The 43,058-nt window shown below is 62.0% G+C and carries 43 protein-coding genes and 1 pseudogene; 23 read left to right on the plus strand and 21 right to left on the minus strand.

Features of this window, described 5'->3' with window-relative positions; translation table 11 throughout:
- Positions 1-900, plus strand: a pseudogene (locus tag AB3X96_RS38610) (hypothetical protein); the annotation flags it as partial.
- A 25-nt stretch (positions 901-925) separates the two neighbouring features.
- Here the strand turns inward: AB3X96_RS38610 and AB3X96_RS38615 are convergent.
- Complete coding sequence (locus AB3X96_RS38615; protein WP_368593882.1) at positions 926-1,897, minus strand: LysR substrate-binding domain-containing protein; 972 nt, start codon at positions 1,895-1,897, stop codon at positions 926-928.
- A gap of 255 nt (positions 1,898-2,152) precedes the next feature.
- Between AB3X96_RS38615 and AB3X96_RS38620 the strand changes: the two genes are divergently transcribed.
- From AB3X96_RS38620 to AB3X96_RS38635, 4 genes are all read left to right on the plus strand, one after another.
- Positions 2,153-2,626 (plus strand): hypothetical protein, encoded by a 474-nt coding sequence (locus tag AB3X96_RS38620; protein ID WP_368593883.1) that lies wholly within the window; start codon positions 2,153-2,155, stop codon positions 2,624-2,626.
- A 70-nt stretch (positions 2,627-2,696) separates the two neighbouring features.
- Entirely contained in the window at positions 2,697-3,848 is a 1,152-nt protein-coding gene (locus AB3X96_RS38625) for a hypothetical protein (RefSeq protein ID WP_368593884.1), read from the plus strand.
- Between the two features lie 49 nt (positions 3,849-3,897).
- Positions 3,898-4,749 carry a phage tail tip lysozyme gene (locus tag AB3X96_RS38630; protein WP_368593885.1) on the plus strand — a complete coding sequence of 284 codons (852 nt, stop codon included), beginning with the start codon at positions 3,898-3,900 and terminating at the stop codon, positions 4,747-4,749.
- Between the two features lie 202 nt (positions 4,750-4,951).
- Positions 4,952-5,338 carry a hypothetical protein gene (locus AB3X96_RS38635; protein WP_368593886.1) on the plus strand — a complete coding sequence of 129 codons (387 nt, stop codon included), beginning with the start codon at positions 4,952-4,954 and terminating at the stop codon, positions 5,336-5,338.
- 367 nt (positions 5,339-5,705) lie between these two features.
- On the opposite strand, the gene AB3X96_RS38640 is transcribed toward AB3X96_RS38635, so the two are convergent.
- Positions 5,706-5,912, minus strand: a complete 207-nt coding sequence (locus AB3X96_RS38640) for a hypothetical protein (protein ID WP_368593887.1) — start codon at positions 5,910-5,912, stop codon at positions 5,706-5,708.
- A gap of 347 nt (positions 5,913-6,259) precedes the next feature.
- A complete protein-coding gene (locus AB3X96_RS38645; protein ID WP_368593888.1) occupies positions 6,260-6,976 on the minus strand; it encodes a MipA/OmpV family protein in 717 nt (238 codons plus the stop codon).
- Positions 6,977-7,372: 396 nt separating this feature from the next.
- On the opposite strand from AB3X96_RS38645, the gene AB3X96_RS38650 reads away from it, so the two are divergent.
- Positions 7,373-7,795 (plus strand): lytic transglycosylase domain-containing protein, encoded by a 423-nt coding sequence (locus tag AB3X96_RS38650; RefSeq protein ID WP_368593889.1) that lies wholly within the window; start codon positions 7,373-7,375, stop codon positions 7,793-7,795.
- A gap of 729 nt (positions 7,796-8,524) precedes the next feature.
- Here AB3X96_RS38650 and AB3X96_RS38655 read toward each other — a convergent pair.
- Complete coding sequence (locus tag AB3X96_RS38655; RefSeq protein WP_368593890.1) at positions 8,525-8,791, minus strand: hypothetical protein; 267 nt, start codon at positions 8,789-8,791, stop codon at positions 8,525-8,527.
- 123 nt (positions 8,792-8,914) lie between these two features.
- A complete protein-coding gene (locus AB3X96_RS38660; protein WP_368593891.1) occupies positions 8,915-9,799 on the minus strand; it encodes a hypothetical protein in 885 nt (294 codons plus the stop codon).
- A 274-nt stretch (positions 9,800-10,073) separates the two neighbouring features.
- On the opposite strand from AB3X96_RS38660, the gene AB3X96_RS38665 reads away from it, so the two are divergent.
- Entirely contained in the window at positions 10,074-10,574 is a 501-nt protein-coding gene (locus AB3X96_RS38665; RefSeq protein WP_368593892.1) for a hypothetical protein, read from the plus strand.
- 178 nt (positions 10,575-10,752) lie between these two features.
- The gene (locus AB3X96_RS38670; protein ID WP_368593893.1) at positions 10,753-11,505 is read left to right on the plus strand and encodes a superoxide dismutase; all 753 of its coding nucleotides are present in this window, start codon (positions 10,753-10,755) and stop codon (positions 11,503-11,505) included.
- A 99-nt stretch (positions 11,506-11,604) separates the two neighbouring features.
- On the opposite strand, the gene AB3X96_RS38675 is transcribed toward AB3X96_RS38670, so the two are convergent.
- The 3 genes from AB3X96_RS38675 to sctC all read right to left on the minus strand — a co-directional run bounded on the left by AB3X96_RS38675 (position 11,605) and on the right by sctC (position 15,247).
- Positions 11,605-12,342 carry a hypothetical protein gene (locus AB3X96_RS38675; protein ID WP_368593894.1) on the minus strand — a complete coding sequence of 246 codons (738 nt, stop codon included), beginning with the start codon at positions 12,340-12,342 and terminating at the stop codon, positions 11,605-11,607.
- 25 nt (positions 12,343-12,367) lie between these two features.
- On the minus strand, positions 12,368-13,144 hold the full coding sequence (locus AB3X96_RS38680; RefSeq protein ID WP_368593895.1) for a superoxide dismutase: 777 nt from the start codon (positions 13,142-13,144) through the stop codon (positions 12,368-12,370).
- Positions 13,145-13,414: 270 nt separating this feature from the next.
- Positions 13,415-15,247: a type III secretion system outer membrane ring subunit SctC gene (gene sctC / locus AB3X96_RS38685; protein ID WP_368593896.1), complete on the minus strand. Its 1,833-nt coding sequence runs from the start codon at positions 15,245-15,247 to the stop codon at positions 13,415-13,417.
- Between the two features lie 479 nt (positions 15,248-15,726).
- Here sctC and AB3X96_RS38690 point away from each other — a divergent pair, with 479 nt between their 5' ends.
- Positions 15,727-16,590: a winged helix-turn-helix domain-containing protein gene (locus AB3X96_RS38690; RefSeq protein WP_368593897.1), complete on the plus strand. Its 864-nt coding sequence runs from the start codon at positions 15,727-15,729 to the stop codon at positions 16,588-16,590.
- A 293-nt stretch (positions 16,591-16,883) separates the two neighbouring features.
- Here the strand turns inward: AB3X96_RS38690 and AB3X96_RS38695 are convergent, their stop codons facing one another.
- The 11 genes from AB3X96_RS38695 to AB3X96_RS38745 form a co-directional block, all read right to left on the minus strand.
- Positions 16,884-18,032, minus strand: coding sequence for a hypothetical protein (locus tag AB3X96_RS38695; RefSeq protein ID WP_368593898.1), 1,149 nt, complete (start codon positions 18,030-18,032; stop codon positions 16,884-16,886).
- 70 nt (positions 18,033-18,102) lie between these two features.
- Entirely contained in the window at positions 18,103-19,548 is a 1,446-nt protein-coding gene (locus AB3X96_RS38700; RefSeq protein WP_368593899.1) for a helix-turn-helix transcriptional regulator, read from the minus strand.
- A 256-nt stretch (positions 19,549-19,804) separates the two neighbouring features.
- Positions 19,805-20,608: a type III secretion system export apparatus subunit SctT gene (sctT, locus tag AB3X96_RS38705; RefSeq protein ID WP_368593923.1), complete on the minus strand. Its 804-nt coding sequence runs from the start codon at positions 20,606-20,608 to the stop codon at positions 19,805-19,807.
- Positions 20,609-20,651: 43 nt separating this feature from the next.
- Positions 20,652-21,152 carry a hypothetical protein gene (locus AB3X96_RS38710; RefSeq protein ID WP_368593900.1) on the minus strand — a complete coding sequence of 167 codons (501 nt, stop codon included), beginning with the start codon at positions 21,150-21,152 and terminating at the stop codon, positions 20,652-20,654.
- Entirely contained in the window at positions 21,149-22,504 is a 1,356-nt protein-coding gene (gene sctN, locus AB3X96_RS38715; RefSeq protein ID WP_368593901.1) for a type III secretion system ATPase SctN, read from the minus strand. The genes AB3X96_RS38710 and sctN overlap by 4 nt, the downstream gene beginning before the upstream one ends.
- The gene (gene sctL, locus AB3X96_RS38720; RefSeq protein ID WP_368593902.1) at positions 22,501-23,523 is read right to left on the minus strand and encodes a type III secretion system stator protein SctL; all 1,023 of its coding nucleotides are present in this window, start codon (positions 23,521-23,523) and stop codon (positions 22,501-22,503) included. The genes sctN and sctL overlap by 4 nt, the downstream gene beginning before the upstream one ends.
- Positions 23,517-24,164 (minus strand): type III secretion protein HrpB4, encoded by a 648-nt coding sequence (locus AB3X96_RS38725; RefSeq protein ID WP_368593903.1) that lies wholly within the window; start codon positions 24,162-24,164, stop codon positions 23,517-23,519. Before AB3X96_RS38725 ends, sctL begins: the two co-directional genes overlap by 7 nt.
- 15 nt (positions 24,165-24,179) lie before the next feature.
- Positions 24,180-25,001: a type III secretion system inner membrane ring lipoprotein SctJ gene (gene sctJ, locus AB3X96_RS38730; protein ID WP_368593924.1), complete on the minus strand. Its 822-nt coding sequence runs from the start codon at positions 24,999-25,001 to the stop codon at positions 24,180-24,182.
- Complete coding sequence (locus AB3X96_RS38735) at positions 25,001-25,429, minus strand: hypothetical protein (protein ID WP_368593904.1); 429 nt, start codon at positions 25,427-25,429, stop codon at positions 25,001-25,003. The genes sctJ and AB3X96_RS38735 overlap by 1 nt, the downstream gene beginning before the upstream one ends.
- Before the next feature lie 32 nt (positions 25,430-25,461).
- On the minus strand, positions 25,462-25,941 hold the full coding sequence (locus tag AB3X96_RS38740; RefSeq protein WP_368593905.1) for an HrpB1 family type III secretion system apparatus protein: 480 nt from the start codon (positions 25,939-25,941) through the stop codon (positions 25,462-25,464).
- Positions 25,942-26,015: 74 nt separating this feature from the next.
- Positions 26,016-27,116 (minus strand): hypothetical protein, encoded by a 1,101-nt coding sequence (locus tag AB3X96_RS38745; protein ID WP_368593906.1) that lies wholly within the window; start codon positions 27,114-27,116, stop codon positions 26,016-26,018.
- 339 nt (positions 27,117-27,455) lie between these two features.
- On the opposite strand from AB3X96_RS38745, the gene AB3X96_RS38750 reads away from it, so the two are divergent.
- From AB3X96_RS38750 to AB3X96_RS38810, 13 genes are all read left to right on the plus strand, one after another.
- Positions 27,456-27,650, plus strand: coding sequence for a hypothetical protein (locus tag AB3X96_RS38750; RefSeq protein WP_368593907.1), 195 nt, complete (start codon positions 27,456-27,458; stop codon positions 27,648-27,650).
- Positions 27,651-27,726: 76 nt separating this feature from the next.
- Positions 27,727-28,812, plus strand: coding sequence for a type III secretion system export apparatus subunit SctU (gene sctU / locus AB3X96_RS38755; RefSeq protein ID WP_368593908.1), 1,086 nt, complete (start codon positions 27,727-27,729; stop codon positions 28,810-28,812).
- Positions 28,813-28,852: 40 nt separating this feature from the next.
- Positions 28,853-30,898 carry a type III secretion system export apparatus subunit SctV gene (gene sctV / locus AB3X96_RS38760; RefSeq protein ID WP_368593909.1) on the plus strand — a complete coding sequence of 682 codons (2,046 nt, stop codon included), beginning with the start codon at positions 28,853-28,855 and terminating at the stop codon, positions 30,896-30,898.
- A gap of 9 nt (positions 30,899-30,907) precedes the next feature.
- Positions 30,908-31,564, plus strand: a complete 657-nt coding sequence (gene sctP / locus AB3X96_RS38765) for a type III secretion system protein SctP (protein ID WP_368593910.1) — start codon at positions 30,908-30,910, stop codon at positions 31,562-31,564.
- A gap of 111 nt (positions 31,565-31,675) precedes the next feature.
- Positions 31,676-32,668 carry a type III secretion system cytoplasmic ring protein SctQ gene (gene sctQ, locus AB3X96_RS38770; protein WP_368593911.1) on the plus strand — a complete coding sequence of 331 codons (993 nt, stop codon included), beginning with the start codon at positions 31,676-31,678 and terminating at the stop codon, positions 32,666-32,668.
- The gene (sctR, locus tag AB3X96_RS38775) at positions 32,652-33,299 is read left to right on the plus strand and encodes a type III secretion system export apparatus subunit SctR (protein ID WP_368593912.1); all 648 of its coding nucleotides are present in this window, start codon (positions 32,652-32,654) and stop codon (positions 33,297-33,299) included. The genes sctQ and sctR overlap by 17 nt, the downstream gene beginning before the upstream one ends.
- Before the next feature lie 7 nt (positions 33,300-33,306).
- Positions 33,307-33,570 (plus strand): type III secretion system export apparatus subunit SctS, encoded by a 264-nt coding sequence (gene sctS / locus AB3X96_RS38780; protein ID WP_368593913.1) that lies wholly within the window; start codon positions 33,307-33,309, stop codon positions 33,568-33,570.
- On the plus strand, positions 33,567-34,487 hold the full coding sequence (locus tag AB3X96_RS38785; RefSeq protein ID WP_368593914.1) for a hypothetical protein: 921 nt from the start codon (positions 33,567-33,569) through the stop codon (positions 34,485-34,487). Before sctS ends, AB3X96_RS38785 begins: the two co-directional genes overlap by 4 nt.
- Positions 34,488-34,553: 66 nt before the next feature.
- Positions 34,554-35,591 carry a hypothetical protein gene (locus AB3X96_RS38790; protein WP_368593915.1) on the plus strand — a complete coding sequence of 346 codons (1,038 nt, stop codon included), beginning with the start codon at positions 34,554-34,556 and terminating at the stop codon, positions 35,589-35,591.
- The gene (locus tag AB3X96_RS38795; RefSeq protein WP_368593916.1) at positions 35,588-35,875 is read left to right on the plus strand and encodes a hypothetical protein; all 288 of its coding nucleotides are present in this window, start codon (positions 35,588-35,590) and stop codon (positions 35,873-35,875) included. Before AB3X96_RS38790 ends, AB3X96_RS38795 begins: the two co-directional genes overlap by 4 nt.
- A gap of 93 nt (positions 35,876-35,968) precedes the next feature.
- The gene (locus AB3X96_RS38800) at positions 35,969-36,229 is read left to right on the plus strand and encodes a hypothetical protein (RefSeq protein WP_368593917.1); all 261 of its coding nucleotides are present in this window, start codon (positions 35,969-35,971) and stop codon (positions 36,227-36,229) included.
- 87 nt (positions 36,230-36,316) lie between these two features.
- Positions 36,317-36,772 (plus strand): molecular chaperone Tir, encoded by a 456-nt coding sequence (locus tag AB3X96_RS38805; protein ID WP_368593918.1) that lies wholly within the window; start codon positions 36,317-36,319, stop codon positions 36,770-36,772.
- Between the two features lie 152 nt (positions 36,773-36,924).
- The gene (locus AB3X96_RS38810; protein WP_368593919.1) at positions 36,925-40,224 is read left to right on the plus strand and encodes a hypothetical protein; all 3,300 of its coding nucleotides are present in this window, start codon (positions 36,925-36,927) and stop codon (positions 40,222-40,224) included.
- Between the two features lie 76 nt (positions 40,225-40,300).
- Here AB3X96_RS38810 and AB3X96_RS38815 read toward each other — a convergent pair whose 3' ends face one another.
- A complete protein-coding gene (locus AB3X96_RS38815; RefSeq protein ID WP_368593920.1) occupies positions 40,301-40,933 on the minus strand; it encodes a hypothetical protein in 633 nt (210 codons plus the stop codon).
- 39 nt (positions 40,934-40,972) lie between these two features.
- Between AB3X96_RS38815 and AB3X96_RS38820 the strand changes: the two genes are divergently transcribed.
- A complete protein-coding gene (locus AB3X96_RS38820; protein WP_368593921.1) occupies positions 40,973-41,743 on the plus strand; it encodes a TetR family transcriptional regulator in 771 nt (256 codons plus the stop codon).
- A 404-nt stretch (positions 41,744-42,147) separates the two neighbouring features.
- Here the strand turns inward: AB3X96_RS38820 and AB3X96_RS38825 are convergent.
- A partial coding sequence (locus AB3X96_RS38825) for a hypothetical protein (RefSeq protein ID WP_368593922.1) occupies positions 42,148-43,058 on the minus strand: 911 nt, incomplete at its 5' end.

The following is a 43,058-nucleotide window of genomic DNA, read 5'->3' on the forward strand; positions in this document are numbered from 1 at the left end:
GAAGATGACATTGGCTCCACCCGAATTGAGGGCATCCGGCATCAAATCGAAATGAACCAACCTCGCGCGACGGCTCGTTGGAACGATGAGCCGCGCATCAGTGAGGTGTATTTCAACAGCCTGCTAGACGTCGTACGGGCACTAGAGGTCGTACCGGCGTGTTACAACGAGGCTCTGGACGGGGATCGATTCGACAGCGGCGACGGTCCGACAGAGGGCGTGACTTCGCTGACCGAGACGTTGCCGGATCCTATAGAGCGGGCTTCACAACGCATCGTAATTGTCGCGGTGACCGACGCCGCACCTGAAATTGAAACGCCATTGCCGAACGCGGACGACGAGCCGCCCATCGACTCGCCAAGCCATGTGCAAAGCGATGTGCCAAGCGATGCGATCGGTTCGCTGCAAGCCGAACCTGCCGGCCTGCCCGCCGCGTTGTTGGCGGCCGTCGAGGCGCGACTTGCCGTTCACGTCGGGCCGGTGGCCCGCGTGCTGGTCGCGCGGTACTCGGCAAGGCAAGCGGATTTCCCCCAGTTGTCTGCGCGACTGGCGGACCATGTCCCGTCGATCGCGGCCCGCGAGCAGTTCATGCGAGCGCTCGAAACGATGCACGGCATATTCGAAACTGCTTCGGGCAAATCGGAACCGCCTGCGAATACGGGGCTTCAGAATGTGCAGAGCGCGTCACCCCCCGACGAGGCCGCTCCGAGCGCCGTACCCTTGCCCGAGCAGGTCGAGTCCGCGGCATTCCAACTGGCGCGCTATCTTGGCCCCATCGCGCGCGTTATCGCCCGGCGCGAGGCCGCGATCGCGGCCGATTTGCAGTCGTTTCACCGCCGTCTGGCCGAGGCGATCTCGAATGAAGCAGATCGCGCAGCTTTCCAGCGCGCCGTCTCTTGACGGTTCCCGCCCGTTCGGAGGGGGCCTAGTCGCGCAAATATTCGGGCAACTCGCTCATGAGGAAATCGACGGCCGTCCGCACGGCGGGTGTCGCTCCCAGTCGAGACGGTAGCGCCACGCTCAACGTGGCCGAGAGAAGGCGCCAATCGGGAAGGACCCGCACCAGCCGGCCGTCCCGAAGATCGGCGTGGCAAAGCGGGATAGGCAAGGCCGCCACGCCGGTCCCCGCGAGCGCACTTGAACGCGCCATCAATGCATCATTGCAACGCACGCGCGGACGGTACGCAACGTCGAAGCGCTGTCCGCCTGGCCCATACAGCTCCCACGTTCGCGCCTGCCCACACGGCGTCAGTTCGACCCCCGCGGCGCCATCGAGCTGAGCCGGATCCGTCGGCAAGCCATCGGGAAAAAACCCCGGCCTGGCGACGAGAACCGTGCGAACGTCCGCCACCCTCCGCGCGACCAGTGACGAGTCCCGCAGGGGCCCGTGATGGTTTCTGAGCGCGAAGTCGAAACCCTCCCGCACGAGATCGACGTAGCGATTCGACGCCAGAAGTTCCAGATCGATGCCGGGATGCAGCGCTTGCAATTTGGGCGCGAGTTCGGCGAGCGCCATGTGCACGAGGCCGGTCGTGCACGCGATGCGCACCCGGCCGACCGGAGCGTCGAGACGTTCCCGGATTGCCGTCTCGGCCGCCCGCACTTGCACGAGTACATTCACGCAATGCCGATGAAATTCGGCGCCCGCCTCCGTAAGCGAGAAATGGCGGGTCGTGCGGTTGGCGAGGCGCACGCCGAGGGTTTGTTCGAGCGATCGAATGCGTTTGCTGAGCGTGCCTTTCGGGATGCCGATCTGTTCCGCGGCGGCCGTGAAACTTAGCTTCTCGACCACGACCGCAAAATAGTAAAGGTTGTTCAAATCCATGACGGCGTCATATCCAAGTAATCGAGATCGGACACCAATGTACTTAGCAACGCGCCGGCGAGAAAGCAGCAAGAAAGCGCAGATCCGTTTCCATTGAGAAACGGCGGCTTTGACACAGTGGAACAGGTCGAATCGGCAGCAAGCCCCGTTCAAGCGGCCTGCGGTTTGCGGGTACAGCCCGTTACGAATGTCTCACTTGGTGACTTCGCCAAATGAGCAGTGAATTCGCCTGCGGAGTTTGGAGACGGCCTTGGTTCGATACCGTGTGTCTTGCGACTGTCAATCGAGAAACAGTGCAAACCACCAACCAGTTCCAAGGAGTTAGCGATGCGTGTGAACGAAGTCAGCCGAACGAGATTTGTCGCCGCCGAGCCGGGAAATTCGAATGGCCCGGACCAGAACCCGAACGTGCAAAGCCGTCTCGGCGACATGGAGTCTGCGCTTTCCAATGTGGCCCAGGAAGCTGCAAGCAATTCGCCGGCCGATGGAAGTGTGGGACCCGGTTCGGCGTTTCAGTCTGGTTCGAGCAGCGACGGCAGCACAAGGCAGTCCGGCGACCCTGTGACGCCCGATTCGTCGTTTTCGTCCGGCGCGAGCAGCGACCCCAGCGCAACGCAGTCCGGTGGCGGAGTGACGCCCGATTCGTCGTTCTCGCCAGGTCTGAGCAGCGACCCCAACAGCCCTTCATCGAACGGTCAGCAGATGAGCGATCAACAACAAACGGCCACCCACCACAAGCACCACCACCAACACGCAGGCGACGCGGCTCAAAGCCAAGCCCAGGCCACGGCCCACAGCTGACGCATGGACTGACGGTGCCCCGATTCCATGGAGCGTCGATCGAACGACAAGTCATGCTAGTACGGCGTGAATGAGCAAGATCGACGCCTCATGGATCGTCGAGAGCGCGAGAATATCTGGCGAGACGCGACGGCACAACCCTATCACGGTGAACGGCGTCAATAATATGAATCTATTCCGGCAGACTATCGACATCATTGGACCGCTTGAGCAGCTGTCCTCGGGGAAATGGAACAGTGTCTACCGGACGACATATCGTTCCTTTGACGGCGAAGTGAAGCACGGAGTCTTCAAGCCACAGCGATCCTACGCGCGCGCGAGTATTCCCGATAGCAAGCCCAGGTTATGGCTTGACCCATTTCGTATCGGCTCTTCGACCAGCGCGCGCAATGTCGCCGCCTATCAGCTGAGCAAGCATCTTGAGTTCGACGTCATTCCATTCACTGCCCATGCAAGGCACCAACAACGCGATGGGATAGTCATGAGCCTCGTGGCCGGTGAGTCGGCGACGAAACGCCTGGTTCAGGAGGACCTTACCGACGAGGCCATGGTTCGTACAATCCTTCGGGATCGCGAGCGTTGGACCCGCGTCACGCCTGCGTCACCCGATGGACCGGTACTCATGCGAGCCTTGAGCTACACGGCCGACGAAATGAGGCAGGTTCAGAGAGACTTGCGTCTGGCATGCATCGACGAGCATGGCCGCATCAAAGTGTATCGACCGCTATCGAGTGTTGATCTCGGCAGCACCGTCGCAAAGCGAGCACTTGTAAAGCTTCAACTTCTTGATGCCATCGTCGGCACGTTCGATCGTCACGCCAGCAACTACATCATCGAAAAAAGTCACGACACTGGTGACATCACTGGCATCAAAGGTATCGATAACGATTTTTGCTTTCCGAATCGAATGGCATCCTACACGGAGATGTCGAATGCATACCCGTACCATGTCGGGCTGCCACGTGTCATCGACGAAGAGATGCGAGATCGCATCCTGAGTTTGACTCCGCAAATCGCCGACGATCTCCTTCGGGATTTGCTTCAACGATCCGAAATTGAAGCAACAAATTCGCGAATCTCCGATATACAAAGACAGATAAAACGTCGTCCAGCCAACGACATCATTTCCGACAATGAATGGCAATGCGTCAACTTTTTCGATCCGAACTATTCCTATATTGCCCGCGATGGAAAAATTCCAGTCCTCTCATGGCCTGGCTGACGTCTGGCGTCGATAACCACTTATTAAGCTCAAGAAGGAACACCCCCCAATGTCAGTGCATGCTATCGGGTCTGGCGCAAATGCCTCCTTCGGGTCCGAACCTGGCGCCGCACCGGCGCCCTCCGGAATCGATCAGCAGTTGGCGCAGCTTCTTCAAATGCTTTTCGCTCATTTGAGCCAGAGTGACCAATGGCTTCCACAGGACGATGCCCCGTCCGATGACGACCGGTCTGACATGGGCGCTTCCGGCGACGGCCCCTCCACCCTTGCGGCGGGCTCCGGCGATTCGGCTGCGGTACCGATGCGGGCAAGCGGATCGACCGGCACTGACGCGCCGCACCTGGTAGTGCAAGCCACGCCGGCGGCTGGGCAATCGGATGCGACTCAGGCCCCCGGGTCAGCCGCGCCGCTCAGCACGACCCCGCAAACCACGGCGCTCACGCCCGACCAAAGCAAGCAAGCCGCGCAAGCCTACGTGAGCAATCTGCAACAGGACTTCGGCCTTACCAAGGATCAGGCGGCCGGCATCGTAGCCAACTTGTGGCACGAGAGCGGCGGCATGAACTCAGGCATCAATCAGGGCGGTGCGATCGGCCAGCCCAGTCCCAACATGAACGACGACAATGCGAACGGCTACGGCATCGCGCAGTGGGGTGGATCGCGCAAGCAGGGGCTGCTGGACTATGCCAGCCAACATGGCCTCGACCCGTCGAGCGAGGCAGCCAACTATGGCTACTTGAAGCAGGAATTGCACACGACCCAAGCCGGTGCCATTGACGCTGTGAAAGCCACCAATAACCCACAAGACGCAACCGAAGCATTTTGCAATGCGTTTGAAAAGCCGTCCGATCCCGAGATGGATTCGCGATTGAGTCACTTGCCGGACATCGTGGGCGCCTGACTCGACGCGCGGCTGCGGGTGGTGCCCTCGGTCGGCGCCCCGGCGGGAACATGGTGCCTTCGTTTCTCGGACGACGTTTTCACAAAGTCTGCCATCCGTTTCGCGGTCCGGTGGGATACTCGACTCCAGTCATTCATCCGGTCCGCCGCGCCTTTTTCGGGCAAGTCCGGCCCTCGCCCAATTACGCAAACGTGTCGACTCTATGCCGAATATCGCTCTTTCACCAACGCATCCAAGTTTTCCTCCGCCAAGCTATGAGGAGGCTATGCGCGATCCTTCTGCTCCCGCTGTCACTTCTCCTGATATTCTCGACCTCGGTGCTCGCCACTCCCGCTTGCCAGACCATCTTCTCGCGGACCTGAAACCCTTAGCCGCCCTCACCGCCACCGGCGTCGGTGCAGTCGGAGCGACCGGATTGTCGATAGCGTATAGCGTTACTCACCATGTCGGCTACTTCTGGGGCGCCGTGGCATGTGGGGAGTCTGCGCGGCGGGAATTAACTACCTGCGTGCTGAGCATTGAGAGCTATCCGCAAGCGGCTTTGCCCGAAGCAAAGGGCGCGGGTCAATACCGCGCCATTTTCACGTAACACGGGCGAGCGAAGCCACACCGCTCGTCCGGAACAACAATCACAACCCGATTGACTCTGCGCAAGGCGAGAAGCATGTGCGGTTGCTGCATGTTCTTCGCCAATCCGCAATAACGTACCCTGCTCAACTTCGACGCGACGGTGTTGCCGCCTGTCCACTTCGTCCTCGTTAGGCTGGCTATTTTCAGGGGCGATATCGGCACGGATGACAGATGTCGAAGATACCCAGAAGCTCGGCACCAAGGTCGATATCGAGCGGGAACAATGGCGCCCAGAACGTCGGAGGAGATAGCAGCGGAGTGCCCGAAGACCGGGTGTCTCGTGCGACTTCGACCGAAAGCTCATTGATCGGCGAGCTGCCTCCGTTTCATTCAAGTCCGACGTTGCGGGTCACCGTCGGATTGCGATGGCACCGTCGTTGGTACCCGTCGCGAAGAACATACTTCGTTTTATTGGTCTCGACTGCGCGGTTTTGTGCGACGAATGCACTGATCCAGGCGATGATCCGTCCCGCAGCATTTTCTCGAAAGATAATTTTGCCGGCGCAGAGAACCGCCATGGAGATGCCAATCATGCAAGAAGCCAACACCGGCCTTGGCGAGGCCGGGTCCCTTGCCGCGACTCAGCCACTTCCGCATTTGACGATTCCGCTGCTGTACCAAGGCTCCGAAATCTGGTTTTCCGCCTACCGCGTGGACTCGGGATTTTGCGCCTTCGCCCTGCCCTGCGCGGTGTTGCGTGATCGACTCGGTATCCACCATGTGCCATCCTTGCAGTGGCGGCACGCCTTCGAGCTAGATCGGCACAATATCGTAGCCGCGGCTGCGGGCAAGTTCCCCAGTCATGGGGGCAGACGTGTCAGGCTTTCGGCGGCCGACTTCGCCCCAAGACCGATCGACACGTCGGCGGCACGATCCTCGATCAGAACGTATACGTCACCGAAACCGACTCGATATCCTGCGTCTTCCTTGCCGTGACCGGACCATTCGCCGCGCTGCCCACGAGACGCAACAGACGCACGGAACCGCCGATGGCCCAGTGAGCGTCGAGCTGATAAATCGCGTCGACCCCGAAATACACGTCCTGCACGCCTGCATGGGCGGCATACTGCGGCAGGCCCGACGCATCGCTCTGCCCGGAATTCACGCCGTAAAACGTGCGCGCATACTGGCCGCTCATCCAGTCCACGCCCGGCCCGGTACTGATCGAAAGCCTGTTGCCGAGCGGTAGCGTGCCGGTCGCATTCAGGTTGCCGATCAGGCCCTCGTGATGACCGCCAATGTCCTGAGCGGCGGAGGCGGCGACCGCAAAAGGTGCAAACGAGTACTGGGTAAACAGCTTAGCCCGCGGCGTCATCGGCACGTTGCCCATGCCATGCAATTTCGAGTCGTCTTTTTCCAGGCGCTGATTCAGGTCGTACTGCACGGACAGCCCGGCATTCCATTGCGCGTTGTTGACGATATACACGCCAAGCGGTTCGTCGTCGCGGAAGAAGATGCGATTCCTGTACTCGATGTCGAACGCGGGCCACGGCTGGATACGGCGCGTATCGGCGCCGGGATAGCGCGGCTGAACGATCGCCGTCGCGCCTACCGTCACCTTCCAGTTCGACGTGCTCGTTGAGTCTGTTGGAGGCATGGCGGGTATCGTCGGCATGGTCGGCATGGTCGGCATGCCTTCCGTCGGGGCGGCTAGCGCGCCATAGCTGGCTGCGCTCATAACCGCGAAGGAGAACGAAAGAATAGAAAATCTGGAGAACAGGCTACGGCTAAGATGCATGACTGGCTCGCGAGCGAAAAGGCAGTTGGTGCCCTGGGGGACGAAGTCTCGAATCGTTCTATTCGATCGAGAAGCAACGCGAAGCTTATTGGACGATGCGTCGCGATGGCACGAACGGCCGCGAATTGTTGAGCATCGTTGACGATTTCACACCGGGCGTTTCGCTGATTGCATCACGGCTTCGCATTGCGTGCCGAATGACGATTAATTGCGCGATATGCTTTACCTATTGAAAATTCCATCTTATTTCCAGCAATGAAGCGCCTGATTTTCTTCGTCGCGCTGGCAGGCATCGGCTTGTCGAGCGCCGCACGCGCGGACTGTTTCTCGGATGCAGCGAACTATCAGCATGTCAATCCGCAGGTTCTGCGCGCTATCGCGTGGCAAGAGTCCCACTTTCATCCGGACGCGATTCACAAGAACTCGAACGGGTCCGTCGATTACGGAATGATGCAAATCAATTCGATTCACCTGAGTCGCCTTTCTCACTACGGGATTTCGTCCACTGAACTGATGGACCCTTGCGCGAGCGTCTACATCGCGGCGTGGCACCTCCGTCAAAAGATGCTCAAGTACGGAAACACGTGGGAAGCGATCGGTTCGTACCACTCCGAAACGCCGGCGGAGCGCGACGAATATGCCCGAAAGGTCCGCACCATCGTGGCGCGCGGAGAGTGATGCCGTATTCGGCCAGGCGTCCTTTCCCTTGTCGACCGTGCAGGACTTCCGTCGAGATGGATAGCCCAATGCGCCCGCGTTCCGTCATATCGCCGCAGTCGCCGGTCGCCCGCGTTGCCGATTGCGAGCCCGATCGGGCCGAAGAAACCTACGTGCGCAAACCTGCACCGGCCAGTGAATTTCCGCCTGCGCACATACCCCGTGGGCGTCGAGTTCCAACGTTCAGTCCATCGAGGAGTGGGCGCACCGCGCACAGCGATAGGTCGACATGGCAAGCTAGTGCATCGGCTGTTCGATGGCGTTCCTCACCGATCCCTCTTTCATCGAGTCGGCCGTCTCCATCGGACGCTGATAAGCGGAGACAGATTCGGCAGGCCCCGCTGTCATCGAGGCGTACGGGAAAGTGCTGTTGGAATTGGGGTGCTCTACTGAGCAAGCGCTCTCCGTGTTGGCGTCCCGGGACAAGAAAGGCGTGACAGCGCTGATGCGATCGACCGATTTGCCGCATCGCGTGAGCGTCACGCTTGCCTACGGCAAGGCTCTCGGTGCGCTCGGACTCAATCCTCGACAGGTGCGCGATCGGCTTCAACGGTGGGGAGTGCCACAGGATGGGATCGATGCGCTACGAAGCCTGCTTCCTCAAAGGGCGACCACTGAGGGAAGCTCGAACTGTCAGGCGAGGGGACCGTTATAACTGGCTCGTCAATCCGCGCGGCTTGCGCGGACTCTTTAGTTCAGCGGCAGATCGCCGGTCTCCCCATGCCGCGGAGCTGCGCCCGGACACAGTTCGCACGATTCGGTTTGCGGGTTCCTCTGCGCGCGCTCGCCGGGACGACTGCCTGTCGTGAAGCTGTGCGCCGACATGACTGCCTCGCGCAGACTCATCGCGCGGCCACCCTGCATCGCTAGCGCGGAGTCGCGATTGACTGTCGGCGTGGCGAACGCAGATGTCCCCAAGAGCCCAAACGCGATGGCCAATATGATCTTCTGATTCATCTTCTCCTCAATACGGCAGATGCCCGCGAATCGCTCAGGAAAAAAGCGGTGACCGCGATAATCGCGATCACCGCTCACCGACCGGACCGGTTCGATCCTGACTCTATTGAAACCGCCGAGCCATTACGAAATATGGACCGGCGAGCGCTGCGCCTGGACTCCCGGCTGCATGGTCGGCGTTACCGTCGTTGCCGGCGTCGTCATCGTCGGCTGCGCCGTCGGCGTCTGCTGCACCGTGATGCCCCCGCCCGGCAGGTTCACCACCGTGCCGCCGCGCAGGCCGTGCGTCGCGTTCGGATTCGGCGGTGTCAGGCCGGTTTGCGCGACCGCCGGCGTGGTCATCGGAGCCGGCGTCGTCATCGTCGGCTGCGCCGTCGGCGTCTGCTGCACCGTGATGCCCCCGCCCGGCAGGTTCACCACCGTGCCGCCGCGCAGGCCGTGCGTCGCATTCGGATTCGGCGGCGTCAGGCTGGTCTGCGTAGCCACCGGCGCAGTCGTGACCGGACCGCGAATGCCGTGCATCGCACTCGGGTTCGAAGCAGTCATGCCCGACTGGGTCGAGCCCGACATCGCAATCGTGCCGGTGGACGACGAGCTGCGGGAGGACGTCGTCTTGACGTCGTCGCCATCGTGATCTTCATGAGGAGCATGCATGCCTTTCGACGTCGCGGTCGAAGTCGAACGTTCGCTCGACATCTTCATCGAGTCCCGATCGTCGTGGCGCATCGTCTCGTGCGCATAGTTCGCCTCCGAACCAAAGCCGACGGTACTCGGCTTGGTCGTAAAGTCGTGATTGAAGCTGGCCGATGCACGCGGTGCCTCGGTGCCAGCCATATGCTCAGCGCCCATGTTCACATGCTCAGCACCGGTGTTAATGTGCTCGGCGCCGGTATTCATATGTCCCATGCCGCCACCCATGTGGCCCATTCCACCACCCATGTGACCGGCAAAGGCGGACATGCTGCAAAACGAAAACACTGCTGCTGCGATCAACGATTTCTTAAACATCTCTGAGCTCCGTAGGATTAACCATCTGTATGCCGATGGGATGGCCTATTAAACCCGACCACCTTCCTGATTTCGAGTAGATGTTTGTAAGTCAAGCGGGCCGTTTGTAAAGCGCTTTCCCCGGCTGTAACTCGCTGTTTCCGCTTCGCGTTCGATGACGGAAATGCGCGCTCGAAACTTGCGCTGTGAACGGCTGTTCCAATAGATCGCGTGCACGACGACAGGACTTCAGAACAATTGCAGAAACGAATCGAGTCTTCGCTTCGCGAACGATATGTTCCGGATAGCGAACTTTCATTTGCCACGTGACCGGTACGCTCAGTATCTTTACCAACGGGTGTCCGACATGACGAACCGGTCCGCATCAATCCTCCCATTCAAGAAGCCGATCCAACGCCAGACGTTCGAGACAGAGCGATTCACGATCGTGTCGCTGTCCGGCAACGAGGCCAAAAACCTCGTCTCGGTCCTTTTGCAGGACGAGTTGCTCGCGTCGCGAATCGACTGGATGACGGAAAAATCGCACGACGGCGCAATGCAAGCGGCTTTTGGCATCGAGCTTCAATGCAACGCAGGTCAAGCCATGGCATGGGGCATCATCGAGCGTGCACGACGCATGCAAATCGGAGCAGTGCTCGCCATCTACTCGTTCGAAGGACTCGACGTGGAGGTGCTGGTTGCGTCCCAGTTCTGGGACCAACACGTTTCCGAGGAAGCGGCGCCGCCTGTTCTCGAGTGGCTTCAGCAAAATGCCGAAGTCAATATGACCCTGTAACGGTACGGCAAATTGACGTCGCGGCGGCTTGAGCGCGTGGATTGCTCAATAATTCTCATTGCCTTCGTCGCCGTGCGAATTGGTACTGGCAGAATCGGGCTGCCAGACATCCATCGGGCGACATCCGTCCATCGGACTCGTCGCTCAACCCCTTCTCCCTACTATTTCGTACTACAACATGCCTGACGATCGCAAAGACATCCAATCCAGCCGCCGCGGCTTCATTCAACTCACGGCGCTAGGCGCAGCCAGTCTGGCTGCGGCAGCCGTTCCCGCCGCGGGTGCGTTCGCCGCAACGCAATCCTCGACGCGTGTGCCAGCGTACCTGCCGAATTCGCCGCTGACCTACCCGTCCTTGCCCTATGCCGAAGATGCGCTGGAGCCGATCATTTCGGCGAAAACGATCGGCTTCCACTATGGCAAACACCACAAGGCGTATTTCGACAACATCGCCAGGATGGTGGCCAATACGCCGTACGCCGACATGTCGCTCGAACAGCTCGTGATGGCCACGGCAGGCCAGCCGGAGCGCGAGGCGCTCTTCAACAACGCCGCGCAAGCGTGGAATCACACGTTCTACTGGAACAGCATGACACCGTCGGCGAAAGCGCCTCAAGGTGCTTTCATGGCGATGATCGAGCGTGATTTCGGCTCGTTCGACAACCTGAAGAAGGAATTGGCCACTACTTCGAGCTCGCAGTTCGGCAGCGGCTGGGGCTGGGTCGTCGTGGACCGCGGCCACTTGAAGGTCGTCAAGACCAGCAACGCCGATGTGCCATTCGTACACGGCATGCAGCCGCTTCTGACGATCGACGTGTGGGAACACGCCTACTACCTGCAATATCAGAATCGCCGCCCTGATTACGTTGCCGCAGTGCTCGACAAGCTGGTGAACTGGGAGTTCGCGGCGTCGAACCTGGCGCGGGCGTAAATGCGGAAATGCCGATAAGCCTGGTCGAAACGAACCTGGCTCATCGGCACAACCCAACAAGCTAGCGTAGCGACGCGATATACCGCCCGCCTGGCGAAGCTATCGCTTGTAATTCGACGGCGGCTGGGTCAGTTCATTCCTCAAGTGGAAGACGAATGAGCCTAACTCAGTCCGCTCTGTGCGTGGCTCCGCCGAAGTTTTTTGTTGATCTTCGCCGGGCTTCGCGACCGCACGGCGGAATAGCGCCGTCAACCTTGCACAGAGCAGCGCCAAGGAAAGACAGAGCAGTACGTGCAAAGCGTTGTCGTTCAAGCGCTGTCGCGCCAATTGATCCGCCTTCACGGCGGGCGTCAGCGGCTTGACTTTGGCAATCGTGGCCGCGTACTGGTTGAGATGATCGCTCAGCCTCACCGTATCGGAATCGCAACGATCCGCACACGAGTCGTCGAGTTCGCCGGCCAGCGCAACGGCCTCGACGCTTTGCAAATTCCCGCCAAGCGCTTCACGCGCAACCGCATCGATAGTCATGCAGAATTGGGGCACCGGCCCTTTGGTCTTGAACGCGGATTCGCTGCATTTGCGCTCTTGAATCTGCAGCACGTCGGCAAACACCGTTCGTTGCGCCGCGACGAGCTGCGACGCGGCGACCGATTGCGCCTCCAGCCGCCGGACATGCTCGAGCTCGCCAGCCAGTGCGGCGATCAAGATGACGCCGGCCAGCGCCCACCACCAATCGAGCAGCACCCACAATCTCGACGCCGCGCGCACGCGCAAGCCGAACAGCGCGCCCAGTACACCGCACGCGGACACTCCCGCAAGCCAGAAATCGATGTCCATTTCGCCCCGCCTCCACTTCGTGAATTCAAACGTTGGTCGAATGCATGGCCGCCAGGATGCTGTTTGCCTGAGACCAGTTCATACGCGTTCGAACGACCGCGTCGATATAGGCACGTTGGTTCTCGACGTAGTCGAGGTAGTAGGCGTGTTCCCACAGATCGAGACAAAGCAGCGGAACAGCGCCGTGCAAGAATGGGAAGTCGACATTGGACGTGCGCACTGCGTCGAGCTTGCCGTCCTTGACAGTAACCCAGCCCCAGCCCCCGCCCTCGGGCACTGAGAACTTGGCGGCAATGTAGACCGAGAACCGGTCCAGTCCGCCAAATTGCTTCTTGATCATGTCGCGAACCTCACCGGCCGGCGTTTCCGTTCCAGGGTGCATCGAGCGAAAATAGAAGTTATGCGCCCACGCCTGCATGGCGTAGAAGGCGAGATTCGGGTTTCCGCCGGGTGCCGCATTGTGTAGCAGGGCCTCTTCGAGCGTCTCCCAATGCTGACCGGTCTGGTCCAACAACTGCGCAACCTTGTCGCAGTAGAGCTTGTGATGACGTTCATAGTGAAACTTCATCGTCTGCTCCGACAGCGTCGGCGCCAGCGAAGACTCTGCATAAGGCAGCGGCGGCTGGGCGATCGACGTCCTGCCCAACAGTGCGTGCAGCGTTGCCGCGTCCAAAGGCTTGTCGGGAGTCACTCGGGAGACATCCGCCGCCTGCGCACTCGGGGCAATCATGGCGACCGACTGAAGCGCAGCGGCTCCGGCGACGAGCGCGCCGGATCGGGCAAGAAAATTTCGACGTTTCATGAACTAGCGACCTTCAACCAAGGCCGACCTTCGTAGGGGACGGCGCACCGAAAACGGTACGGAGGTAGATGACGTGCCCGCTTTGGGCGGCGCGACGTGCAACCGTGTCTCGAGAGCCGACGGGAATTCGACGCCAGCGCACACCGATAAGCCCTGCGCCGTTCAGAGACAGGCGCCAGCATAGCCCTTCGAGACGCCCGGATATAGTGCCGCACGGAAACAATGTGTCGCCGATTACGCATTTATCCGGGACATCGGGCTCCCCTATTCTTAGGACACGTCGACAATGCGTGGCGTCAGAAGGAACAGGCGCTCCATGTGCGAATCCTGCTGGCCGTGATACTTGAACAGGTTGCCGAGAACCGGAATCTTCGACAGGCCCGGCACACCGGAGCCCGTGGTGCCGCTCTGGTCGACCTTGTAGCCCGCGATCAGAAGACTCTGCCCCTGCCCGATGAATGCCTGCGTGTTGATCTCGCTGTTGGTGATCATCGGAATGTTGTCGACGGTCGCCTGTTGATTGATCTGACCGTCTTCGATATGCACGTCGAGCTTAATCTGATTGTCGTTCTCGACGACCATCGGCAACACCCGCAGCGTCACACCTGCCGAAATATTGTAGAGTTCCGACTGGTAGGTACCAGGCACGCGGACGAAGAAGCTTTGCTTCTGATTCATCAGGGCCTCGATATTGTCGAGCGTCGTCACCTTCGGGCTGGCCTCGATCTTCGCCTGGTCGGTGGTCTGCAATGCGTTGACCCGTGCAAGGAGGTAGCGGCCGGCATCGCCGAGCACCGCGGTGATCGAGCCGCCGAGCGGCGTTGCCGCCATGCCCGCGACACTATTAAAGCCCGCGGCGGTCTGGCCAAACGTCGGCTGCAGATTGCCGTTGTAGCTGGCCTGGCTGTATTGGCCATTGCCAATCTGCAGATCCAAGTGGCTGTCGTGGGCGCGCCAGTCGACACCGAGCTGCGCGAGCGCGTCCTCGTTGATGTCGATGATGTGGGCTTCGATCTCGATCAGCTTCGGCTTGATGTCCAGATGGTCGATGAGCTCCTTATGCGAATCCATGCGGTCCGGAAGATCGCGAACCAGGATCGAGTTCGTGCGCGGATCGGCTTGAATGATCGGAAGATCCGCGTAGTCCGCATTCAGATCGTTCGAGGTGTCACTGGCGGTCATGACCGTCGGCGCGGCTTGCGGCGGCAGGCTCGCTTGCGCGACCGGCACCGCCGCAGCGTTGCCGCTGCCCGGCAGGCCAACCGCGCCGGAGCCGAAGAGGTTGCCGAGCGTCACATTGCCGCCGCCGTAGCCAGGCGGCAGCGGCGGCATCAGGCCGGCGCCGCCGACATACATGGCCGCGCCCGGCATCACCTGGCTGCCGACGTTCGCCATGCCCTGGACCCGCGCGATCCGCGGCGTCGGATGTGTTTGCGAGCCGGCGGCGGGCGCATGTCCGTACAGGCTCGACATGACCGAAGCAACGCCGGGAACTTCGACCTCCCTGCCGTCGATCCATGTGGTGTGGTCGGCTGCCCAAGCGGCGTGCAGCGGGAACACGCGAACCTCGGTCACTGTGCGGCGGCTCTGGTTCTGATCGATGCGCCTGGCCATCTCGGTGACGAGCTCGACGTAACGCGGCGGCCCGGCGACGAGCGCGGTGCCTTCCCGGTCGTCGTAGGTGATCGGGAAACGATCGTCGCCGATGCCGGTTCGCTTCAAGCTTTCACGCAACGACGACGTGGTGGCGTATTGCAGCTTGATCACGGAGCTGCGGACTTCGTTGGCCGACGTGATTTCCAGTACCGCTCCGTCGAAATACCAGACGAAGCCGAACGAGGAAGCAAGCACGTTGGCGAAGTGCTGCGGCGTGGTGTCGAATCTGCCGCTGACGGTGCCGTCCACGTCGGGCGAGATGGCGGCCGCCACGCCTTGGCTTGCGGCGAAGTCGCGCAGCACGTCCTTCAGGTTCTTGTTTTCCGCGACGTACTCGAAGTGCGTCGTTTTCCAGTGAATCTCGGCGGCATGGGCGCCGGCGCTAGCGAGCATCGCAGCCGCGGCGCACAGCGCCGCCGCGAGCTTCTTCATCTCAATCGATTGCATGTGAGGATCCTTAAAGTTTGCCAGACGCATCGCCGGCGGTATGGACACATGATAGGAACCTTGGCGGCGGATAAAATCAACAAGTCGTTTCGGATACCTCAACAATCCTCAATCGAAGCCTCAACATCGACCGCGCCAACTGCGATTGCGACCGCCTCTCATTTCGAACGATCTCGCTTGTTTAGCGCCACGATGTCGCTGTTGGAATTGCAAAACAACAAGCGTTGTCGCTCGCGCTGCCACATGCCGGTCAAATTGGTAACTAAAAAAAGGAACGATCTGTTTTACATCAACATGAAAACCTTTTACAGGCGGTATCTCCTCACTCGGCACGACGGAATGTATCGATGTACGAAGACACACTTTGTTACCCGCCCCCTGATTTTCAATCAGTACATTTCATCGTGTCGGTCGCAAGGCATCGTTTCGATAGATTGCGACTACATACGAACAGAGAGTGAGAGTCTAAGGAGCATATGGTGAAGGTCGCAGTTCTGGCGCGAAGCACGCGGACATATCAAACGGTCGAGCAAAGCCTGGCTCGCGATGGACTCGTCTGTCATCGCTTCACCGACGACTTGCAACTCGTGCGCGAGCTGCGCCGCGACGGCTTCGACTTGTTGATCCTCGATGGCGACAGCGTCGAACTGTCGAGCCATCCGGTGTTCTTCTGGCGCGACTGCCATTCGGACCACCGCGTGCCGATCATTGCGCTCGCCAGTTTCGCCGACATCGGCGGACTATCGAAAGCATTCGAGGCCGGCGCGGACGACGTGGTCTCCTTGCCGGCCCAGCATCACGAGCTCGCGGTTCGGGCGCGCAATGCGATCAGGCGCTCGACGCGCCGCAACAATCGCTTCGAACGCCTCGTCGTGGCCGGCTACACGCTCGACAAACGTGCGGGAGAGGTGACTCGCGACGGCCAACCGATCAGGCTCACGACACGCGAATTTGCCATCGCCTGGCTGTTTTTCTCCAAGCCCGGCGACTTCTTCAGCCGCAAGCAACTAGCGGCGTCTGTCTGGGGCAGCAGCGCAGAGATTGCTAATCGCACACTCGAGCAACACATCTACAAGCTGCGCAAGAAGCTCAGTTTGACGGAAGCGTCGCCGGTGCAGTTGCGTACCGTCTATTCGCTCGGATACAAGCTCGAAATGCGCGACCTGCAACTCGGTGCCGACATGCCCATTGATACGGCGTCGCTTACGCACGCCGCGGTTTCGAACGCTTTGCCCGCGGACGTCGCCATTCCGGCTGCGACGCTAGCCAACGTGATCCAATTCGACCGTCAGCGCACCCGCATCGGCGCAGCGCTGATGCACGACGAAGCGCTGACCGGCTAACGGCTCGGGCCGGCACGATGCCTGAGCTTGCGCCGCAGCAGCCTGCGAACTCGCCGGACGATGACTTCCCCGCCCAAGCGCCGGCCATTCAACATCCTACTGATCCGTCCGAGCGTCCCCATTGCAGGATCCAATTTGGGAAGGAGTCGAGCGATAGTGAAGAATGCGAAAGAATATCGGCGCTGTCCTGACGGCGCGCCGGGTTGACCGCTTCGCCTCCCAAACAAATAAAAGCACGGCGGTGTTGCAAACAGCGCCGTGCTTACTCAGGTGCGCGAAGCGAGACCTGAATATCAGTTCACGACCGGCCCGAAGTTACAGCCGGCAGGAGCGTTCAGCGTTGTCGCCGGACCGACGAACAAGGTGCTCGGCACCGTCGCGCCACTCGTTGCGAGTTGCCCATGAGAGAACACCGGCACGCCGAACGGCGTGTTCGCGCTGATCGCGGCCAGATCACCGAGGTTGTCGAAGCAGATGCCGTTCGGCGCGTTGAGCGTCGTGTTGCCGTTGACGGTCGTCGGACTGAGCGTCACGGCGGGCGTCGGCGCGCCGGATGCAACCAGGTTCGCCTTGCCAAATTCAACCACCGTGTTCGGCGGATTCGCGTTGCTCGACCAGAGGTTGCCCATCGCGTCGAACACCAGAGCCCAAGGGGCTTGAATCGAACCCTTGCCGTTGTCCGACAGCGTGACATCCGGTGTCAACGAGACGGTGCCCGGCGTCTTCGGCAGCTTGGCGGCCAGGAACTCGAAAATCGTCGTGCTGCCGTTGTTCGCCACGAACAAGTTGCCGTTCGCGTCGAACACGATGCCGAGCGGGCCGTTGAAGGCAGGCGTCGACGTGATGGTGATCGACGGCATCACGTTGCCCGAGGTCGCGGCAAGCTGTGCGGGCGTGAAGACATACACGGCGTTCGCTCCGTTGTCCGACACCCAAAGGTTGCCAGCCGGATCGAACACTGCTTGTTGCGGAAACTTGAATGCCGCGGACGAGATCGACACATCAGGGACCGGCGTCTTCATCGTGCCGAGAGCCGCCTGCTGCGCAGGCGTGAACTTGCGCAGGCCCGGAGCCACGGTGCCGCCGGCGATCACGGTGCCGCCATCGATCACCCATTGGTTGCCCGCCGCGTCGAAGGTGACGCCTTGCGGGGCGCCGAAAGAGCCGCTGTTGTTCATGACGTGCGGCACGGCGGCGCTTGCGCCCGGGGTCAGTTGCGACGGGATGTATTCAACGACGTTCGTGCCGTTGGCGATCCACAGCGCCTTGTTGACGACCGCGGGTGGCGGCGTGGCGGTGGTCGTCGTTTTCGTCGTGCTGCCGCCTCCGCCGCCGCCGCACGCGGCCAGGAACGCGGCCGTTACGAGGGCGCACGCGAGCGTCGCCTTGGTCGAAAGGCTTCGCGTCTTCGCTTGCTTGCTGGTTTCGCTGGATTGATACATGGCTTGAACCTCTTGTCCTTGCGGGGTGAAGTGGGTTGAGTGAATACAACTGAGTCGACAGTCGGACTCGTCAGCGCGACAGCGTCTCTGACGGAGCCTCCTGGAATTGCCTGCGATAGCCGTTGATGAGCGTGGAGCGGTTCGTCACGCCCCACTTCGAGGCGGCGTCGATGACGCTGGTGTGGCCACCGTTGCCGGCCAGCAGTTCGCCGCGAATTCGCTCCATGCGGCGCTTGCGGATCACCTCCGTCGGAGAGATGCCGAGGTGCGTCTTGAAGGCAGCCTGCAACGCGCGCTCGGTTACACCGATCACCGCGGCGACCTCTCGCACGGAAAGATCGCGCTGGTCGAGATGCTCCATCAGATAGCTGTAGGCGCGCCGGTAGCGAGCCGGCAGGCGAGCGCTGACATCGTCCGTCGGCGCATGCATGCGGTTTTGAGGGGCGCCGGACGGCGCGAACGCCGACGACTCCGCCCGCAGCGTCTGCATCGCGCGCAAAGCGTAGCGCCCGAAGTAGTCGAGCGATTCGTCGTTGCGCCCCTGAAGGCGGCACGCCTTGGCCATGCAATAGAGGTACTCGAGTTGCCAGCGCCGCGAGCCTGCGCCGCGCAAGCCCTCGCGCAAGGGTTCCAGCACGCTTTCGGCGGCATGGGCGGCGTGGGCGATCACGGCGGCGAGCGCGACTTCCAGCCGCACCGCACGCTGATAGTCGTGAATGCCGTTGACGTGGCTCCAACCCAAATGCGTCTTGATGTCGGTCATCGCGCTGGCGCGCCCGCTTGCAAGCTGACTAAGGCGCTCGAGGTAAGCAAGGCGCATCTGGACGATGGGGATCTCGGGCGCGCCCCGGCTGGCGGCTGCCGTCGCGAGTTCGGCCAACACGTCCCGCCCGCTGCGCGAGGCGTGCTCGTGCATCCCGGAGCGCCAATACACGTGGTCGTTCAGCACTTCCGCCGTGCGGAGCTGGTTTTGCACGGTAATGTCCGCGACAACCGCGTGGACGAGGGCGATCCAGCGCGCGTCGGGGTGCGCCAGGCACGCGTCGGCCAACTCCTCGATCAACTCGCAGACGACCGACGGGACACCGATTTCGTGCACGACGAAGATCTCTCCAAGGAGTGCTTCCATCTTCCTTTCAGGAGACGCCTCTGCATCTTCGCGAACCCGGCGGAAACACATCTGCGCCGTGCTCAGCCGTGCATGAAAGAAGGCTTGCCATGCGGCATTCCGGGTCGATTCGACGCGCAGCAGAGACTTCTCCTGACGGATAGTCTTGTGCGCCTTGCGGTAGAACTCTTCCGCATCCTCATGACAGGCGAGCGCCGATTGGATATCCGCGTAGCGCTGAAAATCCTTGTGAGTCGGCGCACGCACAGCATCGTAGACATCGGCGGCGCGAGCCGCCGCCAACGACGCTTCGGCAAGCTTGCCGTCGAACACCTTTTCCCAATGCGTTGCGGGGATGTCGCGTTCGGTCAACACGGAGATGACCGGGAAGTAGATGAATGAATACATGACGCTCGATTCCTCTGTCGACGGCTGGCCGTCTCATCATTCGCAGTATGGAAATGATGTTAGGGGAACGAGCTTTTTAGATTCTCAACAATCGTGCGTAATTAAGGCCCTAGCTTGTTAGCAGATGATTCATGGCGATTTGAGAAATTAACTTCGATGTACTGATTTTGAATCGGCTCGCGAGATTGCACGTCATGCTGTTTCCAGCCGGAAACAGCGAGTTTCCCGCAGAACGCCAATTGTGTTGGACAACAGACTAATGTGCCGACACTAATGCATGCAGTTGCATGGACAACGCGCGCAGCGAAATTTCATCCTTGACCTGATCGATGAAGATGGAGACGAACAACGCCAGCAACAACAGCGTCACGGCACCCTTGATCGGCTGACTCAACGTCGAAGGCTCGAGCTTGTCCGCGGCTTTCGCGATCAGGCCCAGGCTCAGATCGATCAGCGCCAGCATCAACAGCATCGGCATGGCCAGCTTCGTGGTCATTTGCATCAGCGTGTCGGTTTGCTGGATCACGAAGGTTTCGGTGAGCCCAGGCATCGACGGGAGCCCTGCGGCGATCGGCCAGATCTTGTAGGACTCGAAAATCGCGCCGAGCAGGAACGTCATGCCGCCAAGCGCCCAGAACACGGTGATCACTAGTTGCCCGAGCAGATTCGACACCGGAGTGCTCTGCTCGCCGCGCAAGGGGTTCGAGACCTGCACGTTGTTGTACCCTGAAAGGTCGTCGATGTAGGCGCCGACGCTTTGCGCGATCCAGAACACCGAGGAGGCAGCGAAGCCGAGCACGAGACCGATGATTCCTTCCTTGATGGCGTAGATCGCCAAACCACTCGTGGTCATCTGATCGACGAGCTCGTGCGGCTGGCCGAACGCGACATACGCGCCGAAGATGGACGCGACGGCCGCGCGATTGGGGCCTGTGAGCACTTCGTCCGACATGGCGGGCAGCACCATGAAGGCGACCAGCATGCGCAAGCTGCAGATCAGCAGCGTGGTGACGAAATGATCCCATGAGTGCCCCATCTGCAGCAGATCGAAGGGCAGCATTTGCAACGATACGTTCATTGTCCGGTTACTCCGACGCGGCCGCTTATCGGCCCGCTTGCGCGCGGGCACGCGCGCCATGTGCCTCTTCGGCTTCCTCGTCCTGCATGTCCTCGACGGCCAGGGCATGCGCCACGGCCAGTTCCTTGAGGCTGGCCTCGAGCGCCTCGAGCTGAGCGTCGTTGCGTGCGATGTCGTGCTGTGCGTCGGCAAACGCCTGCTCCCGCTCCCACACCGCTCGCTCGGCGCCCATGACATCGGCCTTCGATCCCTCGACTCGCGCAACCAGCACCTCGCGAAATTCCCGCAGCGACATCAGCTCGATCGCCGAAAAACCGGACGGCGCGTCGAGCAACTCAGCCAGCCGGCCGTCGTGGGCTTCGACCTTTTGCTCGTGCTCGAACTGCTCGGCGCGCCTCGCCTCCAGTTCGTCCTGCGCGCGACGCACTTCGGCACGCGCTGCGACCAACGCCTTCTCGAGTCGCGGCGCAAGGCGCTTGCGCCGCTGATGCAGAAGCGAGAACATTTTGTGTCGCGTGTCGTTCATCCGACGAGACCGAAAAGATCGCCGACGATTTCGTCAAACGGTCTCAAGTCGTCGGTGCGCTGACCGAGGAACGCCCGGATGTCGTCGATCTTCTCGATCGCTTGGTCGCCCACCAGGTCCTGGCCCTGTTGATAGTCGCCCACCTGCAGCAAAGTCTCGACATCTCGATACTTGGCGAGCAGCTCGCGCACGCGCCCGGCCGCTTCCTGGTGTTCGCGCCCGACGATCTGCGTCATCACGCGCGACAGGCTGCCGAGCACGTCGATCGCTGGATATTGGTTCTGCGCCGCGATCGCGCGCGACAGAATCATGTGACCGTCGAGAATGCCGCGCACCTCCTCGGCGATCGGGTCGCCACCCGATTCGTCTTCGGCGAGCACGGTGTAGAGCGCCGTGATCGAGCCGGTGGCCGACGTCCCCGCGCGCTCGAGCAGGCGCGGCAGTTCCGCGAAGATGGAGGGGGGAAAGCCGCGGCGCGTCGGCGGCTCGCCGGCCGCGAGGCCGATTTCCCGCTGCGCCCGGGCGAAACGAGTCAGCGAATCCATCATTAGCAGGACCCGCATGCCCTGGTCGCGAAAATACTCGGCGATGGCCGTGGCGGCGTAGGCGGCCTTGGCGCGTTCGATGGACGAGCGATCGGACGTCGCACAGACGACCACCGACTTCGCCATTCCGTCCTCGCCCAGAATGATCTCGACGAATTCGCGCACTTCGCGCCCCCGCTCACCGATCAGGGCGATCACGTTGACGTCGCACTGCGCGCCGCGCGCGAACATGCCCATCAGCGTCGATTTGCCAACGCCCGCCGGCGCGAAGATGCCCATGCGCTGGCCGACGCCGAGCGTCATCAAGCCGTCGACGATGCGCACGCCGGTCGGCAGCGGTTCGACGATCACGCTGCGCGTCATGGGATCGGGAGGGGCGGCGATGATCGGCCTAAGCTCGTCGTGGTCGAGCGGCCCGCGGCCGTCGATCGGCTCGCCCAAGCTGTCGATCACCCGCCCGAGGAGCCCCGCTCCCACCTTGACCGACAGCGGGCGGCCCAGTCCGACCACACGCGTCGAGCGCGACACGCCGGTCAGGCTGCCGAACGGCGACAGGATCGCGACGTTGCGCGAAAAGCCGACGACCTCGGCGCGCTGCAACAGCTTGCCGTACCGGTCCTGCAATTCGCATAGGTCGCCAAGGTTCGCATCCAGCCCGGACACCTTCAATAGCGTGCCCACCACCTCCATTACCTTGCCGGTCTGCACGTAGCGCGGGCGCGATTGCAGTTCGCGCTCGATCTGATCGGTCAGCGCGGAAAATGGCCCGAGTGTCACCATCCACTCCGAGCGTTCGTCGACGGTCATTCATGCACCTCGTTCAGCTTGTCGTCGTGCTTCGAATCGTCGTCGTAGCCACGCTCGACTTCGTCGTAGTCGTCGTAGTCGTCGATTTCATCGTATTCGCCGTGTTGGTCCTCTTCGCCGAACTCGCACTGCTCGCCAATTTCGCGGCCCTGCGCATCAAAGTCGCCATCGTCGTCATCGTCGTCATCTTCGAGGTCGCGCTCTTCCTCGCTGTCCTTACCGTCTCGAGCGTGACCGTCGTCATCGTCGAGCGCCATCGGAGCAACAACCTCATGCGGCATCGCGCAGGTCTGCGCGGGCGGTTGCGAGCATTCGACCAAGCCCGCGACAAGCGAATGCTTGAGCGCACGTTCGACGGCCGAGCGGATCGCCTGCAACTGCGTATCCAGACTCGCATCGATCACGCCGTAGTCCGACTCGCAAACGCACGACCCCACCGCGAGCCGCTTGTCGGGCGTCACCTCGATCGCGAGCCGGCGCGGCGCGGCCTGCGCCAATTGGGTGAATGTGCGCACGGCTGTGTCATAGTCGGCGACACTCACCGAAATGCGCAGATACGTCGCCCCTTCGGAGATCTTGTCCAGGGTCTTGAGCGCGCGTTCGAAAAGCGCCTGGGGCTGCTCTGCGAGCACGATCTGCTCGACGGCCGCCGTGATCAGCTCCGCGAGGCGCTCGCGCATGCGCGCCTGTACCGCGCGCGCATCGGTCATCGCATCGAGATTGCGCCGATGCCAGTCGTCGAGCGCGGCCTGCTGCCCGGCGGCAAAGCCGCGCGCCTCGGCGCCCTCGTACATGCGCCGCGCCTCGTCACGCATCCGCCGCGCTTCCTGCTCGGCCTCTTCGACGATCAAGGTCGCCTGCTCCTCGGCGAGCTGCAATACCTGTTGCCGGTCCTGTTCTAGCTGCCCGTAGGCTTCATCGAGTTCGACGGCATGGCCGAACACCTCTCGGCGCAAGATGTCGCCGTCCACCCCGATTCGGCTGGCGGGGTCGTCGGCGCTGCGTAGCCAGATCACCATGACAGCTCCGGAAAGAAGTCGGAAAGGCGTGTCATCAGCATCGCGCTGTGGTCGCGCTCGCCGGGTGCGCTCGCCACGCCCGCCAGCCACGCGGGTTCGACCCAGTCGCGCGGAAACGCGAATCGCATCAGTCGGAGCAATGCCGGGTCATCCCATGCGCCCGTCGCTCGAAGGAGGCAGAAACCGTCCCAGGCGAGCGCGAGCGCGCCGCGCTGGGTGAGGTCCTCGCGCATATCGAAGGGCGTGTCACCCTTGAGCGACGAGACCCAGGTCAGCACGGCGGCGCTGGCCCATTGGCGCAGCATCAGCCGGCGCGGCTTGTCCACGCAGCGCCGCACCGCCGAGCGGTACAGCATCAGCGCGCGGCCGCACGTCACCCGCATCAGATCCGCACTTGGCAACACCGCGACGCCATGCCCCGCGGAATGGAACGCTTCGATCAGCGGCCGATGCGAGGCGCCGCCCCAGACCGCGCGCGACGCCGCGCGTATGACTTGCGGAGCATGGCGGTGATGCGGCCCGCACATGCGCGCGAACTCGCCCGTCCACGACGGATCGGCCCACTCGACGAGCGTATCCACGTTCTCCTGATAGCGCGTCAGCATCTGGGCGACCTGCGCCGCATCGGGTCGTTGCCACATCGTTGCTTCTCGCCGTCAGTTCGCGTTGCCGGCCGGTCCGACCTTGCGCCCGCGCGTGAGCCGGCGCCACTGTTCGGCGGCGCGATGAACGAGCCGGCTCGACAATCCGGCATTCGGATCCCTTTGTGCCGCACGCTTGACGAACAGCAGCGCCCAGATGCCGCCCAGCAGCACGAACAACGCTGCCACGGCGGAGGCGGGACCCCAGGGCACGGAGCTCGATCGCTGCGAGCCCGCGAATCGCGCAGGGTCCGCCGCCACCGAAGTCACGCTGACCTGCTCGTACGTGAGGCCTTCCACGCTGTGCACGACGAGGTTCTTGATCGCCGGGGTCAGCGTGTCGACGTTGGTGTCGCGCCGGTACTTGACGAACACCGAGGCGCTCGACGGCTTGATCGTCGTCGACAAGGGATCGTTGTTCGGCAGCACGATGTGCACCTGCGCGTCCACTACGCCGTCGATCTGCGACAGCGTGTGCGACAGTTCCTGCTCGATGCCGTAGATGAAGCGCACGCGCTCCTCGGTCGGCGTCGAGACGAGACCGTCCTTCTTGAACATCTCGCCGAGATTGGTGAACTTTGCCGACGGCAGGCCGTGCGCGCGCAGCACGTCCATCGACTGCACTAGCTTGTTATCGTCAACGGAGAGCGTCCAGGTCTTGCCGCCATCGGACGTTGCCTTGTCGGCGTCGATGCCCTGCTCCAGCAGGGCCGCCATCATTTCGTTGGCATCTTGCTGAGTCAGGCCGTTATAGAGTTCCTTGTGGCATGCCGCGAGAAAAAGCGGCAACGCGAGCAGCACGACGGCGCGGCCCAGGCGAAAGTCGGAACGTTTCATCATTGGTTCTTCAACAAGGTTTGCAGCGAACTCTTGCTCGATTCGACGACGCCCTGCTTCGCCTGCATATTCGCCGTGGTGAGCGAAATTTCCATCGACAGGCGTCCGGCCTCGGCAATGGCGGTCGTCGCGGGCATCGTCGCGGATGCCTGCGAGAATCCGCTGATATCGGAAACCATCTGCTGCATCGACGCGTCCTGCGAGTCGATCGCCCGGCGCACGACGTTCTCTCCGTTCGACGCTTCGACATGCCGGGACTCGACGATTGCGTGGCTGTCGCCCGGTTGCGAACTCATCAGATTCTGGAACTTGTCGATCTGCTCGGCGCTCGGCTGCACGATGCTGTGCGTGCGGCCCATAGCCGCATCGGCGCCACCGCCGAGCGGGGACGGGTCGAACATCGTCGCCATCGAGATTGTCGGATCCATTGCGCGGCCCTCGGTCGGTTCAGGGAAGGACATCAGGCGCGCAGGTATTGCGCGGCCATCTCGTCGAAGCCCGCCGTTTGCGCGGCCGCCGAATCGGCGGACTGGGCAGGCTCGACTCCGGCATCGGGTGCGGCAACGCCCAACATGGCGCGTGCGAGCGCCGTCGCCTCGGCGTTGTTGTTCAGCTCGAGCACTTCGTTGGCCACCAGGCGCCAGCCAGAGTCGCCCGTCATATAGAGGCAGTACGCCAGCAGCGCCTTGCCGTAGCTCCATTTCGCCGATGCGGTGTCGAGACTGCGCAACACCTGAATCGCCTCGGCCCAGCGGCCGCGCCGAATCTGCAACCAGGCCTCGAACGTCTCGAGTTCCGGAAAATCGCTGCGCAGCACGCGCAGGGCGTTGAGCACCGCTTCCGAATCCTGATCGTAGTTGCGCTGGCAGCCGATGCTGACCGTTTCGATCAATGCGGAAACGAGGGCTTTGGGATAGTCCTGGTAATTCATGCGATTCATCTCTGTTCAAGGCGTGGCAAAGGATTGCCACGCTGCGGTTCGTATCGGTTTCGAGGCGTTTTCACGCAACGGATTCACTTGTTGCTGTCATCGCCTCCGGCGGCTTTGATGATCGCGTCATCATTGCCCGTGTTGCTCGCATCGGCGTCGGGAGTGAACCATCCGTTGTTGGAGAACCAGCCCTTGGCATTCTGTCCATCTTTGTAGTACTGATCCTGCGACACATTGCTGCCCGGATCGTATGTGTTATCTGTCGATCCGTTGACATTGACGTCGATATCGTCCTCGACATGGCGCTGGATGGATTGCAAATCCTGATCCACCTGATTTTTGGCCGACTTTTCGTGGTCTTTATCCCAATCATTGACGTCTTTGCCATTGGCAACATAGTCCTGAGCGTTTTGCCATGTTTGCTCGTCTTTGAACAACTGCTGGATCATCGGGTCGTTCGGATCCATTTGTTCGTCGGCGGCGAGATAGTCGGTTTTGTCCTTCCTGGCCGAGTTGTCCGTGCTGGGGCTGGAGCTGTTGCTCGTGTTGTTGCTCGTGCCAGGACTGTTGCACGTGCTGGAGTTGTTATTGGTACTTGACCCGCCATCGGCCGGATTCTTGGGAGCATTCGGGTTCAGCGGGATCGATCCGGTCGCGGCGGCATCCGGATTGCTCGAGCTGCCGCTTTGACACGACCCGTTACTGCCGCCGTTGTTGCCCAGACTCTTAGGGTCGATGCCTCGCGCGCTCAGGTAGTCGTTAACAAGAGTTTGAATGTCATTCTGCTCGGCGCTTGTCAGCTGCGGCCCGCAGTTCCCCGGCCCCATGTTGCCCATGTTGCCCATGTTGCCCATATTGCCCATGTTGCCCATGGCGGCTGTCATACCCTGCATCCAGTCATCAGGGTCGCAACCGAAGCCCGACATCGGCCCAAAGGGATTCTCACAGCCGCCAAACTGATTCCCACAGCCTCCCATCATGGGGCCGAAGTTGCCGCCCATCATGGGACCGTAGTTGCCGCCCATCATGGGACCATAGTTGCCGCCCATCATGGGACCATAGTTGCCGCCCATCATGGGACCGTAGTTGCCGCCCATCATGGGATTGAAGTTGCCGCCCCCTGGTCCAAAGTTGGCGTGCGGCCCTATCGCAAAGGGCGTATTTGGCAAAACACACGTACTCATGCTCTATCCTCCGAATCAGATACAAGTGACCAACCGCGATCAAACGATATCCGAGCCGCCAGGGCGCACCCCCGGTCTGCGCGAAGTAGAGGCGAGCCGCGCGAAGTAGCACCTTGTAACTTTTTGCCAACCTGTAACACCTCGCTTACATTCGAGGCCGGCGAAACCGGGAGCCCACCCGGATCCTCAACTTTCCCCCCTCGTCTTCGCAATCTCCCACGCTTCTTCGCGCGCGCATCCACTGGTTTCCCGCCGCTTGCGTAAGGTTCGCATTGGATGTTCATTCGTTGTTCAACCACGCGACCTTCCCGTTCGCCTTCACCTTCAAGAGAAGCAAACATGGCTATTTCCACCGCCTACAATTCGGCCACTCAATCCGTAGTTCAGCAGAACGGCGGCATGCCGTGCGCCAATGCGTTTGGGGCCCCGGAGAATAAAGATCCCTCCGACTCCGGCGACGTCAACGAAAAGAGCGAGCAAGCCCTTAATGCTCTCCTAGACGTAGCCTCGACAGCCGTGGGTTTTCTTCTCTAAGCCTGCCCCTGCTCGCCAGAGCTTCTCAGCTCCGCCGCTTTTGATGTCCATTCCTCTTCGCTGACGCACCACCCGCATGGCCGAAAAGACCGAACAGCCAACAGAGAAAAAGCTGCGTGACGCCCGCGAAGAAGGGCAAACCGCCCAAAGCCACGATCTCACGGGCGCCGTCAGCCTGCTGCTGGTGCTGCTCGTGGCCGTGGCGGGTGGCGACTTCCTGTCGGGCAAGCTCAAGCAGATCGTTCAGATCGCGCTCGACGGCGTTTCCGCCGATCGTTCGCCCGGCGCCGTCACGCGCGTGTGGCTGGATATCGCCAGCCAGGCCGTTTTCCTGCTGTTCCCGTTCGCGCTCGTCGCCGTGCTCGGGGCCGTGATGGCCCTCATGCCTCAGGTCGGCCTGCTCATCACCATGAAGCCCGTCGCGCCGAAGCTCTCCGCCGTGAGTCCGGCCTCGGGCATTCAGCGCATCTTCTCGCTGAAATCGCTGCTCGAACTCGGCAAGATGCTGATCAAGGCAGCGCTGCTCGGTGCGGTGCTCTACCAGTCGGTGCTGATGCTGATTCCGCTCATCTCCGGCGCGGCCTTTCAGCCGGTCAACGCCATCGTCGTGTTGAGCTGGCATGCCGTGCTGCGCGTGATCGGCGTCGCGGCGCTCGTGCTGTTGGTGATCGGCGCGGTCGACTTCAAGATTCAGCAGTGGCTGCTGATCCGCAGAAACAAGATGTCGCTGGAAGATATCAAACGCGAAAGCAAGGAATCGGAAGGCGACCCGGAAATCAAGAACAAGCGCAAGGAGCTGGCGCGCGAACTCGCGAACTCCGCGCCGTCCAAGGCTGCGGTCGGCTCGGCGAACGTCGTCGTGGTCAATCCGACGCACTATGCGGTCGCCCTGCGCTACGACCCCGCCGAATTCGGCCTTCCGCGCGTCGTCGCCAAAGGCGTCGATCAATACGCCGCCCACATCCGCGCGTACGCCCGCAACGCCAATGTGCCGATCATCGGCAATCCGCCCGTCGCGCGCGCTCTCTACAAGGTCCAGCTCAACAACGGCATCCCCGAAGAACTGTTCGAGACGGTCGCCGCCATCCTGCGCTGGGTCGACAGCCTGTCGGACCCCGACGGGGCGCCGCCCGTCGGCGGGCCGCCCGGCGTGCTGCTCTGATGCGCCCCGCCCCGTGCACGCAAGCTAACCAAGGACCCGCATGTTCAAGTCTATAAAGATGCCCGTCGGCGGCGAGGCTGCGATCGCGGCCCTTGTCGTCGCCATCATTTCCTTGATGATCCTGCCTCTGCCGACGCTGCTCATCGACGGCCTGCTCGCCATCAACATCACGTTGAGCGTCACGCTGCTGATGGTCACGATGTACGTGCCGACCATCCTGCAACTGTCGGCGTTTCCGTCGATGCTGCTGTTCACGACGCTGTTCCGCCTCTCCTTGAACATCGCGTCGACCAAGTCGATCCTGCTGCACGCCGACGCCGGGCACATCATCGAAAGCTTCGGCGAACTCGTGGTGGGCGGCAATCTGGTGGTCGGGCTCGTGGTGTTCCTGATCATCACGACGGTCCAGTTCATCGTGATCGCGAAAGGCTCGGAGCGCGTCGCCGAAGTCGGCGCGCGCTTCACGCTCGACGCGATGCCGGGCAAGCAGATGAGCATCGACGCCGACCTGCGCGCGAACCTGCTAACCGGCGAAGAGGCGCGCAAGAAGCGCGCGATGCTCGCGCTCGAAAGCCAGTTGCACGGCGGCATGGACGGGGCGATGAAATTCGTCAAGGGCGACGCCATTGCCGGCCTTGTGATCACGATGGTCAACATCTTCGCCGGGATCGCGGTGGGCGTCGCCTATCACGGCATGAGCGCCGGCGAGGCGGCGAACCGCTTCTCGATCCTCTCGATCGGCGATGCGATGGTCTCGCAGATCGCGTCGCTGCTCATCTCGGTGGCCGCAGGCGTCATGATCACGCGCGTTTCGGACGAGCACGAGAAGGGTGGCAAGTCCCTCGGCGAGCAGATCGGCAGCCAGCTCGGCGGGAACTCGCGAGCGCTCTTCGTTGCCGCCCTGCTGCTCGTCGGCTTTGCCGCGGTGCCGGGGTTTCCAGCGCCGCTGTTCCTGCTGCTGGCGGCCCTGCTCGCGTTTATCGGCTACAGGCTGGAGAAGCGCAAGAGCGCCAGCGACGTCGAACAGGGGGGCTCCGCCGCGTCCCTGCAGCGCGCCGGCGCGAAGGGCGAAAGCCCTGCGATTCTCGCGAAGGCGCCACAATTCGCCGCGCCGCTTGGTGTGCGCGTTTCCGAGGAGCTCGCCGCCTATCTGTCTCCCGAGATTCTCGACCGCGCCTTCGGGCCGGAACGCCGCCGTATCCAGGAAGAGCTCGGGCTGCCGTTTCCCGGCATCACACTCTGGCGTCACGACGATCTCAAGGGGTCTTCGTACGAGATCCTGCTGCATGACGTGCCGTCCGCGAGCAGCGAACTGCCGACCCACCGCAGCCTCGTGCTCGAAGCGGACGAAACGTTGCGCGCGCAATGCGACACGGTCAACAGCGTCGGCGGCATGGCGACGAGCCTCTGGATCGATACGACAAAGCTGCCGGCCTCGGGCGTCGTCTCACTCAACGCGGAGCAGGTGATGTCGCGGCACGTCGCGAACACGCTCAGGCGAAATGCGCACGTCTTCATCGGCATCCAGGAAACGGCCTACATGCTCGAGCAGTGCGCGCTCGAGTATCCCGGTCTCGTGGAGGAAGTGAAGAAGGCGCTGGCGACGCAGAAGATCGCCGACGTGCTGCGCCGGCTGCTCGAGGAACAGATCTCGATCCGCAATATCCGCAACATCTTCGAAAGCCTCGTGACGTGGGGCCCGAAAGAGAAGGACATGCTGATGCTGACAGAGTATGTGCGCGGCGACCTCGGCAGGATGATCGCGCATCGTGCGACCGGCGGCGCGCCGCAGTTGCCGGCGATCGTGCTCGATCTGCAGGTCGAACAGCTGATCCGGCAGTCGATCAAGCAGACGCCGACCGGCAACTTCCTCGCCCTGCCTCCCGAGCAGATCAATGCTTTCGTCGGGCGGCTCGAGGCGATTTGCGGCGGCGTGCGCCCCGATATCGCGGTCGTCACCTCGATGGACATCCGCCGCTACTTCCGGCGCATGATCGAGGCGCGCCTCAGCTGGCTGCAGGTCTATTCGTTCCAGGAGCTGGGCGGTCACGTGCAACTCAAGCCGGTCGGCAAGCTCGCCTTGTAAGGATTCGGCATGGGCGGTCACAGCCATCGCAGCGTGCGCGTCGTGCCCGGCCCAGCGCACGAGCATCCATCATCCTCGCCGAAGCAGCCGTCGCGCTCGGCCACCCACGCCTATGCCGCGCTGATGAAGCGCGGCCGGCAGACTCGCGAGCGCACGCCGGCCGGCGCGGACAGCGGGCTGCTCGACGACGACGCCCTCGCGCTCGCCGCCTATCAGTCGGCGCTCTCCGGCATCGATGTCGGCAGAGAGCGCAACGACCACGGCCAGGACGCGCAAGGCGACTCCAATCCCGACCCGAACGGCGATTTCGCTCCCGAGCAGCGCGAGCTGCTGACGCACCTCCCGCGGATTGCCCAAGCGCTCGGCATCGCTGGCGCGCTGGCGGGGCACGATTCCACGTTCGCAGGGAAGCTGGCGTCGCGCATCGCGCGATTCTGCGGCGAACCGTCCGTCACCTCGGCCGGCGTGTGGGAGGCAAGCGTACCGCTCGCGCCCGATACAGTTGCTGACACAGTCTTACATTTGTCACTTTCGCCCTACCGGCTACTGCTTCGCTTCGAGACCTCGAACACCCGGTCGCTGCAATTAATCTCGCTGCATAGCAATGCCCTGCGCGAACAGCTCGCCGCGCTGCTAGGCCCCGAACGGGAAATCGAGATCGCCTGACACGTATCGCGCCTGATTCGCTTGTAGATCAACGGAAACACGATGAAGCTCACGCCACCCACCGTCACGTCGCTAGCCGGCCAGCTGCCGGCTGTCGCGCCGTTGGCCGCCATGCTCTCGCGCGTGCTGGCCGACGCGCGGCTCGCGCGCTGGCTCGATGCGGCGGCCCAGGCGATAGGCGTCGAGGCAGTGACGGATTCGGCGCCGTTCGGCACCCCTGCGTTCATCGTGCTGACGGGTTCAGCGGGCAATGCGCGCATCGAAATCGACATCGACGAGTTTCCCGCGCTCGGGCCGACGATCACGGGCAGTCCGCTGGCCGCGGAAATCGCGACGCATCTGCTCGGGCCGTGCTTGTCCGCACTTCGCATACTCGGCCTGCCGGAGCTAACGGTGCGTTCGATCGGACCGCTACCGGTGGCGACGAACCGCGCTGTGCAGATCGCGGTGCATGGCGACGCCATGCGCTTTCGCTTCGCGCTCGTCCATCTCGACGAACCGCTGTCGCAGGCGTTGACTCAGCGGATCGCGGCCCAGCGCGGCGTGGCGTACCGCGGCCTGGCGCAGCTGCGACTTCCCGGCCGGCTCGTGCTGGGCTTGAAGCGGATGCCGCTCGAGCGGTTGCGCTCGCTGCGTCCGGGCGATGTCGTGCTGGGCGCGACGCCCGTCGGCGCGCGCGCGCTGCTCGTTGACGCCTCCAGCGTGGCTGCGAATCACCAGTGGGGTTCCGCAGAAGCCGGACTCTTGATCGCGCGAGGCAAGCTCTCGCACAGCACCTTCGAATTCACGGAACCCTTGCAGATGATGGATGACCCTTACGGCGGCCTCGCCGCCCACCCCGCTACCGACCGCGACGCCCCCGTCGCGGCGGACGAGCTCGATATACCGGTCCAATTCGAGATTGACACGCTGGCGCTGCCGATCGCGCAACTCAATGCGCTGCGCGCCGGCTACGTCCTCGACCTGCCCGTCCCCGTCGCCGAGGCCCGCATCCGCCTGACCGCTTACGGCCAGACGCTCGGCTTCGGCCAGCTCGTCGCAATCGGCGAACACCTCGGGGTTCGCATCACTGAACTAGCGCAAGACCATGTTGCGGATTCCTGACCTCAACGGGCTGTTTATCGTCGTCCTCGCGATCTCCGTCATCCCGTTTTTCGCGATGGTCGTCACTTCGTACACGAAGATCGTGGTCGTGCTCGGCCTCGTGCGCAACGCGCTCGGCGTTCAGCAAGTGCCGCCGAACATGGTGCTGAACGGCATCGCGATCATCATCTCGGCGTACGTCATGGCGCCGATCGGCATCGCCGCAATGGGCAACTTCAAGCCCGCCCAGGGCGCATCATCGGCGCAGAATGTCGTGTCCGGTTTTGACGCCGCCCGCGAGCCGTTCCGCCAATTCCTGAAGAAGCATACGGGCACGGGCGAGATTCAATTCTTCCTGCGCTCCGCAGGGTCGATCTGGCCGAAGGAGCAGGCGCAGGAGCTCAAGCCCGACGACCTGATCGTCCTTGCGCCCTCGTTCACGCTGACCGAGCTGACGGACGCCTTCAAGATCGGCTTCATGCTCTATATCGCCTTTGTCGCGGTCGACCTTATCGTCGCAAACGTGCTGATGGCGATGGGCCTGAATCAGGTTTCGCCGACCAACGTCTCCATCCCGTTCAAGCTGATGCTGTTCGTCGTCATGGATGGCTGGTCGCATCTGATCCATGGCCTCGTATTGACCTACAAGTGAGCAACTCATGGATCTCGACACCGTCATTCGCTTGACCTCGCAGGGCCTGCTGACGTGCCTCTATGTCTCGCTTCCGGTGGTAGTGGTTGCAGCCGGCGTGGGTCTCGCCGTGTCGTTCGTGCAGGCGATCACGTCGATGCAGGATTCAAGCATCACCTATGGCGTGAAACTCGTGGCCGTGACGATCACGATCGTAATCCTCGCCCGCTGGGGCGGCGCGCAAGTCGAAAGCTTCGCGGAGGCCGCCATGAACGCGGCGTTTTCACGATGATCCGATCGGTATCGAACCAATCGGCGCACCACGCGCAAGAGCTGCATATGGAGCAGCCGCGCGGGGACACGCAGCGCTCCGAGCAACAGTCCGCGAATCGGACCCGCTCGAATCGCGCGCGTCTGCGCCGGGTGCGACAGCGGCGCGCGCTCGAGGCACGCCTCTTGGAGAACAAGTGCCACAAGCCGGCAAAGCGTGGCGCGCTGAAGTCGTTCAGGGCGCATTCGGCGCGGATCGAGGCTCGCAAGCATCGCGACGCGCGCGCCGAACGCGCTCGCTCCTTCGCAAACCAGCGTGAACTGAATCCGCGCGACGGCCTTTCGATCACAGACCAAGGCGGCAATCGCGGCGGCCAACAACGTGATGAAGACGAACAGCATGAAGATCATTTCAGCGACGAGGAACTCGATCCGCTGACGCCGGAGGTAAAGCTCTCGCAGCGCCCGCGGGGCGCGTCCGCCGCACGCGCACTTGCGGATGCCGGTATCGCAACCGTATCCGTCGACGCTGTTCCGCCGTCGGACGGTCCTGAAGCGGTACATCCGCATGGCGCCGCGCTCGCGCAATTGGCGGAAGGCCTGCTGGCCGTGCGCGACCATGCGATCAACCAGCCGCATGCGCCGTGGCGCCCGCTAGTCGCCAAGCTGCAGGCGGACTATCAGCGAGCGACGCACGCGACCCAGTTCGAGGAGCTGAGCGTGGACGAGTTGAAACGCGTACTGCTCGAAGTCCGCGCGAAGCGAGCCGCCCCAAGCGGCGAACCACCGACGCTGCCGGTTCGCGAGCTGAACCTGCTGCTCCCTCTGATCCTGCACAACGTCACACGCAGCGCGCCGTCCTCATACAAGTTGCGTGCAGCCGATGTCGGCGAAGCGCTCGCGGTCATGCCGGCTGCGCGTGTGATTGCGCTCGACTGACGCATGGCAACGAGCCCGCATGAATTTGAGCCACGCAACCAGTAACCCGAATACGATTCGCCCGACATGAAACTCCTTCGCATCCTGACCGGCATTCACGCCGGCGCATCGATCCCGCTCGGCGCCGGGGATTATCGCGTCGCCGCGGACGACGACGCAGACGTGCAGATCAGTGACTGGCAGCACGCGCCCCTGACGATCACGATCGCCGTCGACGGCGGTGCGTCGGCGCAGCGGCAAACGGACGCCGAGGCCAGCATGGAAGCGGCATTCGTGCCGCTCGCCGATTACGCGCCGCAGCGCTTCGAAGACGTGGTGCTGTGCCTCGGGCCGGAAAACAGCGAGTGGCCGAGCGACGTCGAGTTGCTGAACAAGCTTCTCGTCAAAGAGGACGAGAGCGTCGTCAACATGAAGCGGCTCGTTGCGCTCTCCAATGTCGAGATCGGGATCGGCCGGCGCAGAGTCAGCGCTTTCACGCTGGTCGGCATCGCGCTCGGAGTGCTTCTGATCGCAACGGTCGGGCTGTCGATGGTGAGGAACACGCAGGCGTCCGAAGGCTCGGACACCGCGGCTACGGCGCGGCGCATCGAGAGCCAGCTCGACGCCTCAGGCATCAAGGGACTAAACGTGCAGCCGCAAGGCTCGAGCGTTGTCGTCTCGGGCATGGTGGCCTCGCCGTCCGACGACCTCGGCGCGCGCGCCGTACTGGACAAGTTCGATGCCAACGTCGTCCAGCGCCACTACGACGTGGCGTCCGCGCTGGCGCAGAGCATTCAGGAGACGTTGGCGGTGCCGGGCGCGCAGGTTCGCTACACCAACCACGGCGCGTTCACGATATACGGCGACGTGGCAAGCCTGAGCGGCCTGAACGACGCGATCGCCCGCGTGCGCGCGGACCTCGATCCCAATGTGAAGCGGCTCGATGTCGCCGCCACGGAAAGGCCGCCGGCCGAGAGCAGCGTGCCGTTCACCACGATGATGTCCGATGGCACCTACAAATATCTGCAGACGCCGGATGGCGTTAAGCACTTCAATGTCGAAGACACGGCCGAACAGAACGTAACTGATAACGCAACCACGGCCGCAACCGCAACCGGGCCGTGATCGGCGGCGAACTTAACGTAAAGGAGCTTGTTATGTATGAATCGTTGGACGACGCAGTATTGGGCGATCTGAAGGATCTGTCGAAATGGATCGGCGCGTCCGATTCAGCGGCACGCGTGAGCCGCATCTGCACCGCGCTGCGCACCGCCTCCGGGGCATGTGGCGAAGCACGTCGGCAATCGGACGACGATTTGACACGTCATCAGATTGCCAAGCTCGACGAAGGCTTCGCCGCAGCCGCACGGATTGTGGCGCGATTTTCGGAAGACTCGCGCGCCGGCTAGCGCGATCGTAAGTTGTCCTTTTGCTGTGGAGAACAGCAAAATTCTTTGCGCCATGTGGGTGCGTTCTGCAAAAGTGTATTTAAGGAGCAAGTCATGGGTTTTGGAAGTTCATTCGGAAATTTACTCGGCAACGCTGGCGCTGGCTTCATGAACGGCATGGGCATGGGTCCGTTTGGGATGGGGGGGATGCCACCGGAAGCCGCCGCCGGTGCTGCGATCGACCAAATCCAGCAGGGTGCTCAAGCATCGTTCGCGATCAACGAGGCGCAGCAGCAAGCGTCTCTGATTGAAGCCGTTGGAAACGCGGCAAAGAGCGCCGGTCAAGCCGTGGAGCAAGCGTCAAAACCGCAGTAATAGCGCCGCGATGCCACTGAAACGCTTGCGAGCCGCATGCCGCCGCTCGCAAGCTTTATTCTTCGTCTTACGAGGCACCTGCACCCCGTGAGCTGGGAACGCTTCACCGAACTCGTGACCGATCTCTGCGACATCGTCGGACTGCACGATCCGAAAGCCGTGATCGATCGCCGGATGATCGACGTGGAAGGCTTCGACGTCATGCTCGACCATGTCGAGAACGACCTCGGCGCGATGTACATGAACTTCCACTACGGCACCGTGACTGCCGGGCGCACGCTCGTCGTCTTCCGCCTGATGCTGGAAGCGAACCTGCTCGTCTATGCGCAAGACCAGGCGCAACTCGGACTCGACGCGGACACGGGCGGCATCATCCTGATCGTACGGATCCCTTTTGGCCCTGGCGTCAGCGGCGAGTGGCTCGTCGACCTGCTCGGCCATTACGCCGAGCATGGCCGCTATTGGCGAAAGAACATTCTGGAGTCGACGGACGAAATGTTCGAAGGCATCGCAACGGGAGAGTTTCTGTGGATCCGCAGTTAGGAGGGGCAGGTTTTTCATCGCGCCGTCGCGCCGTCGCTTCGTCGCATCATCGTTAGCTTCCCATTCCTGGCTTGGATTCGATCACGTGAGCTTATTCTTCGATCACATTCCCTGCTAACCCGAAATCGCCAGCAGCGACCGGGCCGACGACCATGTCACTGAAAGCATTTCCGTTCAAGTTCGGCCCGCACGTAAGCAACGAGCACCCTGCCGGCGGTCCTGCTCCCCTACGAGCAAACCAAAAGGCCTCGAGCGGCAAGGCGCAGCTCTCCGGCAAGCCGCAGTTGGCGGAAGTCCTTGGGAAGTTGCACCAACGGCTGACGCCCAGCAATCCCAGCAACGCTTCTCGCTCCACGAGTTACGGCTTTTGGGTTCGGAATCACAACGGCGAGATCGACGTCGACGTCGAACACGCAACCGCCCCCTACCAAACGCCATGCCCGCCCGAGGACCGAGCGTTGCCTCCCGGTAACGGCCCGCAACGCGTTCGCCACGTCAAGGCCGCGGTGAAGGGATTGGCCGAACTCGTGGACAATCGAGCCGCGCCACGGCCCAATTTGCCGGCACCGCTTTCGCCTCGAAGCGAAATGGCGACAAGCCAAAATGCAGCGCTCGACGCATTGGAGCGCGCGCACATCGATGAGGCCGCGTGCCGCGCGTGGGTCGCGAATCTCTTCGGCTCGGACTCGAGCGAGCGCATCTGGCGCTCACTCGTGCAAGTCGCTCGCAAGCAAGACCATTGGCATCCGTACGAACAGCACGTCGTGCTCGCCCAGGCGCTGCATACCGCCTGCATCGGCGACGGGCCGGCAGCGTCGAAGGCTGCCGCGCGCCTTGCAGAGTGCATGCCGCCGCGCACGGAGCGCGTGACGCAGGCGCCCCGGCGCAGCGAGATCGATGCGTGGCATGCGGCGCAGTTGCTGAGCCGCTCGGGGATCGGCCGCAAGCTTCTGGAGCGGCTTGCGCACCTGCACGCGCCTCATGCGGTGTATTCCCTCGGCGCGGCATCCGCCCCTCCCCGCCCTGGCGCCGCCCTCACGCAGAACAACGCCAGCGCACAGGCTCAGCGCCAGTGCAACGCGATGCGAATGTACCTTCAGGCACGCGATTACCTGGTCGAAAAGACGCAAGCCGACGCCACCGCTTCGCCCGACGCGTTGATCGCGCAACTCGATACGCTTCGCGTGGACCCGGAGTGCGCGCTCGCCGTCGATGCGCTGCGCGCGGCGCGCAAGCTCTTTCATCAGCCGTCGCTGCACAAGGTCGATTTGACGGACGACGAACGAGTTGCGTATTTCTCCTGGCATCAGGGCTATCGCTCGAGCGCACCTGGAAGCGACCTCGCGAAAGTCAAGGCTCGGCTCGGCAAATCCGCTACCTGGATCAACCGGGCTCTGCAGCCAAGTACCTTGCTGCAGCGGCTATCCAGGTTCATCGGCAAGAACAAGACGCCGTTCGACGCCATGATGCGCCACGGCATGGGTGCCGCTCATCTGCAATGGCCCGCGGTCGAGCGTGGATACTTCGACGAAGCCGTGGCCGAGGCGATGAGCATCGCCATCGACCGGTTGCGCGAACGCATCCGGCAGACACCCAGCGCCATTGACTTGACTCAGTTTGCCGAAGCGCTCGCGCGGCTCGAATACTGGCGCGACGAATCGAAGAACGAGCGCTTCCGCACCCTGCAATGCGACGACGACGCCCTGGCATCGGTGCGGGAGCGCGCGCTTCGCATAATCGACGAACGGGCCGCCTCGCGGTACCCCGAGGACGCGCGCGACATTGCACGAACGATGATCGAGCGCGGCAGCGCACTGAAACGCGATGTGTTCGACTTGCGCATGCTGGAGAATCTCGCCGCCGACACCCGGCTATTCCAGCCGGCAGACGACATCGGGAACGACACGCGCGACACTTTTCTTCAATGGGTCGGCACCGCGCGAGGCGTTCAGGACGCGCATCACATCGACGTCCAGTCCCGCACCGTCGATGGCATCAAGCAGGCCACCCGTCTCGTGATCGACAAGCTGATGCTCGGCAACTATGCGGCATTCGTCGACGGCGGAGTGTCGGGCCTTGATTTCGGCAATTTCTTCATCAATTTGCTGCCGCTATCGGCTCAGCCACTCATCACCGCCATGGGCGGTAGAGTCGCAACGTTCGGCATTTCGGGCGAGCCGCCCGCCGGCGGGTTGAAATTCGGTTCCACACGCGTTCTCAAGATAGAGGGCGGCTGCGGCGCCTTTGGCTCACTCCCTTTCGCTAGCACAGTGATCAGCGGCTATCTCGGCGGTGAACTCAGCGCACGACTGGCTCACAATTCAAGTCAATACACCGGGGTCATCGTTCGGGCCGTCAAGCAGACGCCGGACAACGGCGAATGGCGCGAGCAACTGCAACGCGTGAACGAGTTCATTCTCGATTTTGCGGCCGAAAAAAATGGCCGCGAATCGCGTTCACCCGATGCGCTTTGGTCGGCACTCGCGCATCAATTCTTCGATGAACCCGGCTTGTCGATCGGTTGGATAGACGAACGCACAGATTCGCCGAGTGTCAGCGCCACCGCTTGGGGCGGACTGAAGCTCGGGCTCTCATCGATTCTGGACGGAAAGTTGCGCGCCGGCCCCGGAGGCTGGCTGACGGGGACGTTCAGGCCGCATGATCGCGCGCGACTGCGCAACACCGGCGGCACACATCAGATCGACATCGCCACCGACAGCAGGATAGGGACCATCACGGCAGGACTCGGGGTCAGCGCTTCCCCGCCGTCGGTTACGGTCGGCAACGGCCAGGGGACGATCCAGTCCCTCAGCGTGGCCGGGGTGCCGGTCTATTCCTGGTCGGAGGAAACGCATCGCTCTGACCAAACGGCGAGCCTTCGCGTGATGTTCGACGAATACGGTCGTGTCGACCACCGCAACACCCATCTCGACAAGGAAGCCGCCGACGCGCAAGCCCACGAGAAACACATCCGGGGAAACTGGGACGTATGGACGAACGGACCGGATTCGGCCGCCGCGCTGGAGGCGCATCTGGACGAAGTCAGGCAGGCGTCCCACCACAAAAATCGGAACGTCGGCGAGCGCTGGAGCCTGCATCCCGCCGCTGCACAGCAGCTCGACGCCTACGCGGCCGCAGCGGAGGCGCTCCACGCCGAGATCGCCGCAAGCGCCGACCTGCGCGCCCCCAGTGTGCGGACCGCCAAGGACAAGTTGCGCAATATCGACGAGCGGCGCGCGGCGGTTTTCGCCGATCCGAAGTCGTGGACGCCTTTTTGTTTATTCAGTTACGGCTGGGAATACGACAACAAGCCGACGGTGCTTCCCTTCCCGTTCTTCACCGCGACGACGACGAACGGCGTCGTCACCACCCGCGAATTCCAAATCATGCCTGCGTCGAAGATCACGGAGATGAATTGGCCGCCTGGGCGTGGCGTGGATCGGGCGGCCTAAAAGGGCGGCCTGAAGCCAGCGTCGCAGCGGTTGGCTCGAAGGTCGCCTCCGGGCGGAGGCGGCGGGTTGTGGTTCGTTATCTGCGGATCGCTTCGAGAATGGCTTTGCCCACTTGTTTGAGAGCATCTCCGAGCGCCCCCATCTCGTCGGCCATCATTTGGGCGAAGCCGACCCGCTCCGACAATTTGCCCTGCATCGTGTAGAGGGATTCTTGCAATTCGGCTCTGCGCTGCATTTCTTTTGCGACAGACTCCATACCGGGAGGGGGAGGCGGGACTTGTGGCGGCGCAAAATTGTGTTGCAAATGCGATGCCGATGTGGCTTCCGGGTTCGGGAAGAGCGGCGCTGCGGTGTACGATGGAACTGGATCACGCCGGGCCAAGTCGTCCACCACCTCAAGCTGTTCGTCAATCCAATTCGCGTTGGGTTTCAATGGTCCCGAGACGCTCCCGTCGAGCGTCGCAGTGCTATCAGGTCGGGATGTCGAGACAGAAGACCCATTCGGACTCGCTCCATCCATCGTCACCTGCGGCTGGCGTTTCTGTGGCACGCGCGACTCAAGCCCAAGGATGCTCGTGCGGACACTGCTTGTCGGTGAGGGTTTCCGGTCCTGTTGCTCAACACCGCCATGTATTTTTGCATCGTACAAAGTGCGGGTCACTTCCGGAGTGCGAGAAACACTTCCAGGGCGGCTTACTTCTATCGTCATATTTACCTCGTCCGCACCTTTGCCGAAGCCCCATGCTTCATGGCGCAGTACCCTAAAGTCGCAAGTTTGCCCTGCTCCATTCGCTTGCGGGCGCGGAAACACGCACACTTCGCTCGTCGTACGAAGCGTTGGCGGCCGGATGCTAAAATTGCCCGCCATACCTCACCGTCTTCCGTCATGGACCACGAATCCCGCAAGAAGCAACAACTCGTCGACGTTGCCCTGCGCCTGTTCAATCGCAGCGGTTTTCATGCGACGGGCGTCGATACGCTGCTGGCCGAAGCCGATATCTCGAAGTCGGTGTTATACAAGCACTTCGGCTCCAAGGACGAGCTCATCGTCAACGCGTTGCGGCAGTTGACCGAGCGGGCACGCGCGGCGTGGGACGCGGCGCTCGAGAATCGCCGACGCACCCCCGAACAGAAATTGCTAGCCCGCTTCGACGAGCTGAAACATGCCGTCGAGAACGGTGTGTTTCTGCGCTGCATTTTCCTGCAATCCTGCGGCGAGTACGACGAAGGCCATCCCATCCATCAAGCAGCCTTGGACTACAAGCTTGCGTCGCTCGAATTCACGGGTGCGCTCGTCAATCAACTCGACGTGCGACGCCCTGCCCAACTCGCCCGCGAGATCGATCTGATTCACGAAGGAGTCCTGGCGAAGCTTCAGACCAAACACGACGTCGCCTGCATCGCCGACGCCAAACGCTTGGTGAAGCAGATTCTCCAAGCGGGAGCGGCCACCAAGAAGCGCACTGATGCCTCGCTTCGTAGCGGCCGGAGAACGCAGTCGATCGATGCGTCACAGTAATTGGGCGTTGATGGCGCCCTGCGATGCATCCTACGCATGCGACGCTCGCCAAGGCGAGGGGCGCACGCCGGAGCATCGACCATGCTTAGCGGCGGAACGTCCGCATTGCCGCTTCGGCGATATGAGCGTTGAGCATCAGGAAGTTTGCGACAGCCAGAAGCGAAGCGATGAAGAATGACTTTTTCATAAGAAACTCCGTAGGTAAGTGAACCGGCACATGCGATAAGACCGGCTGGGAGTATTAGACCTGAGTCGGCATACCCCTGGCCAGTCAAAGCTTGTAACCCACGAAGGACGTTTGTAACCCTAACGGCTGCGCCGTAAATAACTGTTAGCGCTTCGTTTTTCCGCTGGGACATGCGGGTTGCAACGCACGTTCATTCTTCATCTGTGCCGCAGTCCAGCTATGCGCGCGTGCTTTCTCCGGGAGCCGAGAGCCCCAACCACGTCCGCCCCTGCTCACGGACGTGCTGGAATTGCATAAGCCTCAGCACATCGGGTATGTACGGACTGCCGTCTCTGCTCTTCACTTGAGTGGCAACTTTCATATAAGCCGCCCAGTCCTCATCTGAAATCTCGGTATAGACATTCTCAATCAGCCACTTGTACGCTTCAACCGAATCATTCTTGATGGCTTCAGTGAGCGGGTCCGTCCCATTTGGCGTACGAACCTTAAGATTCTCGCCGCGTTGCTCGGCCGCTGTGAGATATTCGACGTCGTTCACTCTTGCGGCGAGATGGATTTTTCCACCTCCCACTTTCGTGACCCTTGCTATCTCGGACGGATACGCATTTTCAATACTCCTCGTACCCGTTCCCCAAAAACGGCCCGTGGTCCATTTGACAGATGGATCGTGAGCTTCGGCCTGCCAAAAACGGACCAGGATGCCAAAATCGTCCTTGGTCGTCACACCTCGCTTGGCAATTTCGATCGGATTTTCCCGCTTCGCGTTGCCGGTCCGAACCTTATACAGACTTGGATCACGATCTAGCAGAACTTGCACCAATCTTTCGGCGTTTTTGTCGAAGCCCTTGGCCGCGTAGTGAATCGGAAGCTTGCCCTTATTGTTCGGCAGCCGCAAATTAGCATCCCTATCAATAATGAGTTCGACCGCATCCATCACGATTTCCGTTTTGTGAAACGGATGATGTACGGTCGAGCAAATGACCGACATGACCGGCGACTGACCGTAAGCGGCCAGCAAACCCGTCTTGGCGAACTGAACTAGCGGATGGGATCCGCCGGTTGCCAGCGATGAGGCAGCAATGCTGCGATGTCGCTGGCCTTTTGAGTCGGCAATCGGGTGAGAACGTC

This window comes from Paraburkholderia sp. BR13439 (assembly GCF_040948805.1).
Classification (GTDB): Bacteria; Pseudomonadota; Gammaproteobacteria; order Burkholderiales; family Burkholderiaceae; genus Paraburkholderia; species Paraburkholderia youngii.

What these genes read in the sequence shown, in the direction of transcription:
- AB3X96_RS38620 (WP_368593883.1), top strand. Translation starts at nt 2,153, where the DNA reads ATGCGTGTGAACGAAGTCAGCCGAACGAGATTTGTCGCCGCCGAGCCG.
- AB3X96_RS38625 (WP_368593884.1), top strand. Translation starts at nt 2,697, where the DNA reads ATGAGCAAGATCGACGCCTCATGGATCGTCGAGAGCGCGAGAATATCT.
- AB3X96_RS38630 (WP_368593885.1), top strand. Translation starts at nt 3,898, where the DNA reads ATGTCAGTGCATGCTATCGGGTCTGGCGCAAATGCCTCCTTCGGGTCC.
- AB3X96_RS38635 (WP_368593886.1), top strand. Translation starts at nt 4,952, where the DNA reads ATGCCGAATATCGCTCTTTCACCAACGCATCCAAGTTTTCCTCCGCCA.
- AB3X96_RS38640 (WP_368593887.1), bottom strand. Translation starts at nt 5,912, where the DNA reads ATGATTGGCATCTCCATGGCGGTTCTCTGCGCCGGCAAAATTATCTTT.
- AB3X96_RS38645 (WP_368593888.1), bottom strand. Translation starts at nt 6,976, where the DNA reads ATGCCTCCAACAGACTCAACGAGCACGTCGAACTGGAAGGTGACGGTA.
- AB3X96_RS38650 (WP_368593889.1), top strand. Translation starts at nt 7,373, where the DNA reads ATGAAGCGCCTGATTTTCTTCGTCGCGCTGGCAGGCATCGGCTTGTCG.
- AB3X96_RS38655 (WP_368593890.1), bottom strand. Translation starts at nt 8,791, where the DNA reads ATGAATCAGAAGATCATATTGGCCATCGCGTTTGGGCTCTTGGGGACA.
- AB3X96_RS38660 (WP_368593891.1), bottom strand. Translation starts at nt 9,799, where the DNA reads ATGTTTAAGAAATCGTTGATCGCAGCAGCAGTGTTTTCGTTTTGCAGC.
- AB3X96_RS38665 (WP_368593892.1), top strand. Translation starts at nt 10,074, where the DNA reads ATGTTCCGGATAGCGAACTTTCATTTGCCACGTGACCGGTACGCTCAG.
- AB3X96_RS38670 (WP_368593893.1), top strand. Translation starts at nt 10,753, where the DNA reads ATGCCTGACGATCGCAAAGACATCCAATCCAGCCGCCGCGGCTTCATT.
- AB3X96_RS38675 (WP_368593894.1), bottom strand. Translation starts at nt 12,342, where the DNA reads ATGGACATCGATTTCTGGCTTGCGGGAGTGTCCGCGTGCGGTGTACTG.
- AB3X96_RS38680 (WP_368593895.1), bottom strand. Translation starts at nt 13,144, where the DNA reads ATGAAACGTCGAAATTTTCTTGCCCGATCCGGCGCGCTCGTCGCCGGA.
- sctC (WP_368593896.1), bottom strand. Translation starts at nt 15,247, where the DNA reads ATGCAATCGATTGAGATGAAGAAGCTCGCGGCGGCGCTGTGCGCCGCG.
- AB3X96_RS38695 (WP_368593898.1), bottom strand. Translation starts at nt 18,032, where the DNA reads ATGTATCAATCCAGCGAAACCAGCAAGCAAGCGAAGACGCGAAGCCTT.
- AB3X96_RS38700 (WP_368593899.1), bottom strand. Translation starts at nt 19,548, where the DNA reads ATGTATTCATTCATCTACTTCCCGGTCATCTCCGTGTTGACCGAACGC.
- sctT (WP_368593923.1), bottom strand. Translation starts at nt 20,608, where the DNA reads ATGCTGCCCTTCGATCTGCTGCAGATGGGGCACTCATGGGATCATTTC.
- AB3X96_RS38710 (WP_368593900.1), bottom strand. Translation starts at nt 21,152, where the DNA reads ATGAACGACACGCGACACAAAATGTTCTCGCTTCTGCATCAGCGGCGC.
- sctN (WP_368593901.1), bottom strand. Translation starts at nt 22,504, where the DNA reads ATGACCGTCGACGAACGCTCGGAGTGGATGGTGACACTCGGGCCATTT.
- sctL (WP_368593902.1), bottom strand. Translation starts at nt 23,523, where the DNA reads ATGGTGATCTGGCTACGCAGCGCCGACGACCCCGCCAGCCGAATCGGG.
- AB3X96_RS38725 (WP_368593903.1), bottom strand. Translation starts at nt 24,164, where the DNA reads ATGTGGCAACGACCCGATGCGGCGCAGGTCGCCCAGATGCTGACGCGC.
- sctJ (WP_368593924.1), bottom strand. Translation starts at nt 25,001, where the DNA reads ATGAAACGTTCCGACTTTCGCCTGGGCCGCGCCGTCGTGCTGCTCGCG.
- AB3X96_RS38735 (WP_368593904.1), bottom strand. Translation starts at nt 25,429, where the DNA reads ATGGATCCGACAATCTCGATGGCGACGATGTTCGACCCGTCCCCGCTC.
- AB3X96_RS38740 (WP_368593905.1), bottom strand. Translation starts at nt 25,941, where the DNA reads ATGAATCGCATGAATTACCAGGACTATCCCAAAGCCCTCGTTTCCGCA.
- AB3X96_RS38745 (WP_368593906.1), bottom strand. Translation starts at nt 27,116, where the DNA reads ATGAGTACGTGTGTTTTGCCAAATACGCCCTTTGCGATAGGGCCGCAC.
- AB3X96_RS38750 (WP_368593907.1), top strand. Translation starts at nt 27,456, where the DNA reads ATGGCTATTTCCACCGCCTACAATTCGGCCACTCAATCCGTAGTTCAG.
- sctU (WP_368593908.1), top strand. Translation starts at nt 27,727, where the DNA reads ATGGCCGAAAAGACCGAACAGCCAACAGAGAAAAAGCTGCGTGACGCC.
- sctV (WP_368593909.1), top strand. Translation starts at nt 28,853, where the DNA reads ATGTTCAAGTCTATAAAGATGCCCGTCGGCGGCGAGGCTGCGATCGCG.
- sctP (WP_368593910.1), top strand. Translation starts at nt 30,908, where the DNA reads ATGGGCGGTCACAGCCATCGCAGCGTGCGCGTCGTGCCCGGCCCAGCG.
- sctQ (WP_368593911.1), top strand. Translation starts at nt 31,676, where the DNA reads ATGCTCTCGCGCGTGCTGGCCGACGCGCGGCTCGCGCGCTGGCTCGAT.
- sctR (WP_368593912.1), top strand. Translation starts at nt 32,652, where the DNA reads ATGTTGCGGATTCCTGACCTCAACGGGCTGTTTATCGTCGTCCTCGCG.
- sctS (WP_368593913.1), top strand. Translation starts at nt 33,307, where the DNA reads ATGGATCTCGACACCGTCATTCGCTTGACCTCGCAGGGCCTGCTGACG.
- AB3X96_RS38785 (WP_368593914.1), top strand. Translation starts at nt 33,567, where the DNA reads ATGATCCGATCGGTATCGAACCAATCGGCGCACCACGCGCAAGAGCTG.
- AB3X96_RS38790 (WP_368593915.1), top strand. Translation starts at nt 34,554, where the DNA reads ATGAAACTCCTTCGCATCCTGACCGGCATTCACGCCGGCGCATCGATC.
- AB3X96_RS38800 (WP_368593917.1), top strand. Translation starts at nt 35,969, where the DNA reads ATGGGTTTTGGAAGTTCATTCGGAAATTTACTCGGCAACGCTGGCGCT.
- AB3X96_RS38810 (WP_368593919.1), top strand. Translation starts at nt 36,925, where the DNA reads ATGTCACTGAAAGCATTTCCGTTCAAGTTCGGCCCGCACGTAAGCAAC.
- AB3X96_RS38815 (WP_368593920.1), bottom strand. Translation starts at nt 40,933, where the DNA reads ATGACGATAGAAGTAAGCCGCCCTGGAAGTGTTTCTCGCACTCCGGAA.
- AB3X96_RS38820 (WP_368593921.1), top strand. Translation starts at nt 40,973, where the DNA reads ATGGCGCAGTACCCTAAAGTCGCAAGTTTGCCCTGCTCCATTCGCTTG.